This is a genomic window from Helicobacteraceae bacterium (assembly GCA_031258155.1).
Classification (GTDB): domain Bacteria; phylum Campylobacterota; class Campylobacteria; order Campylobacterales; family SZUA-545; genus JAIRNH01.
Genome location: JAIRNH010000019.1, coordinates 57,672 through 115,342 on the forward strand (window position 1 = coordinate 57,672; position 57,671 = coordinate 115,342).

Consider the following 57,671-nt stretch of genomic DNA (forward strand, 5'->3'; position numbering starts at 1 on the left):
TTACGGGCGGAGTCGCAAGCGGAAAAAGTTCCGCCGCGCGATTTTTGAAAGAGCGCGGCTTTAACGTAATTGACGCGGACGAGATCGCGCGCGCGCTTTTCGTCGAGTTTTCAAAGAAGATCGAAGCGGTTTTTGGAACTCTAGATCGCGCGGCGATCGCAAAGCGTATCTTTTCAGACAAAAACGAACGGGCTAAATTAGAGGCGATTTTGCACCCGCCGATTCGCGCGCGCGTCTTTGCCGAAAGCGAGAAGCTAGAAAAGTTGAACAAACGATACTTTATCGACGTCCCGCTATTTTTTGAAAAACGCGACGAATATCCGATCGACGACGTTTTATTGATCTACGCGCCGCGATCGACGCAGTTAAAAAGGCTTATTGGCGAGCGTAAAATCGGCGAGCTTGACGCGCTGGCTATGATCGACGCGCAGATTCCAATCGACGAAAAGAAAAAAAATGCGAAGTGGATTATAGACAACGACGGCGACCTCGATCGATTGCGCGATCAAATCGATCGCTTTATTGAAACAGAAATTGGGATCCTCTAGCTTAATTTAGGCTTATTATTGACTTTTTGTCGTTAGTATCGCCCCTTAGCGCGGATATTTGAGCGCTAGTTGGCTACAATCGCGAAAATTTATTTCGCTCTCTAAAAAGGTATTTTACAGATGATCGCCTCGTTGCAAAGACACAGAACTTTTCTGATCGCGGTGCTAACCCTAACCGTGGTCGCTTTTATCGGCTCTAGCGCCGTCGGTTGGGGCAGCTACAGTTACGGCTCTAGGGCGGGCGCGGTCGCTACGGCGGGAAACGAAAAAATTACCGTCGAAGAGTTCTCCAGATACTACGGTCAACTACGCGAGCTATACGTCGGCATGTTAGATCAGCCGCTAAACGAGGCGCAAGAGCGCGAAATACAAAACAGAGCGTTAGAGTCGTTGATCGGCGAGGCGTTATTTGTCGCTTACGCCCGCGATATTGGGCTACGCGCGAGCGAGGAGGAGATTTCGGAGACGATCGTAAATAACCCTCAATTTCAGGCTAACGGCGTTTTTAGCAAGAAACTCTACCTCGACTATCTCGGCTCCGTAAGAATGACGACCGCAAGCTACGAGGCGATGCTGGAAAAGCGGTTGCTAATTAGCAAACTAGACGCGGCGTTAAACCTGCCGGTTTCGCAAAGCGAGAAGGAGACGATCGCCGCGACGCGATACGGAGTCGATCGCCTGCAATACAAAATTATTAAAGCGCCCGCGAATATAGCGGTTTCGGACAAAGAGGCGCAAAGTTATTACGAGTCGAACAAACTTCAGTTTATGGGCGAGCCAAATTACGATATTTCGTATATCAAGGTTTTAGTATCCGAGCAAAACGCTTCCGACGAGGAAGCGCTTAGCTACTACGAAAGAGCCAAAAGCGAGTTTATCGGGCAAGACGGAGAGATCAAATCTTACGACGAGGCTAAGCTCGAAGCGTTAAACGCGGTTAAGCTAACCAAAGCGCGACGAGCGGCGCTCTCCGCTAAGATCGCGTGGAGAGACGCTCAAGCGATCCCGGAGAGCTTAAAATCGATCGAGTTTCGCAACGATCTTTTTCCCATAGACGTTATGCAGGCTTTAGAGAACGCCCAAAGCCTTGAAATAGCCGGTCCGTTCGAGATCGGCGACGGTTTCGTAATCGCCAAGATCGACGCAAGACGCGCCGCCGAGCCGCTACCTTTTAACAAGGCGCGATCGGCTGTTCAAGAGGAGCTAAAGAGGCAAAAAACAGCCGAATATCTGAAAGAGGAAAGTAGAAAACAGCTACAGAACTTCAAGGGCAAAACGACAGGTTTTGTTTCTCGCGACGACTACGGCAAAATCCAGGATTTAAGCGAAAATGAAGCCGAGATTTTTTTAGAACGGGTTTTTGAATCCAAAGCGTCGGAGGGGGCGGTGGAGCTGACTGGAAAAGCCGTTATTTATCGCGTTGTGGAACAAAAGTTGTTTGAACCTAGCAAACTAGCCGAGATCGACGGCAGATTGGGCGAAGATGTATCAAGACTTAAGATCGGGCAGATCAGGCGTTCTTTATTGGAGGTTCTCCAAAAACGCTACGAAGTTACCGGCTATTAGCTTGGCTAAAGGGCGCTGATGTCGTCGCCTTATATCTTAGCGATCGACGTAGGCTCTCACAAAATTTGCGCTCTTGTCGCGCAGATTGGATCCGATAGAACCGCGCGCGTAATCGGGACCGGTTTAGCCAGATCGCAGGGACTGAAAAAGGGCGCGATTGTGGATATAACCAAAGCGTCGGAGGCGATCAAAGCGGTCGCTAACGACGCTTGCCAATCCGCCGGTATCGCTTTGCAAAAAGCCGTAGTGTCCGTTTCCGGCGCCTATGCCGCTAGTCTTCAGAGCGTGGGCAAAGCCAATATACCGACCAAAGAGATCGAGCCAAAAGACGTAAATCGTGTGATGCGCCTAGCTCTAGATAGCGCCGCTATGCCGCCGCCCGATCACGAGATACTTCACGTCCTGCCTTTTTCGTTTAAAGTGGACGATCAGCCAAACGTGCAGGATCCCGTCGGAATGAGCGGATCGCGGCTGGAGGTGCAGGTCAATATTGTTATCACGCAGAAGATGGCGCTAGACAACCTTCGCAAAGCGATCGCGGCGGCGGGAATCGAGATAGAAAACCTCGCGCTTTCTAGTTACGCCGCGTCGATCGCCGTTTTAGGAGAGGACGAAAAAGAGCTTGGCGCGTGCGTGATTGATATGGGCGCCTCCACCTGCAATCTGGCGATCTATCAAGGCGCCGCCCCTAGACATTGCGATTTTTTCGCCGTGGGGGGAGGTCATATCACTTCTGATCTGTCCATTTCGTTGCATACGCCGATTAACGCCGCCGAGCGAATCAAAATCGAATACGGATCGTTAAAACGCAGAGAGGGCGCGACGATCGAAATACCGGAGATCGGCGTAGAAAGCGCCACGCGCGCCGCGTCGCTAGAGACGATCTCGAACGTGATCGGCGCGCGAATGGAAGAAACGCTTTTGATTCTCTCCGGACTGCTCGGCAAAAGCCGCCTGAAAAACGGCGCCGGCGCCGGCGTGGTGATCACCGGCGGCGCGTCGAAACTAGACGGCGTATCCGAAATAGCTCCGCCGATCTTCGGCAATATACCCGTTAGAATAGCGCGCCCAAAACCGCTTTCCGGTTTAACGGAAACCTTTCGCGATCCGGCTTTCGCCGTCGTTATAGGGCTTGTTCGTTATGGCGCGGGAGAATTTACTCCCTACGAAATTGACTCCACGAACGTTTTAAGAATCAAATCCGCCGCGCGAAAACCGCCGCCCGAAGAGACGGCGCCGCCGCCTTTAACGGAGGATTCGACTATTATCGGTTTCCCAAAAGAAGGAGAGCCGAACGCGTTAAAGCGATTTTGGAATTGGCTCTCGCAGATTTTCTAAAAAAGGCGCGCGATGAACATAGCGGTTAATAACATATCGATTAGCTACAAAAACGCGGTTTTCAAAACGGCGGCGGCGATCAAAAGCTCGGCGTTCGCGTCGCGCGAAACCTTTAGTAAACGAGCGATAATCCGATTTATCAATGAAATTTTGGAGATCGCGTTTGCGAAACGACGATTTGGTTTTCTTAAATTTTTAACAAAGGCGGCTAGATGAGCAAAAGCAGCGTCAATAATCTATTTACGGTGGAAGAGTCGGAGCGACCGAATATAGTTAATATAAAAGTGATCGGCGTGGGCGGCGGCGGCGCGAATATGGTTAATTATATGATACGCGAAGGGCAAAAAGGGATCGATATGATCGTCGCCAACACGGACTATCAACATCTTGCCACCTCGCTCGCGTCAACCAAAATACAACTAGGCGAAAAACGCACAAGCGGACTTGGATCGGGCGGGCAGCCCGAAGTGGGCAAACAAGCCGCCGAAGAGAGCTACGATCAAGTCAAAGAGGCTCTTAAAGGGGCGGATTTAGTGTTTATAGCGGTGGGGCTTGGCGGCGGCACGGGAACGGGCGCTTGCCCCGTAGTAGCGCAGGCGGCGAAAGAGAACGGCTCGCTTACGATCGGCGTCTGCACGCTACCGTTTTCCTTTGAGGGACCAAAACGAAGCAAGTTAGCCAAAAACGGTTTAGAGTCTTTAAGAGGCGAATGCGATTCGATGATTGTCGTTCCAAACGAAAAACTATTTTCTATCGTCGATAAGAGTATGAGTTACGCTGAAAGTTTCGCTATGGTTGACGCCGTATTGGCGCGCGCCGTAAGAGGCATTAGCTCCGTAGTGTTGCCTAGCGGTATGGACGGCATCAACACCGACTTTAACGATCTTAAAACCGTTATGGGGCATAGAGGCAAAGCGCTGATGGGTATGGGACACTCGCTAGAAGGAAACGATTCGGCTTACGACGCGCTGAAAGACGCGATCGAATCGCCGCTGTTAGACAATCTCTCTATCAACGGCGCTATGGGCGTATTGGCGCACTTTCAATTTAATCCCGTCTATCCGCTCGTGGCTATTAACCGCGCTATGCAGGTGGTTCACGACGCGGTTGGCGACGATTCCGACGTTATTTTCGGCACCTCGCTCGACGCTTCGCTAAAACCCGAAGAGGTGCGCGTAACTATTATCGCCACGGGTTTCTCGTCCGGAGAACCGGACGTGGAGATGAATTCGTCAAAAAGCGCGCGCGTTTCCGAAAGCAAACCCTCCGGCGGGACTATGACTTACGATCCGCAAAAAGGCGGCTTTGTGTTTTCGGACGGCAGAATGGTCGATATGGACGAACCTAGCATAATTCGCAAGCGCGAAGCGCAACATAGAAAAGCTGTCGGCGATTTTGACGACGATCTCTCTAGCCCGACCTACCGCCGCCGGCAGATCGACTAAACCTGCGGGCAAATCGGCGATCGCGGCGCGTAGCGAAACCTCCGCGATCTAAAAAACGGGCGGGCGGTTAACGCTCGATCGTCTCCATAATCATTTTAGCGAAACTATCGCGGCGGGCGCGATCGGCGGCGAATAAGCCGATATGCCCGCCGTTAAAAACGATTTTAAGCTCCTTAGGCTCTTTCGCCGCGTCAAAGAGATTGCGAGCGTGGCTAACGGCTACGATCGGATCGCGATCGCCGTGAATAATCAAGATCGGCAAGCCCTCCAGCGCGCCGATATTTTCAATCGGATCGTATCGCTTGGGCGCCACATCGCCCAAAAACGGCAGCGCGAGATAACCGATCCAGCTACGTTTGGCTATCTCTTTGGCGACGACCTCGTAGCTTGAAAATGCGCCTTCGGAGATCAGCGCGGCGATCTTGTCTTTGTAAGGGGCGATCGCGCTTATCGCCGCCGCGCCGCCTAACGACTGCCCAAAAACGACGATCGGCGTTCCTTCAAACTCGTTTAGCGCGTATTTGATTGTCGAGCGCGCGTCGATAATCAACCCCTCGATCGAAGGTTTGCCGCTTGAGGCGCCGTATCCGCGATAATCGACGCTTAGCACGTTAAAGCCTCGTTGCGCCAGCCAAAAAACGCTCGGCAGGTGTTCGCTGATATTGCCCGCGTTGCCGTGAAAAAAAACGATCGCGGCTTTTGGATTTTCCGCTTTAAGCAGCCACGCGAACAGCTTTTCGCCGTCGTCCGCGTCAATCGTCCTCGTTTCGTAATCCGTCTCGAAAAACTCCGGCGTAAAACGAACCTGTTTATCGGGGTGAAAAAAGAGCGAGGCGCACCCGCACAGGCTAAAAGAAATGATCGATAAAAATAAAAGCCTCATTTAGCTCCGATCCCTTTAGTTTTTCGCCCGCGAACTCAAACCTTAACGCTAAATTGGTTTCCAGCGCGTAACTCGCCTCCAGCTTCAGTTGCGTTCGCGGCTCGTTATGATCGGCAAGATCGTAATCTTGTTTGACTTCAAAACGCGCGCGCAATTTGTCAAACGGCGTTACGATCAGCCCAGCCGATCCGCCCGCGTAAAAGGCGCGCTCTTTGTATAGCCGCTTGCCCGTTTGCGCCTCGCCGTCCGCGCTTAGATACGCGATTATCGCTTCAAAGCCAAACGCAAGCCCCGCGCCGCCCTTAAAATAGCCGTATCCGTTTCGCGGCAGACTCGGCGGGTTCTCCTGCCAGCCCAGCGCGAAGCGCCACGAAATCGGGTTGAAAAAGCGATTTCTAGGCGTGAAGCTCTCCATATTCAGCAACGTCAATTTGCGAACGCGCGTCGAATCGTCCGCGCTTTGAACCCACAGATCGAGCGCGTTTATCGAACTTCCAGCGGCGAAACCGCCGCTTGGATCGACCATATCGTGATAGCTGACGCGGATTCTAGCGTTGGCGCTTGGCTTATCCTCGTCGTCGTAGCCGACGCCGATCGCGGCGCGGGAGATCAGATGCCCTTGATCGGGGCGGACTAAAGGCGTTATCGGCTTGATCGGCGCGTCGTTTATGCCAAGCGAGCTTCGCGCGCTCATCAGGGCAAACAGGCGCGTTTTATACGCTTCAAAGGCGATCTTATCCTTGCCGTGGAGATACTCCACAAACTCCATCGCAAGTTCCAGCGCGATGATTGCCGAGCGCCTATCTAGCGTTTTGATCGCCTCGCTGGGTTGCGTTTTGCCATAGGCGATCGCGTACGCCGCGTCGGATACGCGATCGCCGCCGCCGCGCGCCAAAGCCGCGACGCGCGAGCTGCGCGAAGGGCGAAAGGCGGCGTTTTTTAACATATTCGGCTCGCTTATCAACGCCCTGATCGTATCCACCGGCGCGGCGAAACCGGTAAAACGCGAGGTAAGATCGATATCGCCTTTGACGTATTCCATCAATTCCAGCAGGACAAACGAGCAGTTTTCCTTAAAAAAGTAGTAATCGCGCGAAAAGTTGTGAAACTCCCACGCGCTGTAAAGCAGTATATCGATCTCCTCGCGCGTAAAGTTCAGCTCGTATTCCCATATATCGCGGTTTTCCAGATCGCCGTATTCTTTGGCTTTTTGCGCGTATGGCAGCGCGGAGAAATAGCCGTCGTAGCCGCCGAAAAGACCTTTGAAAACAAACATAATATCGCTCTCTTCGGGCGGAATATAGGCTTCGTAGTTGATCGCGTAGCCAATCAGCGCGTTGGAGGAGTCGTTTTTGTCGATTCGTAAAAACGTATGTCCAAAGACGGAGGCGGGATTGTTCATATACGCGGCGGGGAAAACCAATATCAGCCGATCGCCGCTAACGCCGTTATACCAGTGTTCAAACGCCTCGCACTTAACGGGCGTTAAACGATTTTCGTCGATCGTTAGCGCCTCTTTGAGAAAACGCCAACGCGCCGTAAAGATACAGCGCGTATCTAGGCTCGCGTTGCCCTCGAACGATCCCGCGAAAAAGGAGTCGATCGTGGCTAAAAGCTCGCTTTGCGGATCTGTTTTGCCGTCGCGTGCCAGAAAAAACCGCCGATCGTCGATTACGCTCTTTACTCCGCCAAACGCCGCGGGTTTATAGCCGACCATTCCGCGCCAGCGCGGATGATCGCTTAAGTTTAGATCGATCGCTTTGGTTTTAAGCTCGTTTGCGTAGCTTGCAAACAAAACAATCGGAAAAAGCAGGATTAAAAAAAGTTTCAAGCCAGAGAAAGGCGGAGGAGGATGATAGCCCCCCTCCAGAATTTGGTCGGTTATAAAACCGCGTCCATATTCGTCAGAACTTCGCCCGCGCTGATATTTTCGCCGGTGAAAATTTTGTCAAAATTGGCTTGCGCCGCCGCGAAGAAGGTCGGTTTGTCCGCTACGCCCGCAAGATCGGCAAACGCGTCGAGAGTTTCGCCCGAACCTTTGGACATATCCAAAGCGAGTTTATCAAGGTTTTGCCCCGCGAAGTTGTTCAACTCCTCGTTGCTTGCGAAAACGCCGCTAGGGTTGCAGCCGCTAGTGCCGGTGGTGATAGCGAAAGTTTGGCTACCCGTGCCGTTTACGGTCGCGCCAAGAATCTGCCAAACAATATCGTTGCTTTTTGCCGATTCGTTGGCGAACAGCATATTGCCAAGACCGCAACCGGCAGCCGCGTAGCGGTTGCCGCCGTATTGCCCGTCGAACAACGCGAACGAGCTTGTCGCTAAAGCGCCAGCAACAGCGACGCTAAGAAAAACTTTTTTCATTGAGACTCCTTGAGGGTTTGCTTACCTGAACAGATAAGCGTAATCGTTAGCCTATCAAACTAACCTTAAATAATCGCTCCAAAACCGCCGCGATCAAGACAGAATTTAGAATAATTTTGGGACGATTGATGAAACTTTAAGCGTATCTTAAAAAATGGGAGCATAACATCAAACTACTTGATGACGGCAAACTTGGAAAAAGCCCGCGACAACCGTTATTTGCGCGTCTTTTCAATCGCGGCGTATAGCGAGGTCAAAATACGCTGATATATGTTATGTTTTTCAGGCGTTCTCGTCGGAGACAAAGATAGGTTTTGCGGCAATACAAAGATTGCCGTTCAAACGCTAAGACGCGATCGGGGGCATAAACCAAGTCGGAGTTTGGCGCCGTTTCGCGTCGGCGACAAAATAATCGCTATCGTTCGTCGTATATATACGCGGTAAATGGACCAATTCCGGAAGCCTTAGCCGTCAATATGGGTCTGAAACCCGTGAAACGCGCGTTAATATCGCCAAGAAAAACATAAACGGCGTCGTAATCAATCGGATCGCTTGACGAAAGCCGTTCGATATTTATCTCTCGCGTTTTGTTTTTAAGCGCGTAAGTCTTGCTGTTTATGTATTTAGCTAAATTTACGAGATTCGATATTTGCCAATCGTATTTTGCGTCGTCGTTAATCACAATTAGTCGTTTATCCAACTTTGCGTAGGCGCTCAACGCGACGATAAAATCATGATTTTTTCTACGCGCTTCAATTTCGTCGTCTAAGCTAAATACTCTGCAAGATAGCAGCAAAGCGATCGCGATCGACCAAAAAAGCGCGCGGCGGTTGTTAAAATATAAATATTTACTCCAACAGATCAGCGAAGGAGCGAACATGAACGCAACGGGGGCGTAATAGTAATATGCGCGCGGCAAGTTGAGAAAACCTAAGATTAAGTATGCGCACACGAACGCGCACGCCGCAAATAGCGTCGCGTCATAAAATAGATGAGCGCGATCTTTTTTAACCGTAATAAACCAGCCGCGAACGGCGGAAAAGATAAATAGGATAATAAACAGCCACGTCTTAGCAAATAAAGCGGCGTGTTCGGAAAGAGTAACAGCGTTTTCGTCTATGCGATAAAAAGAGGTTGTTAGTTTTATTGTAGTCCAATAGTATATCAGCAGAAAAATAGCGCCGTTAATAATTAACGCCGCGTTAAACGCAACGCGATTTCTTGTTTTTGGCGCGAAGAGAAACGAAAAGAGCGCAAATACTATAAAAACGCCAAACATAGGCTCTTTTTGATAAGTCGCGTAAATAGCGGTCAGCAGCGCGGCGACATACCACGCAATCTTGTCGCTATCATACGCTTTTTTATACAGAAGCAAAAAAATAACAATCGTTAAAGAGAGCAAGCGCTCAGGATATATTATCTCCATAAAAGCTTTTATCGATCGGTTGAGCGAAAGCAGAATAACGATCAGAAAAAAAGCGTTTATATAACGGCTGGCAATTTTATCTTTGTCGCTTTGGCTTATAAGGTATGTCATCGCGCATATAGTAGCGATAAAAGTAATAAGATTGATAAAATAAAACCCTTGCGAGCTAAAACCGTATGGCAAAAACCATAATAGATTATAATCGGTGTTGGCAAGCGGGAAAAATCTGCCGTCCGCCCTTGGCGTATGATACAAAAAGAGGTCGTCTAGGCTTATAGGCAGATGAAATCTTCCTTCCTGATTGAAGGTAAAGCCTGCCGAAACCATAATAAAATATGCGACAAACAAAATCAAAATTACGAGAGCCGAACGATATACAAACAACGCCTTTTTTTCATCGTAGAAATAATCGTATATTTTTTGTATAGTTTGATTCGAAGAACGCCGCCGAATAGCCGCAAAGACCAACGCAATAATAGACGCTATAAAACTTAACAAAGCGATTGACGCTACGACGCTGCCAAGCGCGTTTGCTTTATGCGCTTTAAGTTTAGCGGGCGCGATAATATCAAGATTATTGTTTTTGTTTTGCAAAAATTCAATAATAAGCGTTTGCGTAGCTTCGGGAATATCAAATTTTATATCGTAATTTTTGGCAAGACCGTCCTCAATATACGGGGCGCTTTTATCGGCATACGGATTTAGCGTCTCTTGCGCGATTAGGTTATCGTCCGCGTATATTTTAACGACTACGCCGTCCGGCGCCTCCGAACTCAGTAGATCAACGTTACGATATTTATAAACGCCAAAAGTAAATTCGCCGCGCTTAGGGAACGAATAAATCTTATTGCTTTTTATGATAATACGTAAAGTTTCATCGTCTAATCTTAACGGCGGAAAGTTCCTAGTGTCTATAAAGTAACTTTTGCTTTTATTATGCTCGAAGTATTGCGCGCTTAAAGTCTCGATCGCGTATAAGGCAAAGATCGCTCCCGAACAAACGGCGATTATGATTAAGAATATGGGATTAAGCCATATACGCTTTGTTTGCATTACTTTGCTCCTCGTAAATTAAACACAAAAAACCGCTGTCCGCAGTAGTTGCATATAGTAAATATACACATACCGACAAACAGCGCGATATTATCTCTAGCGCTTTGCTCAAGCGCTTCTAGCAAATAATATATCATAGGCTTTGCGATCGAGTAAGCGATAACGTAACAGATCGCTATATTTAAAGCAAAAAGCGCAATTTGCCTTTGCGAGCGCTCTTTGTTTTCAAACGTCCAGCGTTTATTCATAAAAAAGCTAAAAACGCTGGCAATGATATAACTACTCGCCGAAGAGAGCCAATAGCCGCAACCAGCTAGGTTATAGAGTCCGAACATAATCGCCGCGCCCAATAATACGTTTGCGTAGCCAACCGCTACGAATCTGACTATTGATTTGTCCAATACTAAAGATTTAACTTTGTTGATCATTTTCACGATTTAGTCGCGCATAATTGGAAATAACAAAAAGCTCTTTAAGAGCGGCGTTTATAACCGCGCTATGTTCGCTAGAATTAAGATTTGGGTGTATTATAGCTTCGATGATTCCGTCGTTTGCCGCCCTAACGCCGTATTTTATAGCGTCAAAATCCATCATGCCCGTATAGCCTACGCCAATAACGCTATCATTGCTTCTAAGCGGTTTAACTATATGTTTTAGGTTTATTTTTGTGAATAGATTAAGCAAGGCTATTTTCACAATATTGATCGGATATTTGAGCGTAAATATCTTGCCTATGCAAGGGACAATATATGGTTTTTCATATTGCGTTCTAATAAACGAAATCTTATATTCGTTTGCAAGTTTGACCGCGATCTTAAAAATGGGGGTAATAGCGTGCGTATGTACGTGCGAATCAAGATGATCGATACGGCAAACGCTTCGCGCCCGCTCTATTTGAGCGCGAAATTCTACTTCGACGGCTTCCAAAAACCCTTTAGCTCTCGATCTAAGCAAAATGCCGATAAATCCTTTATTAAATAGTCCTTGCTTGTTGGTTAGCGCCGAAGCGTTTGTCAGCGATTGCCCTTCTATTATATTTAGATGAACGCCGACGCTAAGATTTGGACAACGCTTAATAATATCGACAGCCTCGTTAAACTCCTCGCCATTTACCATCAGACTCGCGCTTTTTAGAACGCCGCTATTGTATCCTTCGAGGATCGCCATATTACGAGAGTGGTTAAGACCCAAATCGTCGGCGTTTATAATCACAATTTTGCTCATTTTTGCTTGCGAATTATAAAGTGCGGACGGCGCTTCACCTCGCTATATGTTTTTGCCAAATATTCGCCTAATATACCGGTGGTGAAAAGCTGTACGCCAGCGCAAAACAGAACTATACAAACGGTGGAAGCCCACCCTTGCACCGGATCGCCGAACATCAGTTTGCGAACTATGATAAATATAACCGCGCATATCGAGAGCGCAAACAGGATAACCCCTAGTAACGAGGCAAAGGCGAGCAGTTTAGACGAAAAGGCGACAATTCCGTCCAGAGAGTATAAAAATAATTTGCGAAAAGACCATTTTGTATCGCCGCCGGCACGTCGTTGATTTTCGTAATGAAACCATTTTGTTCTAAACCCAATCCACTGAAATATGCCTTTAGAGAAGCGATTGCGCTCGCTTAACGATAACGCCGCATTCACATATTGCCTTGACATCATACGAAAGTCGCCCGCGCCGTCGATAATTTCCATATCGGATAATTTGTTTATTACGCGATAAAACGCGCGACTTAGCGCCGCGCGCAATTTTGAATCTCCCGTTCTTGTTCGTATCGTTCCCGCGCAGTCATATTCGCCGCTTTTGAGCGCCTCTAGCATAACGGGTAGCAAAGTTGGCGGATGTTGTAAATCCGCGTCGATTATAACGACAAAATCGCCCTTTGCCGCCTGCAAACCAGCCAACATCGCCGCCTCTTTACCGAAGTTTCGACTGAAAATTATGAAACGCGCTCGATCGTCTCTCTCGCTTAGCTCTTGAATTATTGTAGGAGTGTCGTCTAGCGAGCCGTCGTCGATGAAAATAAACTCGACGCTAACGCCCGCGCTTTCTAGCTCTTTAACCGCTTTGCTAATCTCTTCGTAGAAAAGCGGTATCGTCTCTTTTTCGTTGTAACACGGGACTACGACGGAAAGGACGACGCTATTTCCGCAAGCGAGGGGGGGGGGGGGGTGGATGGATAACTCTTCTTGCGCGACGGCGGCATTGCTCAACTTTCATCCTTGTAATTATGTTCTGCATTATAACGAAAACGTTTGATTATGGACGATAGTCCGCAATTGCCGCGACTTAAGGATATAATTTCCAAAAATTTTAAGGATAGCCGATGGATTTTGGAGCGCCCTACAAAAACGCAAACGTAAAAATTATGCTGCTTGGCGGCGGAGAGCTGGGCAAAGAGATCGCCTTCGAGGCTCAACGAATGGGTCTCGAAGTCGTCGCTCTGGATCGTTACGCCAACGCCCCCGCGCACCTCGCGGCAAACAAGGCATACGCGATCGACCTAAAGGATAAATCGCGGATATTAGAGATCATAAGAAGCGAAAAACCCTCGTTTATACTGCCAGAAATCGAGGCGATCAGCATAGAGGCGCTGATAGAAGCCGAAGCGGAGGGATACCGCGTCATACCAAACGCCCGCGCCGTCCAACTGACGATGAACCGCAGAGGCGTTAGAGAGCTTGCCTCCGAAACGCTCAAGCTGAAAACCAGCGCTTACAGATTTGTAAAAACCTACGACGAACTTGTCAAAGCCGCCGAAGCGATCGGCTATCCGTGCGTGATCAAACCCGTGATGAGCAGCAGCGGACACGGGCAGAGCGTCGCAAAAAGTTTCGCCGATCTCGAAAAGAGTTTCGATTTTGCGCAAAAGGACGCGCGCGGCGACGCGAGCGAGCTTATCGTAGAGGAGTTTATTCCGTTTGATTTCGAGATTACTCTGCTTACCGCGCGCACCGAAAACGAAACGCGCTTCTGTCCTCCGATCGGGCATATCCAAAAAGACGGCGATTACGTTTATAGTTGGCAGCCGACGGAGTTAAGCGCCAATGTTCGCGAAAAAGCCGAGTCGATCGCAAAGCGCGTTACGGACGCTTTGGGCGGGCGGGGCATTTTCGGCGTGGAGCTGTTTATCAAGGGCGAGGAGGTATATTTTAGCGAGGTCAGCCCGCGTCCGCACGATACGGGAATGGTTACGCTAATTACGCAAAGCCAGAGCGAATTCGCGCTTCATATTCGCGCCGTCTTAGGTTTGCCGCTTGGTTTTAGCCTGCTTACGGCGGGAGCGAGCGCGGCGTATAAAGCCCAAAACGAAAGCGCGAATCCGACGCTTGAGATACCGGACGAAATATTTAGCGACGACTCGTTTGTTCGGATTTTTGGCAAACCCGTAAGCCGCAAAGGGCGCAGGCTCGCGGTGGTGTTAACCGCCGGCGCGACAAGCCAAAAGGCGCTTGATAAAGCCAAAGCGCTGGTTCAGTTAATCAAAGATCGCTGATGGTTTCGCGCGTTAAATCGGCTAAAGATTGTCGATGGTTCTGCTAGGATCGACGGGATCGATCGGTTGCGCGACGCTTGACGTAGCCGCGCGTTTTAACCTGCCGATCGAAACGCTGATCGCGGGGTTTAACGCCGAGCGCCTAAACGAGCAGATCGGACGTTTTAAGCCGCGACGCGTGGCGGTCGCCGATCGCCAAAGCGCCGAAAAGATCGATTTCCCGAACGTCAAATACGGCGAAGAGGCGATCTTGGAGGCGATCGAGGAAAGCGAGAGCGAGCTTGTCGTGAACGCGCTCGTGGGATTTGCGGGTTTGCGCCCGACGCTAAAGGCGCTACAAAGCGGCAAACGGCTTGCCCTCGCCAACAAAGAGTCTCTGGTGTGCGCGGGCGCGTTTATCGACGCTAATAAGATTCGCCCGATCGACAGCGAACATTTTGGAGCGTGGTATCTCAATCCAAGCCGAGCGATCAAACGAATAATTCTTACCGCAAGCGGCGGCGCGCTTAGGGATTTGCCGATCGCTAAGATCGAAAACGCGCCGATCGAGCGCGTTTTGCGCCACCCGAACTGGTCTATGGGCGCGAAAATCACGATCGACAGCGCTACAATGGTCAATAAATTGTTCGAGCTTTTGGAGGCGCGATGGCTCTTTGATACGACGCAAATTGACGCGGCGGTTGAACGAAGCTCGTTTTTCCACGCGCTGATCGAGTTTGCCGACGGCTGTATGACCGCGCAAGCCTCGCCGACGGATATGCGTTTGGCGATAGCCTACGCGATTTTGGGCGAGTTAAACGATCCGATCGCGGGCGAAATAGACCTTTTTAGTTTGCCGCCTATTCGTTTCGAGCCGATCGAAACGGCGCGTTATCCCGTATGGGCGCTCAAAGGGACGCTGCTATCAACGCCCGAACTAGGCGTCGTTCTCAACGCGGCGAACGAGGCGGCGCTAAAGCGCTATCGATCCAAAGAGATCAGTTTCGGCGCAATCTCTCGCGTTATCTTAGCCGCCTTTGATCGCTTCAACGCGCCGCCCAAAACGATCGACGAGGCGCTCGCCCTACACGCCGAAGTTTACGAACGCGCCATAACTCAAAAGCCCTAAAATTACTGGCGGTATTAAATACCCGTTTTCACGCGTATGACAAGAAAGAGGCGATATAGCGCGCATTGTCATTCTCGTCCTCCCGTCATTCCCGCGTAGGCGGGAATCCATAGAAATAACGTAATGCGATTGTTTGTTGTCTTTACGAAATACCGGAAATGGATTCCCGCTTTGCGGGAATGACAGGGGGGCGGGGAATGACGGGATGGATGGGGGGAGGGAGGGGGACGACAATAGCGCGTCGGAGGGCTTGCGCGCCTCCTAGCCAAACAGCGGCAAATCGCCTGTCGGATTGCGCCGTCAGATTGAGGTTTGCGCGCCATTGCGAGCGGAGTATGCCCTAATCTATTGAAACGTTTGCCGCAACGCGGTTATATGAACACAATCATAAAAGGCAATAACAAGGACTTGTTTTGAAACGCTGACGCAGCGCGGCTATACGGGCAAATCGCAAGCGTAACGCGTCGGGGTTGTTGTTGGGGATTGTCGTCTTTAGCTCGCGGCTGTCCGCGCGAGTAAATTGCGACGCAAATAGAGTTGTTATTCAAGAATTGTCGCCTTTGACAGGCGGCTGTCCGCGCGATCGCTGTAGGAGCTCTTAAAGAAAGAGACTCGGATCGATCTCTTGTGGTTGCGCTTTACGAGAGGGTTCGTTGAAAAAAGGTAACGTTTATGCGGCATCTTGAACGCGCAAAAACGAAAAATTTGGCTCTAACCTTGTGACAACGCGGCTAATGGATCGCGAGTCCATAAGCCAAACCCAGCGTTACGGCAAGATCGCGGACGCTCGTATGCGGGAGACTGTTACCGCGCTTGCGAAGTCGATTCTGGAACGAGAGCGCGCTGGAGTCGCATTTTAAGCGACGTTTTTCACAAAAGTCGCTTTCTTTACATCGCCCTACAATCGCGCGAGTAAATTGCGACGCGCGCGAATAGAAACGCTATTCGAGAATTTCCGTCTTTAACTCGCGGCTATCCGTTCGTCCGCGATCGTCGATAACGCGGACGATAAAATTCCCGTTCCGCTTTGGCTCCCAAGAGAGCGACTCGCCTCGTTTCGCCGCGCCTATAAACTCGTCGCCTACAAACCAATAGAGCGTTTGCGTATCCGCGTCGCTTGCCGCCGAAAAAACTACGCGACGCTCGTTAGGCTTTGAAAGTCTGATCGCATAAACGGCGTTTTTAAGCGGAGAGGAGATCGATGGCGGCTCTCCCGCTATTGGCTGATTGCGGCAGGCGCTCATATCGGGAGGCTCCCTTTTGGGCAGCCCCGCTCTGCGAAACAAGGCGAGAATATCCGAGGCGTAAAACTCGAACACCTCTAATCTGGCGTTATCCAGGTTATTAAGCGAGCAGAGCGGCTTTTTCGTAGTTTTATCGATCCATATTGGGCGATAAACCGTATCGACTTTGATCGGCGAAACGCCCGGTATGAACCACGTATTAGCGCGTCTTTTGCACCACGCCGTAGCCAGATCGCCGCTGGAGAGGCAGACCTCGACTTTTTTAATCGTCGATGGAACGACGCGGTTTGGATCGACAAGTTTTCGCGTGGAGCGAAGCGCGCGGGAGATTGTGAAAAACAGCGGCGCGGCGCGCTGGGCGCCCACAAAAGCCGGATTTGGTCTGTTGTCAAAATTACCAATCCACACGACTAGCGCGTATTGCCCGATCAGCCCCGCGCACCACGCGTCCCTAAAACCGCGCGAAGTGCCTGTTTTCCAATAGATTGGCAAAGCGTCCGCCTCGGCGGGTATGCCGTCGATCCTAGGGGCGAAAGCGAGCATATCCAGCGTGATAAAACTCGCCTCGCGGCTAAGCAGCCTCTCGCCGCTTTCGGCTTCTTCGCCTATGCGGCTTACAAGCTCTTTCAGCGCGCCGCCGTTTGCCAAAAGCGCGTATAGCTTCGCCGTTTCCAGAGGCGTTACCTCGCCGCCGCCTAAAACCAAAGCAAGCCCGTAGTGCTCCTCGCTCGCCATTTTGGAGATTTTGGCGCGTTTTAGAAAGTCGTAAAAACTCGGCTCGCTTAGTTTGCTCGCCAAATAGACCGCGGGGATATTGCGGCTTTTTATCAGCGCCTGCCGCGCGCTAAGCGGACCCATAAACCCGCCGTCAAAGTTCTCCGGCTCGTAAGCGCCAAAGGACGAGGGAACGTCTTTTAACACCGTTTGCTGGTGAATAACGCCCTGATCGATCGCCAGCGCGTAGATAAACGGCTTTAGCGCGCTGCCCGGCGATCGCTTGGCGCTCAAGCCGTTAATGCGTCCGGAGATCGCGTCGCTAAAGTAATCCGCCGAACCCACCGCCGCGACGACGCGCATATTTCTCGTATCGACCAAAACCGCCGCCGCGTTATGAACGCCCAGAGAGGCGTTTTGCCGTATATGATTTTTTATGTGCGTTTCTAATAGCGTCTGCAGATCGGATTCGATCGTCGTTCGCGTAACCTGCGGCGATCTGCCCGCCATATAGTCCTCTCGCGCGAGCGCCTCCACAAAGTGCGGAGCGCGAAAAGGCATATCCTCGATCCGCCTCATCTTGAAGGGCAGTTCAAACAGCGCCGCCGTCTCGTCGTCTATCTCAAACTTCGCGCGATACTCGGCGAAAAGATCGTTTCGCGCCTCGAATAGCCCTTTGCCGGCGTAGCCCGTGTTTTTATCGATCCGCACCGTCGGCGATTGCGGAATAACGGCTAACGTTAGCGCTTCGGTCAGCGTAAGCTCGTTCAGCGGCTTGTCAAAGTAGATCAGGCTCGCCGCGCCCGCGCCTTCGATATTGCGTCCGTATGGCGCATAGTTCAGATAAGCCTCTAATATCTCCTTTTTCGAGTATCTCGTCTCTAGCCACGTCGCGCGCGCGATCTGCTCCAGCTTGCCGCCGATCGTCTTAGTGTTGAGCTTGTAGCGCATTCGGACAAGCTGCATAGTAAGCGTCGATCCGCCCTGTCTGTCGCCGCCTTTCACATAGGTTACCCACGCGCCGCGCGCCAAACTAAACGGATTGAAGCCGAGATGATAGTAAAAGTAGCGATCCTCGCGCAGTAGCGTCGCGTCGATCAGCGTTTGAGGCGTTTGACTTAGCGGCGTCCAAAGACGGAAGCGATCGTCTTTGGCGAGCGTAAGCCGCAGCAAAGCGCCGTTAGCGTCGTAGTAAGCGGCGGAAAAAAGCAGATCGTTTTGCAACGGCTCTTTGGGAAACAGGCGCGGCAGATAGACGATCGCCAACGCTATCGCCGCGATTACCGCCGCGTTCGAGACAAACGCCCATACGCGACCCAGCGCGCGCCTAACGACGCTCCCCTTGCCGCGCGCGCGTTTATCCGTCGCGTTTGCCCCCGCAAACTCTCCGCGCTTAGGCGACAATCGTTTAACGCGCCTAAACAACGCCGATCGCGCTCTATTCGGCGGCTTTTACGACAATTTTGCCGCTGCCAAGACCAAGCGCTTGAATCTCTCGATCATACATCGCCTCGGCGAAGATCGGCGCGGTCTCGTAAATGCCCGCGTTTGTCGCCTTGATCTGATAGCTAAAGCTCGCCGTGTCGCGTCCTACCTCGCCGTAGAGCAATACGCGATCCTCTCTCGCGTCGGAGTAATCCAAGTAAAAATTATCGACGCTTGTCGCAAACGGCGACACATAGCCTCTATATCCGCTCGCTCGCTCCTCTCGCCCGTAGTCCTCGTCCTCGTCGTATTCTTCGTCGTTATCCTCGCTCGAAGCCCGCGCGTTAGAGGTTTGCGGGACAATCTCAAAGCCGCCCGGAAGCAGATCGATAATCGCGGTGTTGCCGATCGCGTTGGGACCTAACGCCTTGACGCGAACCGTTACATTGATCACGTCGCCCACGACAATCTCGTTAATTTTCTTACCGTTCGCGTCCGCGTATTCCCGATAGACTTCCAACCCTTTTTTGATAGGCTCTTTAGGCAAGACGCGCTCGTAACCCTCCTGCGAAACGACATACCACGCGCTGGCGCCTTCGTTTTTGAAGATGATCTCGCGATCGTCTTTTGTGAAAGCGCCCGAAACAATTACGCCCTCTATTTTGCCGATGTCGCGCGTTTGATTGGCGGCGTTTTTCGCCGCGATCGAAAGCGCCTCGTCGCTGGGCGAGCTTAGCTTGCCAAAACTATCCAAAGCCAGAGCGCACCACGCCGCCGAAACCGTCGTGTAGCGGTTCTGATGCAAAGCCAGAGCTATATTCTCAAGCGCCTGCGGCGGAACATCCGCCGCTTTTTCAGGAAAGTGCTTGCCGATCAAGTAGATAGTCGTCGCATTGACCACGAGCGGATCGTAGTAATCTCTCGACCACCACGCGGCGGTATAGGCGCGCGCAAGCGCGTTCCACTGCTTCTGCATCAGCGCGTCGGCTTCTTTGTCCATCTTTAAGAGTTTGTAGGTCGCCGCGAGATAGAGCGCCGCCGGATCGTTTTCATAGGTCTGCTCGTAATGCAGTTTTAACGCCGAAAGCGTCGAGTTTAGGTGGTTTGTCGTTACCTGCCCCTGCCTTGTAAGCAGATAGATCGCGTAAGCGCGCATTCTAAGACCGCCTAAATCCTCGATCGATCTGTCCGCCGCCAACGACGATAGGTAGTTGTTCAACCCCGTTAGCAAAGAGACGTTTATCTGTTTGCCGCGCTCTTTTGCCTCGATCAGAAAATTAACCGCGTAGGCGCTCACAAACCGATCGCCCGAATAGGTCGTCTCCCATAAGCCGACCGCGCCCCTAGAGTTTTGGCGCGATTGCAAAATGCTCGAAACGCGCGATAGTTTTACCTCCGCGCTCTCGCCGCTCAGCGCTTTTTGATACGGCTCTACGACCAACGAGGCTAACGCGCCGCTGACAAGCTGTTCGGAGCATAGGTGCGGGTAGTTGTAAAGATAGGTCGTTAGCGCGTTGGAGAGAATTAGCGGCGATCGCGAAACAAAGGCGTTTCGTTTTGCGAAAGCCTCGTAAAGATCGCGATCGTTTTGCACGCTCTCCTCGCTCGAAGCCATTCGCTTAGCCTGACTCGCCGCTCTTAGCGGGACTAACGGGCGAACGGACGTCGTGGCGATTCTTTGCGCCGAGTAGGTTTTGGGTCCGTTCGCGTAAGAGGCTTTGAATATCAACTCCGCGCCGCCAAGCTCTTGAGTAGCCCTAACCTTAAAGCGCGCGAAAGCCTCTCTCTGCGGCGCTATGTTAAGCGCGACCTCTTTTTCGCCCACGATCTCCAGACGTTTATTGACGCTCAAGGTTAATTTGATGGGAACCGCCTCGTCTTCGGGCAGACCCTCTATGTTGTTGGACAGCCCCGCCGTAACCTCAAACTCGTCGCCCGGCGCGGCGGTGAAAGGCGCGTTTGGCGTGATAACGAAATCGTCGCGCACGACCACGCTCGTCTGCGCCGCGCCTATTTTGCCCGCCGATACGATCAGCGCCATCACGCGCAACCTGCCGTTAAAGTAATCGGGCGTTTTCCACTCGAAACTCTTTTCGCCGTCTATATCCACGACGCCGCTCCAAAACGCCACGGGCTTTTCCACCTTGCGCTTAAACGGATTAAGCTGACGGCTGGCGGACGGCGACGAGTCCTCAGCAAAATCGTCGCCGCTCGGTTGCGCGGCGAGCCGTTCAAAGCGGCTAAACTCCGGCAAAATTAGGTCGAGTATCTGCAAGCTCTCCACGCCGAGCGCTTTCTTTTGGAAGAAGAAGTTAAGCGGATTAGTAAAAGCGTAGCCCGCCGCTTGCAATATGCCTTCGTCAACGCCGAACACGATCGCCTTTTGTCTGCCCTGCGTGGTCAGTTTTACGGCGATCGGCTGCGCGGGCTTGACAAGCGCGGGCGCGTCAAGATTGGTTTGCGCTCTTTTATCGTCCAGCGAGACTCTAAACGGCGCCACCGCGTAGCTAAGCGGGCTGACAAACACCTCGTCGCTATTAAAATCGCGGACAAACTGCACGTTTACATAGCCGTTGCCGACAAGATCGCGCGGAACGCTAATCGTCTCTATCGCGCTTGTAGTCGTCGTCTTAAACCACTTGAAGGCGTATATTTTGTCTTTTTCTATCGTGATTAGACCGCTACCCGCATAAGGCGCCGTAATCGCAAGCTCGATCTCCTCGCCGTTTTTATACTCTTGTTTGGAGAGTTGAAGTTCGAGTTCGGAGTTGCGCTCTTTGGAGCGATCGACGTTCGCCTCGCCCGCTATCGCGTAGTAGGTTTTATACAGAACGTCGCCGCTTTTGTTTTTCACCAGCAACTTGTAACCGCCCGGCTTTGCCGTATCGATCCTGTATGGCGATCCCGCTTTGGCGATCGCGAAGGGTTTGTCGCCTTGCGAAACCTCTACCAGTTTGGATTGATACTTATAAACGCCGCTATCTTGCATCGTCAAGACGGAAATATACTTTTGCTCCCATATCTCCAGCGCAAGATCGTTTAAGGCGATCTGCTCTAGTTTGGGATCGACCGCCGCGAAGGTAAGCGATCGCTCCGTATTTTTCTTGATATAGTTCAGATCGCCGTCGGGTTTCGCGCCCACGAGATAGTCGTTAGGCGAAACGATCGCGCTTACGCTCGCCGCCACGCTTCTGCCCGCGCCCTGCTCGAACACTTCGGCAAACAGCGTCATCTGATAGCTTGCGCGCTCGTGCGACTGATTGATTAGCGGCAACGAAGTCTCGCCGTTTTGATCGGTTTTTCTCTCTTCTAAATCAAACTCGAAACGATTATTTGTCGCGAGCGAATCGTAAAAACTATAGCCGGCATACTCTTTGAAACTAAACGCCGTCGGATTCAAGATCGCTCTCGAAGCCACGCGGCGGTTTTCGGCGGGCGTTCCGAAAAGGTTCTCGGCTTTTACGACCGCTTTCAGCTCGTCGGGCTTGAACCAGCCTTTTTTCAGTCTAGGTAGAAGACGCAGATCGATCTTGGTTTTGTCGGGCTCAAACTCTCTTAGCGCGATAGTCGTCCCGCCCAGATAAACGCCCGCCTTCTTTCTGTCTCCGTAACTAGGCGAAACGATAAGTTGAACGCTCCAGTTGCCCGTCGGCGCGTTTTCCGGAGTTTCAAACTCGATCTCGTTCAAGCCGCTTTCGTCGAGCCTAAGGTCCCTGCGCGTAAATTGCTGCCCTCTAGCGTCATACACGTTCGCCACGACGGGAATGCCGTTAAACGGAATATCCCAATCCTGCGCCCGCACGATCGAGGCGATATGCACGTTCTCCCCGGGTCGATACAGTCCGCGATCGCTAAATATATAAGCGGTTAATTTGCCGCGCTCGGGAGAATCAAACTCGCCGCCTACGTCGAAGCGCGAATAGTCCAAGACGCGATCGTAGCCGCCGTAACTTGTAAAGGGCAGGAAGGTCGAGTCGTCCTCTTTTTGAGCCAGATACATAATCGGCGTTTTTTCATTCTTCAAATGCTCTAACGAGCCAAAACGCGCTCTGCCGACCTCGTTTGTAACGGCGGTCGCGACGGGCTCGCCGTTGCGTCCTAACACCGAAACTTTGACGCCTTCGACGGGCGTTCCGTCTCTGACCGATTGCGCGAATATGTCGCGCGAGCCGTCCGCCGATCGTTTGGCGATCAGGGCGAGATCGGAGACAACCACAAGCCGCCGTCCGCCGGAGCCATAGTTTTCCGTGCTGTTGTTATCGGGATTCCATGCCGAAAGCGTTAGCAAGAAAACGCCTGTAAGCTCTTTGCCAGATCCAAGATAGCGATCGAGATCGATCGAGTTATACGAAACTTTGCCGCTCGCCGTTCGCGGCAATCTTTGCAGGTGGGTAAAGTTTTCTATGAAATAGCCCTGTTTGCCGTAGTCAAACCGAAGCTCTTGAAAATTGTAACCGCCGCTTCCGAAATTGATCAGGTGGTGTAGTTGCGTCGGGATTACGCGATCGATATCCAATCTAAGCCCCGCGGCGTTTCTCGTCGCGACCGCGATTTTGCGCTCGCCCTTGAGCGAGAGCAAAGAGCCGGAGGCGGCAAATTTAATCGTCTTTGGAAACTCTGGGATACGAAAGGCGTAACGCAAAGCGTCTTTTGCTTTGTAGCCGCCTACGGTTACAATGTTTTTGCTAATTGTTAAATATATGTATCTATTTGGATCGCCCTTATATTTGAAACTGACCAGTTTTTGCGCGCCGCTATCCGTATCGTCAAGCGTCAGCTTCATCGGTTGCGAGAGCGCTAAAATCTCGTCGGTTATATCGTCGTTCGCGCTCCAGCGATAGTCTTTTTGCGAGACTTTGCGGGGATCAGGGTGATCTTTGGGCAAGAGCCACGCTTTTACCTCTTTGGCGATCGCCGTCGGCTCTACTCCATCGACAAGCGCGATCGCCAACACCTGCGTCTGTTCGTCGTTCTCGCCTTCGGCAAGCGTCAAAAAGGCGTTTTGCACGACTTGACGGTAGGGGCTAGGCACGCTTATCGACACGTTTTTAGCATCGCTTGTCGCTTGCCCGCCCAGCGAAGATTTGACCCCTTTGGCTATGTTGAGAGCCATATAGCTATCAACTTCGGGAAGGGTTACAAATTCGCTTCTGACCCACGCGCGCAGTTTTTTCTCGTCGTATTTGACGACGAATTTGAAAGGTTTTGGCGCGATCTTATATTTATCGGGCGCTTGCAGTTGCATCGTAAGCGCCTTTTCAAAACTCGCGGGATCGACGGGGTAGTTAAACGAAACCTCGTAGATCGCGTTTTTCTCGCTCGGTTTTTCGGGGTTTTGATACAACTCTCTTTGGGCGAAACTATAGCTGAACGGCTCGACCGTCCATGCGTATTCGCTCCGAGATAAGTCGTAGTCCGACGCGATTAGCGTTTTTGGATCGAGCTTAACCTCGTAGCGTTGTCCAACCTGCCAATCTACGCTTGGCTGGAAAACCAAATAGCCCGAGTTCGCCCACGTCCAGTTGCCGTCGATCGACGGCGACACGCTCGCGCCCTGCGTAATCTGTTTGCCTACGTTTTCTAGCGGCGCCACGCCGGCGGCAAAGCTAATAGCTAAGGGATAAATCGAAACTTGCGTTTGAGAGTAATCGGTTCTAGACGGCGCGTAAAAATACGCGTTAGCCGTGATCTGCTCCGTCGGAGCGACGTCGATCGGTTTTGGACGGTTGTCGTACCAGACGTAACCGACATACGAGCCGGCGGCAATCGCAAGCGCCGCTACGACGACGACCGCGCTTAACGTCTTGTGCGCGGCGATCTTGCCCCCCGCAAAGCCCAAAGCTCCGCCGACAGCCCTTAGCCACGGCGGACTTTGCCAATTAACGCTGCCAAATACGCCGCGTAAAATCCATTTCGCGACGCGCCAAATAAACGACGGAACTCTTCCCAAAAAACGCAAAACTTTCATCGTCTTCCCTTAACTGAATAGGTCTTGCGTATTGTATATAATCTAGCCTTGCCGCGCGTTAAACGTAATTTGAGTTAATCGGCTATCGTTCGCAAAGCCGATTTTGCGTATGCTTTCGCAAATACTTTAACAAAAGGTTGGCAATGGCGCCGTTTAGCATTTTTCTGATTTGCATAGCGATTGTAATCGTGTTGACGATTCTCAAAGGGATCGTGATCGTTTCGCAAGCCGAAGTGCGCATGGTCGAACGATTGGGCAAGTTTGATCGCGAATTAAAAGCGGGCTTTCATCTGATTGTGCCGTTTATCGAGCGGGTGGCGGCGATTCTTAGCACAAAAGAGCATATCATCAATATCCCGCGTCAACCTGTGATCACGCGCGATAACGTAACGATTCATATCGACGGAATCGTCTTTATCGCCGTAACCGAACCGTATAAAACCACCTACAACGTTACCAACTATCAGTTGGCGGTTTCAAACCTCGCGCTAACGACGCTTAGAAGCGAGATCGGCGCGATGACGCTAGACGAGATTCTATCCAATCGCGAACATATCAACTCGCGTATCTTGGTTATTTTGGACGAAGCGGGCGCAAACTGGGGGACGAAGGTTACGCGCATCGAGATTAGCGACATCGCCGTGCCGATCGAGATTCAAGAGGCGATGAGCATGCAGATGAAAGCCGAACGCGAAAAACGAGCGATCGAGCTTAAAGCGCAGGCGGACAAAGAGGCGGTGATCCGATCGTCGGAAGCCTATAAAGCCGAGCAGTTTCTAAAAGCCGAAGCGATCGAGAGAATGGCGGACGCGCAAGCCTTTCAGGTCAGGGCGATCGCCAAGGCGCAACAGGAGGCGATCGAGGTTATCGCGACGGCGATTGGTCAAAACGCGCAGTCGGCGGAGTATCTGCTGGCAAAAGATAGGATCGCGGCGTTTAACGAACTTGCCAAAAGTCCGAGCAAAGACAAGATCGTCGTGCCTTACGAAGCGGTCGATCTAATCGGAGCTTTGACGGTTTTTGGCGATACGCTCAAAAAAACGGTCGCCAAATCTTAAACTAAAGGGCAAAAATGGAGATCGGCGCGTGGGTGTTGATCGCGGGCGCGGCGCTGATCGCGCTGGAGCTTGCGACGGGCGGATTTTTCTTGCTTTGGTATGGAATAGGGCTTGCGATCAGCGGCGCGGTCGGCTGGGCGATTGGAAGCGATAAATGGGCGTGGCAGATTGCGATCGGACTCGCGATCGGTTTGGCGTTAATGATCGTCTTTCGCAAGCGGTTGGTTCGCAAACGGCGCGACGAGCCCAAAGACGAGTTTTTGCTTGAAGAGGGCGAAGGGACGGTTAAAGACGACGTTTTGGTCGAGTTTCGCGGCACGCTGTGGCAATACGACGCGCCTGACGGGGCGCGGTTTGCCGCCGGCGAGCGGGTGAACGTCCGCCACGCTTCGGGATTGCGCGTTTTTATCGAGAAAAAGAAGGAGCGCAAATCGGCTTGATCGCGCCCGCCGAATCATTGGCGAGCCGCCGCGCCGTTTTTAACGCAAGAGCGCGATCGGCGGCGGCAAAGCCAAATTAAACATAACGGAAACAAGAGGGCTGATCGCCGACTATCCCGAAACGTTTTTGGAGTATGAACTCCTCTTTGCCGTCGGCGCGAATTAAGCCTTGCCAAATAGCGCCGACGTTGCGATTAACGCGGCGGTATCCGTCCGTAGCGGATAATAAAACAATATCGTCGCCGCGCTATAACGATATAGAAAAACTATAAGAGATAATAAATGCCGCGCAACGCTTTTGCGGCGCCATTAGCGCATACGATCGCAAAGCGCGGGTTTGCTCGCCAATACAAATAAGCGCGAATCTTGATCCTATTATTATCCCCGCAAGAAAGCGTTCGCCCGCTTTAGAAAAAAGCTATTCTTTAGCGCGATCGGCGCGTTTGGCGTAAATTGGGCTATTTGTCGCGCTCCTCGTTTTTTGCCCGTCAATGGCGCGCGGTTAAAAAACGCAAATATAAGTATAATACCGCGCAAAAATCAGGCGAAAAGTTTTTTGATGGCAAAAAAGGCGTTTATCACGGGCATCACGGGGCAGGACGGATCGTATTTAGCGGAGTTCTTGCTTGAAAAAGGTTATGAGGTTTATGCGATTATGCGCAGATCGAGCGTTTTTACGACGCAACGTATCGAGCGTTTTTTCACGCACCCGCGATTGAAAATACATCTAGGCGATCTAACCGACTCAAGCAACCTACACTCTTTGCTCTCCAAAATCCAGCCCGACGAGATATACAACCTAGGCGCGCAAAGTCATGTCGGCGTTAGCTTTGAAGTGCCGGAATACACCGCCGAAGTCGATGCGATCGGCGCTATTCGCATATTGGACGCGATCAAAGATTTGCATCTTAAACCGCGTTTTTATCAGGCTTCCACTAGCGAGCTTTTTGGCGGACTTGCGCATACCGCGCCGCAAAGCGAAACCACGCCGTTTTACCCAAAATCTCCATACGGCGCGGCGAAACTCTACGCCTATTGGATAACGATCAACTATCGCGAATCGTATGATCTATTCGCGTGCAACGGCATTCTTTTCAACCACGAAAGCCCGCGTCGCGGCGAAACCTTCGTAACCAAAAAGATAACTAAAGCCGTCGCCAATATCCGCAAAGGCAAACAGGAGCGGCTTGTTTTGGGCAACCTTAACGCCAAGCGCGACTGGGGTTACGCCAAAGAGTATGTCGAGGCGATGTGGCTAATGCTTCAACAAAATACGCCTAGCGATCTGGTAATCGCCACGGGCGAAACGCATACGATCCGCGAATTTGTCGAACTTGCGTTCGCGCAGATCGGCGTTGAAATCGTCTGGCGCGGAGAGGGGATAAATGAAAAAGGAATCGATCGCGAAAGCGGCAAAACGCTAGTCGAGATCGACGCTAGATATTTTCGCCCCGCCGAAGTGGAGCTACTATGCGGCGATCCTAGCAAAGCGCAAAAACTGCTTGGCTGGAAAGCGAAAACAATGTTAAAAGAACTCGTAAAACTGATGGTGGAATACGATCTGCGGCACGACGACTACGGCGGCGAAGAGTAAGCGCGACGAGCAAAGTCAAACGTTAATATAACCGCTTCTATGCGCGCGATCAACGTAAATTGTTATTAGGCAATTGTAAAGCGTCTAGCCATAGCATAAACGCTTTGCTTTAATCGATCTATTTATTAACGCTAGACCCCAAAAACAATTTCATTTGACAAAGCGCCGCAAATACCGTTCGCTTGTGAGCGCTAAGCCCTCTTTTAGCGGTATTTGCGCCGAAAACCCCGCATTCTAAACTACTTTTTATTGACTTTATCTATCAATTGATCGTCGCGATCTACGCCAAAACATTTCAAGCCCGCTTTAGAAAGCGTCAAGCCCAGCGGCAAACCTACTCGTCCGGTTCCTACAATCGCCGCGTCATACTTAAAAGAATCGCTCATTTTTTTCTCCCTTAGGATTGATCTTTGCCCTGATAGCGTTCAAGAAAATCATGGTATGCCTTTGCTACGCCCGTTTTAAGCGGTATCTTATATTTCCAACCAAGCGCGTTTATTCGCGAAACGTCTAGTAGTTTTCGCGGCGTTCCGTCCGGTTTGGAAGCGTCAAATACAATATCGCCTTTGAAGCCGACCATATCCATTATTGTCTTAGCTAATTCGCCAATTGTTATATCTTCGCCGCAACCGATGTTGTATAGTCCGTTATCAACGCCTTTTTCCATTAAAAACACGCATGCGTCCGCTAGATCGTCCGCGTCTAGAAACTCGCGTTTAGGCTTGCCGCTTCCCCATACGACAAGCTCGCTGTCTTCGCGCGACTTGGCTTCGTGCGCTTTACGGATTAACGCCGGCAAAACATGGCTATTCGCCAGATCGTAACGATCGTTTATCCCGTAAAGATTGGTCGGCATTACGCTAAAAAACCGCGTCTTATATTGCGCGTTCATGCTTTCGCATAGTTTTATGCCGGCGATTTTGGCAATCGCGTAAGGCTCGTTTGTGTATTCCAACGCGCCAGTTAATAGATACTCCTCTTTGATCGGCTGTGGACACTCGCGCGGATATATACAACTAGAACCCAAGAAACACAGATCGGCGATTCCCGCTAAAAACGCGCCGTAAATAACGTTGGTTTCAATTTGAATATTTTCGTAAATAAAATCGGCGCGATATATATTATTGGCGTTAATGCCGCCCACCTTCGCCGCCGCCAAAAAGATAAAATCGGGCTTTTCGGCGTTAAGAAAAGCGCGAACCGCCTTTTGATCGAGCAGATCCAATTCGGCGCGGGAGCGGAGGATCAGATTATCGTAACCGCCGCGCCGCAAACGGCGGACAATCGCCGATCCGACCATGCCGTTGTGCCCCGCGACATATATTTTTTTGTTAAACATATAGGTTAGCCGCGCTTATTATTGATTTGGTAACGCGCGATTATAGCGGCTAAACGATTATGTCAGTTCGTTTTAAACGCTTTTGCGATTCTGCCAAATCCAAAAGCGCGGCGGCTTTGGCGAAGCGCGTCGCGATCGCACGAGGCGACCAGAATGCCTTCGCGATCGTCGAGCGAATTTTCTATCTCTCCAAACGGATTGCAATATAACGAATTGCCGTAAAATATCCAAGGCTCTAGCTGCTTGTCGCCGCCATACGATCCGATTCTGTTCGCGCGGATCGCGTAACAGCCGCCGCTAAACGCCCGCGACTTGCACAACGTCTGCCATCTAGCAAACGATTCAAAGGCGCACACCGACGAAACGATCGCTATATCCGTCCGCGCCGCAATCATCTTGTGCCACAATAGATCAAAGTGTAGCTCAAAACCAAAAAGCAATCCTATACGAAAACCGTTATAGGTAAAAATCGTCGGTTTCAGCTCTCGGCGATCGTTGGCAAAAAAAGCGGCTTCGTTCCAGTGCGGATAGTCGATTAGTATCTGCTGATCGTAACGCCAAACGCGATCGGGGCTAAAGCGATAAAGACTCTTATACGGCTTGGCGCCGATAACGCGAATAAGCGGAGCGATAATCGTAATTTTGTATTGCTTTGAAAGTTTAGATAGATTTTCATACTGCTGCGCGCCGCGAGTTTTTATCTCGGCGACGGGCGCTTTTTCGATCTCCTTGAAAAACGCTCCGCAAACGTATTCGGGCAAAACCGCTATGCGCGAACCGTGATTTTTTGCTTGGGTAAGCAAGTAATCCAGCCGCGCCGAACCCAGCGCAAGCGCGTCGATTTGCAAAATAGCGATATTAACCGTTTGAATTTTGAAGCTCCTCGTATTCTAGTTTCGCGTTTTCAAGCAGTTTCGCCGCCTCGTCCAGCAGCTTTTTGCCCTCTTTGAATAGCGCGGTAGCCCTATCTAGCGGCAGATCGCTTTTGTTTAGCTCCGTCAAAATCGCTTTGGCGGCTTCAATTTTTGCTTCGTAGCTCTGATTTTCTTCCATAATCGCTCCCATATATCGGCAAGAACGCGCTAATGTTAGCCAAAAGCGATTGAATTAACCAAACGCGGCTATTGACGATCCAAAGCAAAAATCAAGTGAATAAACGCTAGGATTTCTCATCTAAAAACAAAGAGGTCGCGATGAAAAAGACGTTGCTGTGCGCGGTAGCGCTGGCTTCGCTGGCGTTTGGCGCAAACATTGATAAAAGTTTGCTGGTAGGAAAGAGATGGCTCTGCTCCGAAACAATCGAGTCTGGCGAATTTAGCGGTTGGACAAAGTTTAACAAAGACGGAACATTTTCGTTGTCCGCTTCGTTAAATATCAACGGAGCGCAAAAATATACGATGAAAATCGAAACGACCGGCGATTGGAAGCTAAACAAAGACAAGCTCTTTACCAAAGACAAAACATTTAAGGCGACCAGCAAAGAAAATCCGCAAGCCGCCAAAGCCTACGAGACGTTATGGAAAATAGGCTCCGAGCAAAACGAGGAGGAAGATTACTCTATTATAACAGGGCTGACAAGCTCAAAGCTGACGCTTAAAGACGCCGATTCTGACGAAGAGCGCGTCTGCGTCGCTAAATAAAGCGGCGCGCCGATCGCTAAAATTAAGAAAACGTTAATCTGTAAAACCAATATCGGCGCGGCTTAGGCAAGTTGCGATAAAGGGCTAAAGGCTGGTGAAATACGCTAAAACAAGAATTAGGTTGACAGCGAGGTTAAAAGCGCGGCGGGAGCAAACGAAGCTAAGAGGCGGCAAACCGCTATACGCCGACGAAAAGTTCGCCGCAATATCCAAAACGATAGATCGGCGAAAACGCTACCGATCGGCGCGATCGGTTTTTTAGGCAAGCGCGGCGATCTCTTTTTGCGCGTATTCCATTAGCCCGCCCGCATCGACAAGCTCTTGCATAAACGGCGGCGGGGGGATAAATTTATAAGTTTCGTTTTTGGTGAGATTTCTAACCTCGCCGGTCGCGTTATCCACCTCGATCTGATCGCCGTTTTCAATGCGATCGGCTTGCTCGACTTCGTAGATGTAAAGCCCCGTGTTAAAGGCGTTGCGGTAGAAGATCCGCGCGTAAGATTTCGCGATCACCGCCGCTATGCCAAACGCCTTGATCGCCACGGGCGCGTGTTCGCGGCTTGATCCGCAACCAAAATTATCCAGCGCGACGATATAGTCGCCCTTTTGCGCTTTTTTCGTAAAATCCGGGTCTGCGCCCTCAAGCAGATGCGCGGCAAGCTCTTTTGGCTCCGACGTGTTCAAGTAACGCGCCGCTATAATCAAATCCGTATCGACATTAACGCCAAAACGCCAAGCGGTAGCCATAGACAAATCCTTGCGTAAAATAAAACGCGATTTTAGCCTATTTCGCCGAAACTAGCGCGTTAGCGTTTCAAGCCATTGACGGCGCTTAGCATTTCGTCGCTCGTGGTGATCGCCTTGCTGCCCGCTTCGTATGCGCGCTGACCCGTGATCAGATCGGTCATCTCATCGACAAGCTGCACGTTTGAAAGCTCCAAGAAAAGCTGGCGCGTCTGCCCAAAGCCGTTTAAGCCTGGTTGCCCCACAACCGCGTCGCCGGAAGCGGTGGTGTTGACGTAGTTGTTATCGCCCAAAGAGTGCAAGCCCGCGGGGTTGATAAAGTTGGCTAACTCAAACTGCCCTATTTGCGCGCTTTGCGTCTGCCCCGCCTGCATTACGCTGATCGTGCCGTCCGCGCCGATCGTAAGCTGCGTGGTATCGGCGGGGACTACTACCTGCGGCAGAAGCGGATAGCCGTCCGCGGTTACGATCGTCCCGTTTTCGTCGAGCTTGAACGCGCCCGCGCGCGTGTATGCGGTCGTCCCGTCGGGTAGCTGGATTTGGAAAAATCCGTCGCCGCTGATCGCTACGTCTAGTTGATTGCCCGTCTCTTTGTAGTTGCCCTGCGAAAATATCTTTTGGATCGCCGTCGGACGAACGCCAAGCCCCACCTCGATTCCCGTCGGGCTGATCGTCGTGGCGCTAGAGCTTGTGCCGGCATATTCCATCACCTGATACATCAGATCTGCAAATTCGGCGCGCTGCTTTTTGTAGCCCGTGGTATTGACGTTGGCGATATTGTTGGAAACCGCGTCGATCGATAGCTGTTGCGCCTTCATTCCCGTAGCGGCGGCGTATAGCGAACGAATCATCTGTTATCTCCTTTAGGCTTTGATCGCGGCGAGTTTGTTGATCGCGTCGCCGTTGATTTCGTTCATATGGGTATCCATCGCCTTTTGATACATGCCCACAAGACGGTTTGTCTCTATCAGCGCGGTCATCTCGCTAATAGCGTTTACGTTGGATTTTTCCAAAAACCCTTGCGCCGTCAAAAATTGCCCCTCCGCGTTGATAGGCTCGGCGTAGCCTTCGGCGCTTTTGAAGTAGTTATGCCCTACTTTCTCAAGCCATTTTGGATTGTCGAACCTGACGATCCTTAAAGCGGCGATCTCCTCTTGCTCAAGCAGGTTTTCTTGATTTTGCGCGTAAAACGTCCCTTCGGAATTAAGCGTGATCTTGCGATCGACGGGCAGTTGGATCGCGGCGTTATCGGCGCTTAACACCCTAAAACCCTCTTTGGCGATCAGGTAGCCCTCGTCGTCGAGCTTAAACGAGCCGTCGCGCGTGTAGCGAACGCCGTTTGGCGTTTCAACGACGAAGAACAGATTGGGGCTTTGCAACGCGACGTCAAGCGGATTTCCCGTTTGGAGCATGGCGCCTATATCGTGATCGGTGTATTCCTCTACAACCTGAGGAACGCGGGTCGTCGCGCGGTTTAGGTGTTGCGATCCCTCTCGCGTATGGTTGCGAATGGGCAGAACGTCGTGCGTCTCCTTATAAAGGCGCATATAATCGCCGATTACAATATCGTCGCGCTTAAAACCCGCCGTGTTGATGTTGGCGAGGTTGTTAGAGATAACGTCGAGGCGGTTAAACTGCGTTACCATACCGCCCGTATTGCTGTAAAAACCCGTTTGCATTCAGCGCCTTTCGCCGTTAATCGCAACTAAACAGCAAACGCCGTTCCGTTTTTACGATTTATCCCCCGACAAAAGGCGCCGCCCGCGCTAAGCGGCTTAGTTAGTTGGTCGGCTACAGAAGCCGCGAAAACGACGGCAAAAGCAGAGATCGCCGCGTTGGAAAGCTAAGCGTCGGCGCTTAAGCGTTAATTGTTCAGCCAATTGGCGAACTCGGCGCAGGTTCCGCTAAACTTGGTTGTTTTATTATCGCCGTCTATGTAATCGACCTTTACGGCGCCGCTTCCAAAAACAATGTTGATCTTCTGAAGGGAGGTTTCAGACCTCGATATGTTATGCTCGCCCGTTTGAGTTTCTATTCCGTCCTCATAATCGCAATCATACCCTCCAACGTTTTTGCTCGTATAATAGGCTACGCGATGGTTTCCGACCAATCCTCTATGGATGAAAATTTGATTGTCGAAATCCTCGTACTCGTAATAATTGACGACTCCAGACGAATAAATATCGCCTGTTTTAAAGTATATTATCGACGTAGCGGTGGCGTTGTTCCAACTATAAATCTGTTCTTCGTCGATATCCGTATGCTCATAACTTCCGCGAGAGCTTGCATATAAGGGAAAAACGGACAGAAAGGCGTCGCCTTGCTCAAAACCGCTTAAGCGAATATCGTATAAATCCTCGTCGTCGCACAATAAGTTGTCAAAGAAAAGTTTGTCGCCCTGAAATTTATCGAGCCCGTTCAAATACATTCCAACGTCGTCGGAACAAATCCGCGTAGGTAAATCCGCCCGCGCTGGAATTATCGCCAAAAACTTCGCGTAACCGCTTATATCGCAATTTATAATATCGCCATTCTTAAGCGGCGCGGACAAAACCCTGAACGAGTTAGTCGTAGCTAGGGCGTCTTTAAGTTTTGGTAGATAAGATAGCCTAATGAGTTTGCTTGCCGTTAAACTTGTCTCCGATAAGGTAGAAAGCGGTTCGCCATAGCTTGAGCCGTAGATTAACTCAATAACATCTTTGACCGTATCCGAGCTTATAGATACTCTATTGTCCTCTTTGGTCAATTCATACGCGAGATCGATTCCGTATTGCGGATCGAAGTTTATATCGCGCCTATATTTGTTATCGGAGCCGCCTCCGCCGCCGCAACCGACGAGCGTGAAAAGCGTTGCCGCGCTAACAACCGCTAATAGGGCGAGCCCCCCCCCCACGCTTATTTGCAACTCTCATTGCCTGTCCTTTAATTAAAATTAAGCGACGCTATTATGCTACCGCGAACCTTAATATTGACAATTCCTAACTTTTTAGCGCATAATCTTTTGGCTAAAAAGCGGCGCTAAACTAATCGCGTGGTTTTTAGATAGCCGTTTTCGCTAAGGTATAGGTATAGCTCGGCAAGCACGTCTTGGCGTTTCTCTTCGGGAATGAGTTCCGATCGCTCGATGCGCTTTTTTAGCTGCTTTTGCACGTCGGTAATATCGTAATCTATGTCGTCGAGTATATCTAGCAGACTTGCCGACGGCTTGAGATCGCAAATGCGGTAGCCCTCGTCGTCTATCTCGACGACCGCTTCGGTGGGGTGCGAAAAGAGATTGTGCCGCATTCCAAGCGACTCCTGATACGCGCCGACAAGGAAAAACGCCAGAAAGTAGTTGCGATCAAAGAGATCGACGTCGTGCAAAAAGAGCGGGCGCTTGGTTTTGAAGGTGATCTCGCCGTCGCTATCGCAGGTAATATCCCACAAACTCGCCGATCGCGTCGGCTTGCTATCGAGCCTATCGAGCGGCATAATAGGAAACTCCTGCCCAAGCCCCCAATAGTCGGGCATACTCTGAAAAAGGCTGAAATTGACCAGATATTTTTCCTGAATGCGCTGTTGAAGCCGATCGCGCTCGCTTAAATGCGCGGCGCTATCCAGCGCTTTACGGATAATCAAATGCACCAGCGCCTCGCTGTTGGAGCGATCTTGCAGATCAATATAGCCAAGATCAAAAAGCGTCAGCAGCGATTCCATATGATCAAGGCTGTCGTGCAGATATTCGGCGGCGTTTTTCTCGTTGATTGTCCGATAGAGATCGTGAAGTTCGCTAACCAGCGGCGGATTATCCTTTTCTTTAAGATTCAGCGCTTTTTCAGTGTATTCCTGCGTGAAAAGTTCCAGCACGGGCGCGATCAAAACGGCGTGGCTCGCGGCGACAAGCCGACCGGATTCCGTGAAAATATCAGGCTCTTCCACGCCCTTGTTTTCGCAGATCGATTTAAGCAAGAACACTACGTCGTTGGCGACTTCCTGTAGCGAATAGGAGGCGCTTTTGCTTTGTGCGTCCTGCGAATACTCCACCGCCAAACCGCCGCCAAGATTGATCGCCTGTAATTTAGAGGCGCCCATCTTTCTTAGCTCCGCATAGATATTGCCCGCCTCTCTTAAAGCGCGCTTAAGCGGCGCGATGTCCTCCATCTGACTGCCGATATGAAAGTGAATCATCGTCAATCTGTTCAACTGCCCCGATTTTTTCAGCAGTTGCACGGCGCGTATCAGCTCCGTGCTGGTCAGCCCGAATTTGGCGTTTATACCGCCGCTCTTGCCCCAAATGCCCATTCCCGCCGTGTGCAGACGAATGCGAATGCCGATTTTCGGCATCGGATCGCCCGTCTTTTTCTGCATATCCAAAATCGTCTCAAGTTCGCCAAGCCCTTCGATCGTAAGGGTAATATCGTGTCCCATCTCTTTGGCGATAAATCCGAGCGAAATCATCTCCTCGTCTTTGAATCCATTAACGGTTATTGGCGCGTCCTCGCGGTTATACGCCATCGCCAGAATCAACTCCGCTTTGCTGCCAGCTTCTAATCCGTAGCCGTAATCCTCGCCCTTATCTATTAAAATTTTTAGAAAACTCGGAAACTGATTTACTTTAAGCGGAAAAACCGCCTGAAACCGCCCGCTATATTTATACTCTTTTCGCGATTTGTTAAACGCGCAGTATAACTTATGAATCTGCTTTTTGACAAGGTGCGGAAAACGTAGCAACAGAGGACCTCTGTATCCGTCGGTGCGAATTTCATTAACCATATCCAAGATCGCCGGACGCGTCCCGCTATTAACGCACACTTTGCCGTTTTCGACGATGAAATTATCGCCTCCCCATACGCTTAATCCGTAATCGTTTGGTATCTCTTTGCGCTTCATTGTCCGCTCTCGTTTTGTATTTTGCGCCCGCTTTTCACTTGTAAAAATCTTGATATGGGATAACGATAATATGCGGTTCGTCTTTATTTGGAGTGAAAATTACGCGCGTAATTATTACCTCTTGTTTGCCTTCTATCCACAAATCTTTGTTAAAGCGTTGATGGCAATCGTCGGCAAATACTCTATCGTAAAGCGTCATGTCGCCTTTCGTTACTTTTGCCCGCGCGCCGACCCACGCGCCGCATAACCCCAAAATATTACTATTGCCGGGATACGGCGCGATCTCGATTTGATATACGCCGTCGCTTAATTTGCACTCGGCTTTATGAACGGCTGTATCGACAATGCGGGCGTATTTGTCCGTTGATTCAATCGTTAAAAGCGAATGCGGTTCTAACTGCGTATCGCGCTTGTTCGCCAGCATATTCCCGCCCTCTTCGTTATACGCGCCGTCGTAGGTAAGCGTAAGCCGATCGCTTCCGCACTCATAACCAACCAGCGTATAAAAAATATCCGCGTTTGCGCATAGCGGCGCCAATAGAACGCCTATCGCCAACGCTTTTTTAATAAAACTTACCATTGTTTTTTCCTTTATCTAACGCGGATCGCTTTGCAACCAGCGATCCAAATTTGGTTTGCTCTCCGCGCCGTCCGCTAGGTTTTTAATCCAGATCGCGCCGTTTGAGCGCTCCTCCTCGCCAATTACCGCGCATATTTTCGCGTTCAGGCGATCGGCGTTTTTAAGGTGCGCCGCTAACTTTTTTGGTTCGTATTCGACAAAGGTTTTGACCTTTTTGCGCAATGTAAGCGCATAGGAGAAAATATCGCCGATCGCCTCGTTAGCGATCGCGCCGATATAAACGCCCTCGCGCTCCTTTTGCGGCTCGCTAAGCAGATCGTATATTCTCTGAATGCCAAGCGCGAAACCGACGGCGCAGGTCGGTTTGCCGCCCAATCGTTCGACGAGCGTATCGTATCTGCCGCCGCCCGCGATCGCGTTTTGCGATCCGATCTCGGCGCTGATAAACTCAAACGCCGTTTTATTGTAGTAGTCAAGTCCGCGCACAAGTTTTTTATTATGCGAAAACAAAACCTCGTTTCGCGTCAAAATATCTTGCAAAGCGTTGAAATCGCCTTTGCATTCGCCGCATAAAAAATCGGCGATCAAAGGCGCGTCAAGATATATCTTTTGACAGGTTTCGCTTTTGCAATCTAGCGCTCTGATCGGATTTGTGTCTTTGCGCCTTTTGCAATCCTCGCACAGATCGTTTTGACGCTCGCTTAAAAACGCGCTTAATTCCTCCCGATAAGAGGGCATGCAGCGCTCGCAGCCAAGCGAGTTAATCTCCAAACTATATTTAACGCCGAGAGCGTCAAAAATATCGCGGGCAAGCAGGATAATAGCCGCGTCCTCATAGACGCTTTTTTCGCCAAAACTTTCGACCCCGAACTGATGAAACAGTCTTAATCTGCCCCTTTGCGGTCTTTCATAGCGAAACATAGGTCCGCGATAAAAAAATCTATTAACGCCGCCTATGCGATCTAGTTTTTTTTCAATAAACGCCCGAACGACCCCCGCCGTCCCCTCCGGACGCAAAGAGACATTCGCGCCGCCCTTATCGATAAACTCATACATCTCTTTGCCGACAATATCCGAACTCTCGCCCACCGATCGGCGAAAAAGCGACGTTTCCTCTAAAATCGGCGTGTCGATCGGATTAAACCCGTGTCGTTTTGCGATCGCGATCGCGGTATTTAATACGCGCTCGTGTTTTGGCGCGTCGTCAATAATATCTTTCATACCTCTAAGCGCCGTAATCATCAATTAACTCCTTGATGTTTTCCGCGATCTTCTCAATCGGCAATACCGCGTTGATCGGCACAAGAGTAACGCCTAGCAATTGCGCGGCGTCTTTGAAGCGCTCTTGAATGGCTAGTAATGTTTTTGCTCCCTGCTTTTCGATCTCGTCCGGTCTTTGCCGCGCTAGACGAGTTTGTAGCGTCTGTTCGTCGAGTTCAAGCAAAATCGCTAAATTAGGCGCGATCTGTTTTGTCGCCAAAAGATTTAAGGTTTTCGCGGTTTCCGTAGGCAGATCGTCCCAAGCGTATGCGACGCCTGAGATCAAACTGCGATCGGAGATAATTAGCTTATCGATATTTGGAGATAGAATATGCTCCGCGTGTTCGGCGCGATCGGCGAGAAATAAAAAGGCTCTGCCAAGAGCGCTCAACCTATCTTTTAAGGCGATCTGCCTGATCTTTTCGCCAACCTCCGTGCCGCCGGGTTCGCATGTGAATACCGCCTCTTTATATATCTTTTTTAGCTCTTCGATCTGCGTGGTTTTACCCGCGCAATCGATACCTTCGATCGCTACATACATATTTTGCTCGCTTTTTGCATAAACTCCGCTACGCTAGGAGGCACAAGATGATCGATTCGCCCCTCGTGGCGCAGGATCGATCGCACCGCCGACGCGCTGATAAAGGCGTATTTAAGCGTCGGCATAAGATAGATCGTCTCGATATTGGGATCAAGGCTTTCGTTAGCGTAACCCATCTGTAGCTCGTATTCAAAATCGCTTACGGCGCGAAGCCCGCGCACCAGCACGCGGACGTTCTGCTCTTTCGCGAAACGCACGAGAAGCGTCTCAAAGGGCAAAACCCGCGCGTTTTTTATATCGGCGAGCGCTAATTTGACCATAGAGACGCGATCGTCTAGCGAAAAAGTCGGTTTTTTATCCGCGCTTTTTGACACCGCGACAATCACTTCGTCAAACAGCGACGAGGCGCGGCGGACAATATCCAAATGCCCGTTAGTGATAGGATCAAACGACCCGGGGTAGATAGCGCGTTTTTCCAACTAAATTACCTTCAAAAATATAATAAAGGCGCGAGTATAACAAAACTCGTCAATAACGCCTGCGATCAGACTCTTGCGCCTAAAGCGGATAGTCGCTTTTATGGCGACGTTTGAGCGCTTAGTCGCGCGAACGTATAATTTCGCCTCTCTTTTTCAGAACTAGCGCGGCGATCGCGAAACCAGCGTCGATTCCGCCGCAAAGAGGCTCTTTAACCTCTGTTTTGCCAACGCGCGCGGACGGAGCGTTTGCTAAGGCGCGAGTTTATAGAACGAATCGCGAAAGGTCGGGCGCTGGCTTACGCGGCTTCAAGCGCAACCTAAAAAACGGCTAAACTTTCCGTTTGTCCGTATTTTATAACGATGTAGTCGTTCCCGCGCGATTTGGCTTCAGCCTTTGCGCAAGCGGAGTTCGTCTAACGGACGCAACGCGAGCGAAACCGATCGGTTTTTGAAATTGTGTTATAATAAAACAAAACATAAAACATTAAAACGAGCGAGATATGGGGCTGACGATTACCGAAAAAATATTTTCCGATCACAACGGCGAAACGGCGCGGGCGGGCGAAATTGTCCGCGTTAAAGTAGATATGACAATCTCCAACGATATTACCATGCCGCTTAGTATTCGCGCGTTCGAGCGAGCCGGCGCGAAACGTCTCGCCGACTCGAATAGATTCGCGCTGTGTATGGATCACTTTATTCCCGCGCAAAATATCAACGCCGCCAACCAAGCGCGAATCAGCCGCGATTTTGCGCTAAAGCATGACCTGCCCTATTTTTTCGACGAAAAAGATATGGGAATAGAACACGCGCTCCTGCCGGAAAAGGGGCTGATTTCGCCGGGCGATATTATTATCGGCTCGGACAGCCACACCTGCACGCACGGCGCTTTGGGCGCGTTTGCCACAGGCATGGGATCGACCGATCTCGCCTACGCGATGGCGACGGGGACAAACTGGTTCAAAGTCCCCGCCTCGATCAAAGTAGAGTTGCGCGGCAAACCCGCAAAACATATCTACGGCAAAGACCTTATTCTTGAAACAATCGCTACGCTGGGCATTAGCGGCGGCACGTATAAAGCGCTGGAGTTCGTCGGCGACGCGTTAGAACATCTGGGTATGGACGATCGCTTCAGCCTCTGCAATATGGCGGTCGAAGCGGGCGCCAAAAACGGGATTATCGCCTGCGATCGCGTCGCCGAAGCGTTCTTGAGCGACAAAAAACTCGCTAGAAAACCCAAGATTTTCGCTTCGGACGCGGACGCTTCTTACGAACGGACGATTACGATCGACGCGGATAAAATGGAGCCTATCGTCGCCTTTCCGTTTCTGCCCGACAATAAGCGCGTCATTAGCGAAGCGGCTAGAATAGGCGTTAAAATCGATCAAGCGTTTATCGGCAGTTGCACAAACGGGCGCATAAGCGATCTAAGAATCGCCGCGAGTATCCTTAAGGGACGCAAAGTAGCCAAACGCGCGCGGCTTATCATCACGCCCGCCACGCAAAAGATCGCCCTGCAGGCGCAAAAAGAGGGGCTTTACGAGATATTCGCCGAAGCGGGCGCGCTGGTTAGCAATCCCACCTGCGGCGCGTGTTTTGGCGGCTACATGGGCATTTTGGGCGATAAAGAGCGGTGTATTAGCTCCAACAACCGAAACTTTGTGGGCAGAATGGGCGCTAATACGAGCGAAATCTATCTGGCTAATCCCGCGGTCGTAGCGGCAAGCGCGATCGCGGGCGAAATAACCGATCCAAGGAGTTTTTCATGAGCGACAATGGATTTGATTTAACGCTTTTAGGAATGAAAATCTTGTTTGTGGAAGACGATCACGGCGTGCTTGACTCGATCGCCAAAATCCTTGGACGTTACGTGAGCGAGCTTTACGTGGCGACAAACGGCAAAGAAGGTCTGCATATCTATTCGCTCTATAAACCGGACATAGTGGTAACCGACATCAAAATGCCCATAATGGACGGACTTAAAATGGCGCGGGAGATTCGCAACTTAAACCCCGACGCGCCCATTATTATCGTTTCGGCGTTTAACGAATCGGAGTATGTGGCAGGCGCGGTCGATCTGGGCGTTTGCCAATATCTTTTCAAGCCGCTGGAGCTTGAACGGCTGCTTGACGCGCTAAGAAAATGCGCGCGCGACATTTTGTTGAGGCGCAAAATAGAGGAAAAAACGGCGGAGTTGAACGCCAATCTTAAAATTTTGGCGGGCTACAAAAAGGCAATCGACATCGGCGCAATCGTGTCGAAATCAGACGCGAACAATAGAATCATAGACGTAAACGACGCCTTTTGCGCCGCGTTTGGCTATAAGCGCGAAGAGCTGCTCGGCAAAAGCTACAAAGAGATTGGAGGCGCGCTACACAACGCGAAAATCGCTAAATCGATCAAAAAGGCAATCGAGGATAAAACGGTTTTCAAAGGCGTAGTTCAAAACAAAAACAAGAACGGCGATCTAATCTACTTCAACTTGACAATCGCGCCTATAGTTGACGTGAGCGGCAACGCGCTGGAGTATATCGACTTGCGTCAAGATATTACGTCGATCGTTATGCGGCGCTATATCGACGATCTAACCGGATTGCCAAACAGAAACGCCTTAGAGCGCGATCTGCCGGACGCTCCGCGACCCGGGCTGTTTCTTTTGGATCTAGACGACTTCAACGAAATTAACGACGTTTACGGATCGAGGATCGGCGATCTGGCTTTGATCGAGATAGCTAACACGCTGCGCGATCACCTCGCCGCCTTAAGCGCCAAGACGAGGCTATATAGAATTTCGGCGGACGAATACTGCGTGTTAGCTTACGATCAAAGCGAGTGCGGCGGCGTAAGAATTTTCGCCGAGTCGCTTTTGAACCGCCTAGAGAACGTCGTTTTTAATCTCGACGGGTTTGAGATTCTTATAAACGCGAAGGTGGGCTACTCCATATCGAAAGCCGACGCGTTCTCCAAAGCGGATATGGCGCTTAGAGTAGCCAAACGCAAGCACAGAAGCTCGGTTTGCGCCGAGGACATGACGGATATTAGGCGCGAATTCTCGCAAAATCTGGAGTGGATCGCCAAGCTAAAAAGCGCGATCGCGGAAGATCGCGTCATACCGTTTTTTCAGCCCGTCGTCGATTTGAGAACGGGCGCGATCGTTCAATACGAATGCTTGATGCGAATTATAGAAAACGATTCGGTTATAGAGCCGCCGACGTTTTTGGCGATCGCTAGAAGAACTAGACAGTATCGCAGATTATCGCAAATCGTTATCGAAAAATCGTGCGAATACTTTTCGGACAAATCGCAGGATTTCAGTTTTAACGTCAGCATAGACGATATGTGCGGTTTTGAATTTAAAAAGCGCCTAAAAGCGACAATCGAGAAAAACGGCGTGGCGCGACGGCTCGTGATAGAGTTGTCCCAAAAAGAGCGGCTTGACGATTACCCCGAAGCTATGGAGTTTATAAACGAGTTCAGGGCGTTAGGGTGCAAATTTACGCTTGACGATTACGGCGCCGGTTACGCGAGCGCGAAAAACCTTATCGCCTTCAAGCCTGATTTTATCAAACTCGACAGTTCAATCTCCGGACGCATCGACGCGGAACGCGAAAGTTTGATCTATTGCGAAACGATCGCCGAATTTGCGGAGAAGCTCGGCGTCAGAACGATAGCCAAGCACGCGCACAGCGAAATAATTGGAAAATTGGCGAACAGAGTGGGAATAGGCTACGCGCAAGGGTTTTTCTACTCCAAACCGACAAAGAAGATCGGTTCCGAGTGATTTTAGCGATCGAGTCAAGCTGCGACGACAGCGCGATCGCGTTAATAGACAGGCAAAACCTCAACGTCGTTTTTGAAGGCAAAACGTCGCAAAACGACGCGCATAAGCCATTTGGCGGCGTTGTTCCCGAACTCGCCGCAAGGCTTCACGCGGAAAATCTGCCCAAGCTCTTGGAGGGCGCAAAGCCTCATTTCCCTCAGGTCGAGGCGCTCGCGGTTACAAACGAACCCGGATTAACCGTCGCGCTCGCCGAAGGCGTTATAATGGCTCAAGCGCTCTCTCTGGCGTTAAACAAGCCGATTTTGCCAATCAACCATATCAAAGGGCATATATATTCGCTTTTTATAGGTAAAGCCGACGATTTTCCTCTAAGCGCGGTTATGGTCAGCGGCGGGCATACGCTTATAATCGAAGCCGAAGATTTTGCTCGCGTAAGTCAGGCGGCGATCAGCCTTGACGACGCGTTTGGCGAGGCTTTTGACAAAGTGGCGAAAGCGCTGAGTTTAACCTATCCAAACGGCGCGGCGTTAGAGATCGCGGCGCGAAGCGGCGACGAGAATCGCTTTGATTTTCCGCTGCCGCTTAAAAACGATCCGCGTTTGGCGTTTAGTTTTTCAGGGCTTAAAAACAGCGTAAGGTTAGCGATCGAGTCGCAAAAAGCGATCGACGGGCAAACAAAAGCCGATATAGCCGCCTCGTTTCAAAAAGCGGCTATCGCGCATCTTTTAGACAAAACGCGCCGCTATATGCAAAAAGCGCGTCCAAAAAAAATGGGGTTAATCGGCGGGGCGAGCGCCAATGCCGCGCTACGCGATCGTTTTGGCGCGCTATGCGGCGAATTTGATTGCGAGCCGCTGTTCGCGCCGATCGAGTATTGCGGCGATAACGCGGCGATGATAGCCAGAGCCGCTATCGACGCGTATGATCGCGGACTGTTTTGCGATCCGTCGGAGATTAAGATTCGATCGCGCGTTTTACTTAGCTACGCGAATTAAGCCTATTCGCTCTTTTGTTAAAATACGCCCAAGAAGGAGAAACCGTGCGCTTTTTATCGCTTTTTGTATGTTTCGCGCTTGGCGCGTGCGCCCAAACGGTCAACGCGATTTCCGCGATCGCCGAAGGCGAGCCCATCACGCTTTACGAGATTGACGAGTTTGCCAAAACAAAGAAAATATCGAAAGCCGAAGCGCTTGAGTATCTGATCGATTCGCGTTTGCGCGAGGCGAAAATTAAAGAGCTTGGAATAAGCGCGGACGAGGAGGAGATCGACGCTAGAATCGATCTTATAGCCAAGCGCAATAATCTTGACGCGCAGACGCTAAAAGAGGTTTTGATCCGTCGCGGCGCGGATTTTGACGGCTACCGCGACGAGATAAAGGAGACGATTATAAACGAGAAAATAGCCGCGCAGGTTATAGGCGGCTCGCTAATACCCGTTTCGCAAGAGGAGATCGAGCGCTACTACAACGCAAATCGAGAAAAATTCTCGCAACCTAGCGAAATCGTCGTTATACAATACGCCTCTAAAGACGAGCGCGCGCTTCGCGCCGCCGCGCAAAACCCAATGGCTGCCGATCCGGCGGTAACGACGGCGCGGCAGACGCTGAAATCAAGCGAGCTTAATCCTAGATTGCTTTCCGTGTTAATTCAAACGCCGATCGGTCGTTTTACGCCAATTTTTCCCGCCGCCGATCGTATGGTTACGCTTATGGTTAGAGAAAAGCGAGGAAGCGTTCCAATGCCGCTAGAGAGCGTCAAAGACGAGATTGGCGACGCGCTTCGCGCCGACTACGAAGCGCGATCGATCGACGATTACTTCGCCAAAGCCAGAGCCAAAGCGCATATTTCTATTATCCGCGAGCCAAAATAGTTGTTTAACCCTCGCGCGGCAAGGGCGTTTTACTAACGCGGCGGCGTTTAAGAAAAGATTTTTACGCCGCGTTAAAGCAAAATGCCCTCGCAAGCGCGCTTAGTATAAAATCAGGCGCGACAAAAGGATTGCGAATGTTTGGAATGGGGCTTGGCGAGCTTTTGCTCGTCGCCGTCGTAGCGATAATTTTTTTAGGACCCGAAAAATTGCCGAGCGCTATGGTTAAAACGGCTAAGTTTTTTCGCGCGCTTAAAAAACATTTGAGCGAAGCCAAAACAGCCTTCGATCAGGAGATAAATCTTAGCGAGCTTAAATCGGAAGCGCTGGAATATAAAGAAAAACTAACAAGCGAAGTTTCTAACGCGATCGATAAACCAAAAATAGACGAAACCTCCCGCGAGGTGCGCGATCTATTCGGCGATCTAACGACGAACGTCAAAAAAACCGAAAACGAGATAAAAAATGCTTGAGGACCTAAAGCCTCATATAGCGGAGTTGCGAAACCGCCTTATTAAGATAATCGCCGCGCTTTTAGTCGGTTTTTTTATATGCTTTTATTTTTGGGAGCCCATACTAGCGTGGATCAGCCAGCCGTTAAAAGAGGCGCTTAACGAAAACGGCGAAGTGATCGCCTATCGAATGGGCGAACAATTTTTTACGGCGGTTCTCGTAAGTTTTTTCGCGGCGCTTCTGTTCTGTCTGCCGATCGTGTTTTATCAGATTTGGGCGTTTGTCGCGCCCGGACTTTACGACAACGAAAAACGTTTTGCCGCTCCGTTTGTGATCTGCGCCACGGTTATGTTTCTTCTTGGAGCGGCTTTTGCCTACTATATCGTTTTTCCTTACGGTTTTCACTATCTTGTCAATTTTGGCGAAAGCATTGTCGTTTCCAAAATCAGCATAGGCGAATATCTTGGCTTTTTTCTTAGGCTTATCTTTGGTTTTGGGCTTTCTTTTGAGCTTCCCGTCGTCTGCTTTTTCTTAGCCAAAATCGGACTTATAGACGACGCGTCTTTAAGAGGGTTTTTTCGTTACGCGATCATAATCATCTTTATTATCGCCGCCATCTTAACTCCGCCGGACGTATTAACGCAATTTTTGATGGCGGTTCCTATGATTTTGTTATATGCGGTTTCGATTTTTATCGTAAGAGCGGTTAATCCCGCGCCTAAAAAAGAGCAAAACTGAGCTTTCTGTTAGCCGATTACGACTACGATTTGCCCGAACATATGATCGCGCAAACGCCGATCGAGCCGCGTTCAAACGCGAAACTGCTAGTTTATGATCGCAAAGGCGATCGCGTCGCTCATACTATCGCGGCGAATCTATGCGATTTTATTTCGCCAAACCACGCGGTTATCTTTAATAACAGTCGAGTGTTTAAGGCTAGGCTTTTGGGTAAAAAACAAAGCGGAGGCAAGATCGAGGCGTTAATAACAAAGGGTAGCCAAGAGGGGGTATGGGCGCTAATCAAAGGCAAAGTAAGCGCCGCGACGCGGTTAATTTTTGACGGCGATTTGAGCGCCGAAGTTTTACGCGCGCAGAGCAACGGGGATCGACTTTTGAGATTTTACGAGGCGAACGAGGCGATAGGCTTTTCAAGACTTATAGAGATAATCGAGCAGATCGGCAAAACTCCCCTGCCGCCATATATCAAACGCGCCGCTAACGATCGCGACGCGACGAGGTATCAGAGTTGTTTCGCGAAAGTTTTAGGCAGCGTCGCCGCGCCCACCGCCTCTTTGCATTTCGATCCGCCTCTTTTAGAGCGCGTCAGATCGCGGCACAGGTGGGCTGAAATTACGCTCCACATAGGGCTTGGCACTTTCAAAGGCGTTGAAACGGACGATATACGCAATCACGTAATGCACCGCGAATGTTACGCGATTACTCCCGCCGCGCGAGAGATAATCGATTCCGACGCGCCAATTCTCGCGATCGGCACAACCGCCGCGCGGACGATCGAGTATTATGTAAGAACTAGGAAAATCGGCGGCGAATGCGATCTGTTTTTATATCCCGATAATCCTCCGCGCCGAACTAACGCGCTACTAACCAACTTCCATCTGCCTAAATCGACGCTATTTATGCTTGTCTGTTCGCTTATCGGCGTTGGAAAAGCAAAAGAGTTATACGCAATCGCAATCAAAAACGACTATCGCTTCTATAGCTACGGCGACGCTATGCTAATTTTATGATATTATGCGAAAAAGCTATAAAATCGGCGCGGCGCTATCGATTAACCAGATTGCTTAAAGTTTTCTTGGCTATGAATTGTGCTTGCGAGCTGACCGCAAGCGGCGTTTATGCGTTTGCCGCGCGAATCTCTTACGGTCGCCTCCAAACCGCTGTTTTGCAAACTATCCTTGAAACGCAAAAGCCGCTTCTTATCAATAGGCGCTATAGCGCCGCTCGTTTGGTTATACTCTAATAAATTGATCATCGCGTTTTCGCCGCTAAACCATTCGGACAATCTCTTTATGTCCGAAGCGTTATCGTTTATCCCGCGCAATAGCAGATAAGCTACAACCAGCTTCCTATTATGCCGTTTTGAATACGACAGAGCGGCTTTAACCGTCTCGTTTATATCCTCGTTGCGCATGCCTGGCATAAGATAATCCCTAACCTTTTGCGTCGTGGCGTGCAAAGATAGTATCAACTGAATTTTTATGTGTTCCTCTCGTATTTTCTTTAACTGTTTTATCGCCCCCGCCGTTGAAATACTAATACCGTCGGTGGGGAAATCAAGCCCGTTTCTATCCCTTAAAATATGAATTGCTTTTATCAGCGCGTCGTAGTTAAATAGCGGCTCGCCTATGCCCATAAATACGATTCTATTTACGCGCTCTTTTAAGCAGATAATCTGCTGAACGATCTCGCCCGCGCTCAGGTTTCTTATTAAGCCGTTTTTGCCCGATTCGCAAAATATACATCTTACGGGGCAGCCAACTTGAACGCTTACGCACGCGCTAACGCCCGTTCTGCGTTGAATGCAGACGCTTTCAATATACCTACTATCAAAAAGCTCAAAGACGTATTTCTTTGTCCGCGCGTCTTTGATCGCATTCTTTATCCATATAGAGCGGGCTTTTATAGCGGAGGCGTTTTTGTATAGACGCGAATATAGCGATTTGGCGTCGTTTTCGCCGACGCGCGCGCTAATTTCGTCGTAGGTAAAACTAAAGGGATCGCTAACAATATCCGCGATCGAGATTTGATCGCCATGAACGTTTTTCATAATTGACCTTCGGAGCTGTAAAACGCCTTCCTCGCATGCGAAGCCCCAATTCGAGATTTACGAGAAAAGTCGTTAAAAATCAACTATAAAAAAAACTTCATGCCTCCATTGTAACCGCTACTTGCTTAGGGTCGGCTATAGGATATGCAAGATCGCCTTATGCGATCGCAGGGAGTCAAAAAAGGCGAGCCGCTCGTTTTCATCTAAGACGATAACGCTCAGCTTCATACTGACAAAGCCGCCCTTCGAGCTTTTACGCGACGGGGCGAGCGTATGTTTTTTGCCGTTAAGCGCGTTTAACGTCGCTTCGCAAATAGCGTTTTCGTCGCGCCCGATCAAATGATAGCTCCACTCGCAGGGATAGGTTATTTTTGGTTTTTGGTTTAGATCGTAGCCGCTATTTTTATTTTTGCCGTTCACTTTGCCGCCCTTGATCGCCTAAGCGCGTCGGCGCTTTTGCTTTCGAGTTTTAAGTCGGATATAACCGTCGTTTTATCGTTCGCTTTCAGTATATCGCGCGCGATCAAAACTCCAACGCCCGTTTGAGCGTTTAGTTTAACCGTTTTCGCGCGCCCGTTAATAGCCGTATCCAACGGATTTAAGCGATCTTGGCGTTTCTCGCGGCGGTTACGCAAGGCGGTTTTGCCTCTACGCTACGAGCGCCTGCGCGGCGCGATAGAGCGTTAAAGCGCCCATAACTATCACAAAAACCGCCGCGATTTTCGCCGTCCAAGCGCGAAACTTAAGGTTTACCAAAACGCCCGCGAACAACCCGATCGCAAACAGCGACGGCGCGCTCGCCAAACCAAAAGCCGCCATAGCGCCCGCCGTTTTAATAGCGCTCGAAGCGTTAAGCGCCATAGCTATCGCCGCGTAAACCATACCGCATGGAATTAATCCGTTAAGAACGCCGATCAGATAAAAACTTGCCATATTTGTCGAGGAGATCAGCGCGCCGAAGGTTCGTCTGTATAGCGCCGAGCGTATCAGCGCGCCGTTTTCAAAAAACGCGAGCAAACGCGATCCAAAGAACAGCGCCAAGCCGATCGCGATCAAAACCGCGCCCAAAAATAGGGAAAAGATCGCTTTCGCGCTTGGCGAGGGCGTTAACAGCGAACCAAGCAACCCAAAAAACAAGCCGAGCAGAGCATACGAGCTAGTCCGCCCTAGCGCGTAAAACAGATGGGAGGCAATCTGCCTAAGTTTGCTAGCGCCGTTTAGTTTCGCGCCCGCGTAAGCGACGACAATCGGCGCGCACATGCCGATACAGTGTCCAAACGAAGCGGCAAGCCCAAGCGCGATAACGCCCCAAAGCGAGAAATCCGCGCTCATAACTTCGCTCATTACGTGATGCGTCGAGTGATCCAAAACCAAACCTTTGTCTCAAAATCGCGCGCATTCTAACAAACCCGCGCAAAATCGCCGCGCGACCACTCGATTTAGCGCCGCATATCGCCCGCGCAAACAAAACGGCAAGCGCGATCGCGATCGGTTTTGATTCGGTCTTTTACGCGCGGCGACGGACTAGCCGATCTCTACGATACGATCAAGCGCCAACCGGCAAGAGGATCGCGCGCGATCAGTAAAACGCCGACGCGATCTAGCAGCGAAAGGCGAAACGGGCGGTTTCGTCGTCTAAAACCGCGTTAGATTATACGAACTAGCCGATCTCTACGATACGATCCGCACACCAACCGGCAATAGAGAGATCGTGCGTGATCAGTAAAACGCCGACGCGATCTAGCAGCGAAACAAGTAGTTTCATTACCTCAAGTTGCGTCAGATTATCAAGCGCGCTAGTCGGCTCGTCGGCGAGAATCAATTCGGGCTTCATAAGCAAGGCGCGCAGGATCGACGCTCTTTGAAGCTGCCCGCCGCTTAATTCGTGCGGTTTGCGACTTAGCAAAGCGTAATCGATCGCCAGATTTTCGCAAAGCGCGGGCGCGTCGTCGAGCGGCGCGCAGTCGGCGATCTGATTTGCGATCGAGTAAGTAGGGTGAAAGGAGCTATACGGGTCTTGAAATATCCAGCTAAAACGCGCGGCTTTGATCGTTCCTTTTTTAGGTTTTAGTCGCCTCGCGATCAACTCCAAAAGCGTGGATTTGCCGCTACCGCTAGGTCCCGCTAACGCGACGACTTCGCCTTTGGCGATCGCTAAATCAAACCCGTTAAAAAGCGTTCGTTCGCCGTCGTATCCAAACTCCAAATCCCTTATTTCAAGCGTCATTATCCGTTTCCGCTTTGTCCAGATCGCTCAAAATCGTTTCGCCTTTAGCCCAATTTTCGCGCTCCACCTCGTCAAAAACAATATAGCAGGACGGTTTTGGCTTATTCGCCACGCGCTCCATCGTCTCGCTAAACGCTTTGGCGATCGCTCGCTTTTGCTCGATCGTAAGTTTTGAGGCTACCCTAACGTTGATATACGGCATATTCCGCCTCCGCTAAGTAATAATTAACGTTCGCTTCATGGTAAGCAAACGCGGTAAAATTCTAGCGATTTTAACCCGCCTAAAGCAAAATCAGCGCGCCGTCGCTAAGCGGTATCGCCTTTTTTGTGCGCTCAAAACTAGACAGCTCCCGTTTCAACGTCTCCATAAAATCGGGTTTGATATGGTTAACGTAAATAGTTACGTCCTCTCTCTTTAAACGTCCAAGCTCTTCGTTTAGCAGTTTCGGCGTTAAATGTCCGCTGTCTAAAGCGAGCTTTTCGTAATCGGACGGAAAAGACGCCTCGATAATGATCGAGGCTATATCCGTATCCTCGTTCAGTATGTCCCATATATTCGCGCATCTGCTAGTATCGGAGGTAAACATAATTTTTTTGCCCTCTTTTTCGATCACGTAACCGACGCTTTCAACGGCGTGATTGGTCTTAAACGGCGTTAGCTTAACGTCGTCAACCTCGTAGCATACGTTTGGCTCTATCTCGCGCATTATTATGACCGGATCGCTGGAGTTAAGTAGCGAGATCGCCGCGAAATTAGGCCATATCTCGTCGTTAAAAATATGTTTTTTAAGCGTTTTGACGGTGTGAGGCAAGCCGTATATATTGATCGGTCGATCGCGGGAGGCGAAAAAAGCGTCGATCAAAAACGGTAGATCCATAATATGATCGAGATGGCTGTGAGTTAGAAAAATATGATTGATCTCGTTTGCGCTAAATCCAAGCGGGCTTAATAGGTTTCCCGCGTCGATCGCTACGGAATCGCTGACCAGAAGAGAGGTCGTGGATTTATCGTTAAGCCGCCCCCCGTAAGCTCCCAGCATGGTTATGCCGCTCATTTTAGCTCCCGTTTTTCACTAAACGCGCATATCGCGCCAACTATCAAAGGTAAATCCCGCAAAATCGCCGCGAACGCCTTCGCTCGGTTTAACTCGAACGCTTTACAAACGGCGATCGCGCCCTCTCTTGACGGATTGCGAAATAATAGTATGACTTTCATAAGCGATAGGGCGCGACAAAACCGCGCAAACCTACGAAAACGTCTTTTGCCAGAAACCAAAGCGCCGAAATAACGGCGTAAAACGCGCGTAGGCGATAGGAAAGCGGGTATCCAGAGATATAGCGCCCGTTAGATTGGGGCGGATGGATAACGCGCGATCTTCTTTTCAGCTCGCGATACGCGCTCGCTACCGCGCTAGTCTTAAGTAGGTGGATTGCAGTGATAAGCGGTCAACTTCCGCCCCTAAAAAAGGCGTCTGTTTCGACGGCATTCTGGCAGATCGCGGGCGAGACCCCTCCCCCGTCCGAAAGAAAGGCGTTTGCTATTCGAAAAACGCTACCCTAAACGTCTTGAAAGGCGAGATCTCAATAAAAAAGGCGGCTTGCTATAAAAACGATGGCGCGCAAGCCGAAGGAACAAGCGAGACCCTCCAACAAAAAGGGGGCGTTTGCGCTTCGCGGGGTTTTGCCCTTGAGCGGAGCGGAGAGACCCCCCTAAGTCCAAAAATGTTTGCGCTATTGACGATACGCGCGGAAAAAGTCCCCGCTCCAAAAAAGCGTTTGTTTTCAGCGGCGCGGGCGCATATGCGGTTCATAAGCTCGCCTCGCCGCCGCGCGCTTCCAAAAAAGGCGCTAGTTCGGCGCGAAGCTAATTATCCGCAATAGCAAACGCGGCGGCTTGTAGCTTTCTGGAAAGGATTAACGCGGCGCTAAGCGGATTTTGTCGCGATCATTCGTATCTCCTATTGGCGAGACGAGCGATAATTGACGGCGTTGGCGCGCGGCAACGATAAGCGCCGATAAAGCTTTGGCGTTAGTAGCCGTAGTATTGGCGCTTTTACCGAATCGTTGAACGCGACTTTCCAGAGGGGCGGCGCGAACAATCAATTGACTGTACGCGCCGCATAAAGACAACTATCGCTTTGAATCAAAAACTTAAGACGCTAAAAGGCGCGCTTAAACAGCGCCTCTATGCGCAGTATTGTGATAATGCTATCCTCGCGTTTGCCAACGCCGTAGATATGATTATCGTCGCCGTCTAAGCTCTCCGGCGCCGGATCGATATCGGACTCTTTAAGACGAATCGTTTCGGTGAGTTTATCGATCACAAAACCGCTTACCTGATTTTTGTTGCGAATCACAATAAAGCGCGTTTCGTCCGTATAAGAGGATCGCTGTTCGTTAAATTTACGTTTTAAATCGATTAGCGGAAGCACGTTGCCGCGCAGATTAAACACGCCCACCACATAATCCGGCGTGGACGGAACGCGGATCGCGGCTAGCGGCTTGATAATCTCTTGGATAGAGAGAATTGGCACCGCAAACTCCTCCTCGTCCACCATAAAACAGACGAGTTGCACCACGTCTTCGTCGTGAGTAGGCGCGTTTTGCATTTTTTTTTGCTTCTGCTGATTTTGTATAACCTGTTTTAATTGCTCGCTCATGCCGTTAGCTCCGCGTTAAAATTGATGTTGCGCTTGACGACGTTCGTGAGATATTCGGGCGAATACGGTTTGGTGATGTATTCGGTCATGCCCGCCTCCACGCCGCGCATGCGATCGGTCTTGCCCGAGCGCGAGGTTACCGCGATAAGCGGCATATGTTTGAAGCGGCTGTATTTGCGAATCTCGCCGGCAAGCGTATATCCGTCCATTTTGGGCATCTCGATATCGATAAGGCAGGCGTCAAATTCATGCTCTACGCCTTTGACTATGCCTAAAGCCTCCACGCCGTCCGCCGCCTCGATAATCGTTAATCCGAGCGGAGCGATCGACTGGCGCATAATCGCGCGATCGGTTTTGGAATCGTCAACGATTAGTATTTTGTAGTCGCTCGATTTGCTCTTGGTTTTTGCCTTCGCCGTTTTAGCGGCTAATTTCGTCGCCGCGCTAGGCTTGGTCTTTTTCGCCATATTCATCAGCGCCGCCACATCGACAATCAGCGTTACGCCGCCGTCGCCGCGAACGGTCGCGCCCGCGATCCCTTCGATACCCTGTAGATACTCGCCAAGCGATTTGATAACGATCTCTTCCTGTCCCACCAGCGCGTCTACGATCAAACCCAGCTTGCTTTCGGCAAGCCCTAACACCACCACGTAGGTGTATTCGCCGCCGTCGATCACCTGTTCGACGCGGAAAATATCGGAGAGTTTAACAAGACTTAGCACCTCGTCGCGCAGTCTCATCACCGATCGCCCCTCGACGCTAAATATATCGTCCTCGTTTATGCGCACGGTTTCAAGCACGGAGCTTAACGGGATAGCGTAATACTCCTCTTGCGCGCCGACCATCAACGACTGAATAATCGCCAGCGTAAGCGGGATTTTCAGCTTGATCACCGTTCCCTTGCCAAGCTCGGAATCCACCTCGATAATGCCGTTTAGTTTTTCGATATTGGTTTTTACGACGTCCATACCCACGCCGCGACCAGAAACGTTGGTAACCTTTGCCGCCGTAGATAAGCCTGCTTTGAAAATTAGCGCGTAAGCCTCTTTTTGGCTCATCGCGTCCGCTTCTTTTTCGCCGATCAGCCCCTTTTCAAGCGCTTTGGACTTTAGCAGATCTGCGTCCAGCCCTTTGCCGTCGTCGGCGATCTCCACGACAATGCTGTTGCCTTCGTTATAGGCTTTTAGCTCCACTTTGCCCGTTTCCGGTTTGCCAAGTTTAACGCGCGTCTCCGTCGTCTCTATGCCGTGATCGGCGCTGTTGCGGATAATATGCACCAGCGGATCGCCGATCACCTCGACGATCGATTTGTCCATTTCGGTCTCTTCGCCGGTGATCTGCAGATCGATCTTTTTGTTTAGCTCGCGCGCTAGATCGCGAATCATTCGCGGAAACTTGTTGAACACCTTGCCGATCGCCAGCATTCTCGTTTTCATAACGGCGGTTTGCAGATCGGTCGTTACCATCGATATAGAGCTAACGACTTGATTTAGCTCCTCCAAAAACTTCTCGCCCTCGTAGCGCTCCTCTACGTCGTCGTAAATTTTAAGTAGGCGGTTCTTGCCTAACACAAGTTCGCCGATTAGGTTCATCAGGTGATCTAGGCGATTAACGTCAACGCGGATCGTCTGCTCGATCATCGACTCGCCGCTTTTATCGTCCGCTCGCTTAACGGCGGGCGCGGTTTTGGCGCCCGTCGGAGCTTGAGCGGGTTCTTGCGGAGGGGTAGGCGCTTGCGGCGCGACGACGGTTTTGGCTTCGCGTCGCTGTTTATCCTCCGCTTGACGGATCGCCAACAATCTCGCGATCTCGTCTTCGACCTCTTTATCGCTTAATTTGGAGTAATCCGGCTCCGCCTCGCCGCTTGGCGCGGGCGGCGGCGGGGTAGGCGCTTGCGGCGCGGCTACCGCAGGGTTCTGCCCTTTGCTTATAGCGTCTAGTTTCGCGACGATAGCGTCGATCGCAAGCCCGTGATCTTTGTCCGTTCCCGTATCGCGGATTTTTATAAGTAGCGATTTCATCGCGTCGATCGACTCTAGCACCACGTCCATTACGCTCGCGTCGATATTAAGCTCGCCTTTGCGGGCTATATTCAACACGTCTTCCATGTGGTGCGTCAGGTGCGTAAGCGCGTCGAAATTCAAAAACGACGACGATCCTTTAATGGTATGCGCGACGCGGAAAATGCCGTTTAGCAGATCTAGATCGTCCGGTCTAGTTTCAAGCTCGACCAGGTCTTGGTCGAGCTTCTCGATCATCTCAAAAGCTTCTAATAAAAAGTCTTGCGTTAATTCCTGTAGTTCGTCCATCACGTTTCCTCATTCTTGTTTGGCGTGGTTTTTAATAACGCGAACAATCTCCTCCACAAATTTGCTCGCGTCGAATTTGACGAGATAACTCTCGCCGCCCGCCGCTTTTCCGCGATTATCGCTCGAACGATCGCTGATCGACGAGTTAAATACGATCGGGATCGCCTGAAAACGCGCGTCGTCTTTCATACGCGCGGCGAAATGAAAGCCGTCCATACGCGGCATCTCCACGTCGGAAACGATAACGCGTAGCTCGGAGACAATCGTATCGTTTAATTTATCATACAACTCGTCTAATTTCGTAAGCGCGTCGGTTCCATCGACGGCTTCAATAACGCGCATGCCCATCTTTTCAAGCGCGTTTTTGACGATCTTGCGCGCCGTAGCGCTGTCGTCAATCACCATCGCCGAACCGTCGAAGCGCTCCACCTCTTGATCAACGTTGATTGTCGGGCGGTAAAGCCCTAAATCTTTCACGATGCTTTCAAAATCAAGAATCAGTAGCACGCTGTCGTCTTCGATCTTGGTTACTCCCGTAACCTTGTTGTGATCAAGCGATCCCTCCTCGCCGCTTGAAAAGGTGGCGGGTTCTATGTCCGCCCAGCTAATGCGTCTAATACGTTTAGCCTCGCTAACGATAAAACCTACCAGTATCCTGCTAAATTCGGCGATAATTACGCGGGATTGGGAGCGATTTTTTTCCGGCGTGGTTATGCCCATCCATTTGGCGAGATTAACCACCGGAATCACTACGCCGCGCAGATCAAAAATACCCTCGATATAATCAGGCGCGCCCGGAAGCTCGGTCAGTTGGGGAATTTTAATAATCTCCCTCACTTTGGCGACGTTTACTCCGTATATGCCTTCATACACCCGATCTCCCGCTTGCTTGTATATTCTAAAATCTACCAGCTCCATCTCGTTAGAACTTGTTTTCAGAACGGTTGCCGCGAGGTCCGCCATTTTCCATTACTCCAATTTCTCTTCGCGTAAAACCACGCCTTCTTTGTTTGATTGTATCCGAAGAAAACTTTTTTCGCAAGCAAACGACGCAATATTATAATAAACGCAATTTCGCGGCGCGAAAGGGTTTTCTCTAGAACTAAATCGGCAGTTTTGATGAAAATGTCCTTCGATCGTAACGTCCGCCGAACAAATTAAATCGCCAATTTTTTGAAAGCGCCGCCGTTTAAAATTGGGAATGTCGTATTTCAACCGCTTTGTAAACTGCCGTCTTTCTATCGATTTAAGCAGACGATTATCCCAAAAGTTGAGACTGAAAAAATGCGTAAGCCACAGTCCGATAGTCGTTCGCATAAACGCGGCGTAAATCGCGTAGCGAAGTTCGACGCGAAAATCGCCGTGAAGAAGCCAAACGCGATAACCCTCGAAGTTAAACGGCTTGGGTTGATCGCGCTTTTCGACGATATGGATCGCTCTATCAAGCGCGCCGCGAAGCATAAAATCGTGATTGCCCTCGAAATACCACGTCTCGACCCCGCTCGCGGCGATCTTGTTGATCGCCTCGATCAACGCTTTGTTGCGCTCTTTGGAGTAGGCTAGTTTTCCAATAAGCAGATCGCTTATATCGCCCATCAAAAAGAGCTGGCGCGTCTGTATATCGCCGCGCGCGATCGCCTCTAGCGGCGCTAAAACCTCCGTTCGTCCAAGCGGGTTGTAGTGAGAATCCGCCAAAAATATCGCGCCTTCCGCAATATCGGGCGCGCCTTTGAAGGGATCACGGCGCATAGGCGATTACGGGAAGCGCCGTTTCGTATGGCAAAGCGGCGACAAGATTGGCGTTCGCGACCGCCGAGCTTGCGGCGCCGCGCAGCAGATTATCGATCGCCGTTTGGACAAGGAGCGCGTCGCCTTTAACGCGGGCGAAAAGATCGCAGTAGTGCGTTCCAGCGACCCATTTAATCTGAACGCTTTCCTCTCGAACGCGCACAAAGGCGTTATCGGCGTAAAACTCGCGCGCCGTTTGCGTCGGATCGTCGATCGGCGTTTTTAAGCGCAGATAGACGGAGGCGAGCATTCCGCGCGTAATCGGCAGTAGGTGCGGCGCGAAAACGATCGAAATCGGCGTTTTTGCCGCGACGGATAGTTTTTCCTCAATCTCCGGCGCGTGGCGATGGACGATCGGGCTGTAGGTGAAACAGTTTTCATTGACGGTTACAAAGTGCGTGCGTTCGACGCACTGCTTGCCCGCGCCGGAGACGCCGCTTTTCGCGTCGATAATAATAGGCGCGCTTAAATCCGTATAGGGCAGAAAGGGTAACGCCGCCAAAATCGACGCGGTGGGATAACAGCCCGGATTGGCGATCAGTTTGGCGTTCGCGATCGCTTCGCTTCCGACAAGCTCGGGCAGACCGTAGATCGCCGATCGCAAATTTTCCGCGTCGTCGTGCGAAACGCCGTATGTATTCTCGTAAGTCGCCTGTTCTAGGCGGTAATCGGC

52 protein-coding genes (2 of these 52 cut by a window edge) are annotated in these 57,671 nt (G+C 50.7%); 18 read left to right on the forward strand and 34 right to left on the reverse strand.

Annotated features, from left to right (window positions below):
- The 5 genes from coaE to ftsZ all read left to right on the forward strand — a co-directional run.
- Window positions 1–548, forward strand: partial view of a dephospho-CoA kinase gene (gene coaE / locus LBF86_02740; protein MDR0664425.1) — the 3' portion only. It extends 19 nt beyond the left edge of the window; 548 of the gene's 567 nt are visible here — the last part of the coding sequence; its start codon lies beyond the left edge, outside the window; the stop codon is at window positions 546–548.
- 120 nt (window positions 549–668) lie between these two features.
- Window positions 669–2,114, forward strand: coding sequence for a SurA N-terminal domain-containing protein (locus LBF86_02745; GenBank protein ID MDR0664426.1), 1,446 nt, complete (start codon window positions 669–671; stop codon window positions 2,112–2,114).
- Window positions 2,115–2,132: 18 nt separating this feature from the next.
- Window positions 2,133–3,452: a cell division protein FtsA gene (ftsA, locus tag LBF86_02750; protein MDR0664427.1), complete on the forward strand. Its 1,320-nt coding sequence runs from the start codon at window positions 2,133–2,135 to the stop codon at window positions 3,450–3,452.
- 12 nt (window positions 3,453–3,464) lie between these two features.
- Window positions 3,465–3,668 carry a hypothetical protein gene (locus tag LBF86_02755; protein MDR0664428.1) on the forward strand — a complete coding sequence of 68 codons (204 nt, stop codon included), beginning with the start codon at window positions 3,465–3,467 and terminating at the stop codon, window positions 3,666–3,668.
- On the forward strand, window positions 3,665–4,897 hold the full coding sequence (gene ftsZ / locus LBF86_02760; GenBank protein ID MDR0664429.1) for a cell division protein FtsZ: 1,233 nt from the start codon (window positions 3,665–3,667) through the stop codon (window positions 4,895–4,897). The genes LBF86_02755 and ftsZ overlap by 4 nt, the downstream gene beginning before the upstream one ends.
- A gap of 67 nt (window positions 4,898–4,964) precedes the next feature.
- On the opposite strand, the gene LBF86_02765 is transcribed toward ftsZ, so the two are convergent.
- From LBF86_02765 to LBF86_02795, 7 genes are all read right to left on the reverse strand, one after another.
- Window positions 4,965–5,780, reverse strand: a complete 816-nt coding sequence (locus LBF86_02765; GenBank protein MDR0664430.1) for an alpha/beta hydrolase — start codon at window positions 5,778–5,780, stop codon at window positions 4,965–4,967.
- The gene (locus tag LBF86_02770) at window positions 5,746–7,611 is read right to left on the reverse strand and encodes a DUF4105 domain-containing protein (protein ID MDR0664431.1); all 1,866 of its coding nucleotides are present in this window, start codon (window positions 7,609–7,611) and stop codon (window positions 5,746–5,748) included. Before LBF86_02770 ends, LBF86_02765 begins: the two co-directional genes overlap by 35 nt.
- Before the next feature lie 50 nt (window positions 7,612–7,661).
- On the reverse strand, window positions 7,662–8,141 hold the full coding sequence (locus tag LBF86_02775) for a DUF3015 domain-containing protein (protein MDR0664432.1): 480 nt from the start codon (window positions 8,139–8,141) through the stop codon (window positions 7,662–7,664).
- Between the two features lie 415 nt (window positions 8,142–8,556).
- A complete protein-coding gene (locus tag LBF86_02780) occupies window positions 8,557–10,620 on the reverse strand; it encodes a hypothetical protein (GenBank protein ID MDR0664433.1) in 2,064 nt (687 codons plus the stop codon).
- A complete protein-coding gene (locus LBF86_02785) occupies window positions 10,620–11,048 on the reverse strand; it encodes a GtrA family protein (protein MDR0664434.1) in 429 nt (142 codons plus the stop codon). Before LBF86_02785 ends, LBF86_02780 begins: the two co-directional genes overlap by 1 nt.
- On the reverse strand, window positions 11,032–11,844 hold the full coding sequence (locus LBF86_02790) for a ChbG/HpnK family deacetylase (protein ID MDR0664435.1): 813 nt from the start codon (window positions 11,842–11,844) through the stop codon (window positions 11,032–11,034). The genes LBF86_02785 and LBF86_02790 overlap by 17 nt, the downstream gene beginning before the upstream one ends.
- Window positions 11,841–12,839: a glycosyltransferase family 2 protein gene (locus tag LBF86_02795; GenBank protein MDR0664436.1), complete on the reverse strand. Its 999-nt coding sequence runs from the start codon at window positions 12,837–12,839 to the stop codon at window positions 11,841–11,843. Before LBF86_02795 ends, LBF86_02790 begins: the two co-directional genes overlap by 4 nt.
- 113 nt (window positions 12,840–12,952) lie before the next feature.
- Here LBF86_02795 and purT point away from each other — a divergent pair, with 113 nt between their 5' ends.
- On the forward strand, window positions 12,953–14,122 hold the full coding sequence (gene purT, locus LBF86_02800; GenBank protein MDR0664437.1) for a formate-dependent phosphoribosylglycinamide formyltransferase: 1,170 nt from the start codon (window positions 12,953–12,955) through the stop codon (window positions 14,120–14,122).
- Window positions 14,123–14,156: 34 nt separating this feature from the next.
- Window positions 14,157–15,230, forward strand: coding sequence for a 1-deoxy-D-xylulose-5-phosphate reductoisomerase (gene dxr, locus LBF86_02805; GenBank protein MDR0664438.1), 1,074 nt, complete (start codon window positions 14,157–14,159; stop codon window positions 15,228–15,230).
- A 941-nt stretch (window positions 15,231–16,171) separates the two neighbouring features.
- Here the strand turns inward: dxr and pbpC are convergent.
- Together pbpC and LBF86_02815 are read right to left on the reverse strand one after the other, a co-directional pair.
- On the reverse strand, window positions 16,172–18,592 hold the full coding sequence (pbpC, locus tag LBF86_02810; protein ID MDR0664439.1) for a penicillin-binding protein 1C: 2,421 nt from the start codon (window positions 18,590–18,592) through the stop codon (window positions 16,172–16,174).
- 34 nt (window positions 18,593–18,626) lie between these two features.
- Window positions 18,627–24,581: an alpha-2-macroglobulin family protein gene (locus LBF86_02815; GenBank protein MDR0664440.1), complete on the reverse strand. Its 5,955-nt coding sequence runs from the start codon at window positions 24,579–24,581 to the stop codon at window positions 18,627–18,629.
- A 143-nt stretch (window positions 24,582–24,724) separates the two neighbouring features.
- Here LBF86_02815 and LBF86_02820 point away from each other — a divergent pair, with 143 nt between their 5' ends.
- The 3 genes from LBF86_02820 to gmd all read left to right on the forward strand — a co-directional run bounded on the left by LBF86_02820 (window position 24,725) and on the right by gmd (window position 27,673).
- On the forward strand, window positions 24,725–25,639 hold the full coding sequence (locus LBF86_02820; protein ID MDR0664441.1) for a paraslipin: 915 nt from the start codon (window positions 24,725–24,727) through the stop codon (window positions 25,637–25,639).
- Window positions 25,640–25,653: 14 nt separating this feature from the next.
- Window positions 25,654–26,079 (forward strand): NfeD family protein, encoded by a 426-nt coding sequence (locus tag LBF86_02825; protein MDR0664442.1) that lies wholly within the window; start codon window positions 25,654–25,656, stop codon window positions 26,077–26,079.
- 559 nt (window positions 26,080–26,638) lie between these two features.
- On the forward strand, window positions 26,639–27,673 hold the full coding sequence (gene gmd / locus LBF86_02830) for a GDP-mannose 4,6-dehydratase (protein MDR0664443.1): 1,035 nt from the start codon (window positions 26,639–26,641) through the stop codon (window positions 27,671–27,673).
- A gap of 239 nt (window positions 27,674–27,912) precedes the next feature.
- Here the strand turns inward: gmd and LBF86_02835 are convergent, their stop codons facing one another.
- The 4 genes from LBF86_02835 to xseB all read right to left on the reverse strand — a co-directional run bounded on the left by LBF86_02835 (window position 27,913) and on the right by xseB (window position 30,065).
- Window positions 27,913–28,059, reverse strand: a complete 147-nt coding sequence (locus LBF86_02835) for a hypothetical protein (GenBank protein MDR0664444.1) — start codon at window positions 28,057–28,059, stop codon at window positions 27,913–27,915.
- 11 nt (window positions 28,060–28,070) lie between these two features.
- A complete protein-coding gene (locus LBF86_02840) occupies window positions 28,071–29,012 on the reverse strand; it encodes a GDP-L-fucose synthase (protein MDR0664445.1) in 942 nt (313 codons plus the stop codon).
- Window positions 29,013–29,074: 62 nt separating this feature from the next.
- Entirely contained in the window at window positions 29,075–29,860 is a 786-nt protein-coding gene (locus LBF86_02845; GenBank protein MDR0664446.1) for a carbon-nitrogen hydrolase family protein, read from the reverse strand.
- Window positions 29,861–29,870: 10 nt separating this feature from the next.
- Entirely contained in the window at window positions 29,871–30,065 is a 195-nt protein-coding gene (gene xseB, locus LBF86_02850) for an exodeoxyribonuclease VII small subunit (protein ID MDR0664447.1), read from the reverse strand.
- Window positions 30,066–30,205: 140 nt separating this feature from the next.
- On the opposite strand from xseB, the gene LBF86_02855 reads away from it, so the two are divergent.
- On the forward strand, window positions 30,206–30,652 hold the full coding sequence (locus LBF86_02855) for a hypothetical protein (GenBank protein MDR0664448.1): 447 nt from the start codon (window positions 30,206–30,208) through the stop codon (window positions 30,650–30,652).
- Window positions 30,653–30,910: 258 nt separating this feature from the next.
- Here the strand turns inward: LBF86_02855 and LBF86_02860 are convergent, their stop codons facing one another.
- The 9 genes from LBF86_02860 to coaD all read right to left on the reverse strand — a co-directional run bounded on the left by LBF86_02860 (window position 30,911) and on the right by coaD (window position 39,125).
- A complete protein-coding gene (locus tag LBF86_02860) occupies window positions 30,911–31,399 on the reverse strand; it encodes a 3-isopropylmalate dehydratase small subunit (GenBank protein MDR0664449.1) in 489 nt (162 codons plus the stop codon).
- Window positions 31,400–31,458: 59 nt separating this feature from the next.
- A complete protein-coding gene (flgG, locus tag LBF86_02865) occupies window positions 31,459–32,247 on the reverse strand; it encodes a flagellar basal-body rod protein FlgG (protein MDR0664450.1) in 789 nt (262 codons plus the stop codon).
- 12 nt (window positions 32,248–32,259) lie between these two features.
- Window positions 32,260–33,075 (reverse strand): flagellar hook-basal body protein, encoded by an 816-nt coding sequence (locus LBF86_02870; GenBank protein MDR0664451.1) that lies wholly within the window; start codon window positions 33,073–33,075, stop codon window positions 32,260–32,262.
- A gap of 185 nt (window positions 33,076–33,260) precedes the next feature.
- On the reverse strand, window positions 33,261–34,301 hold the full coding sequence (locus LBF86_02875) for a hypothetical protein (protein MDR0664452.1): 1,041 nt from the start codon (window positions 34,299–34,301) through the stop codon (window positions 33,261–33,263).
- Between the two features lie 113 nt (window positions 34,302–34,414).
- Window positions 34,415–36,265 carry a biosynthetic arginine decarboxylase gene (gene speA / locus LBF86_02880; GenBank protein ID MDR0664453.1) on the reverse strand — a complete coding sequence of 617 codons (1,851 nt, stop codon included), beginning with the start codon at window positions 36,263–36,265 and terminating at the stop codon, window positions 34,415–34,417.
- A gap of 34 nt (window positions 36,266–36,299) precedes the next feature.
- Complete coding sequence (locus LBF86_02885) at window positions 36,300–36,845, reverse strand: hypothetical protein (GenBank protein ID MDR0664454.1); 546 nt, start codon at window positions 36,843–36,845, stop codon at window positions 36,300–36,302.
- 15 nt (window positions 36,846–36,860) lie between these two features.
- Window positions 36,861–38,087, reverse strand: coding sequence for a histidine--tRNA ligase (hisS, locus tag LBF86_02890; protein MDR0664455.1), 1,227 nt, complete (start codon window positions 38,085–38,087; stop codon window positions 36,861–36,863).
- Window positions 38,071–38,646, reverse strand: coding sequence for a dTMP kinase (gene tmk, locus LBF86_02895; protein ID MDR0664456.1), 576 nt, complete (start codon window positions 38,644–38,646; stop codon window positions 38,071–38,073). Before tmk ends, hisS begins: the two co-directional genes overlap by 17 nt.
- On the reverse strand, window positions 38,637–39,125 hold the full coding sequence (coaD, locus tag LBF86_02900) for a pantetheine-phosphate adenylyltransferase (GenBank protein MDR0664457.1): 489 nt from the start codon (window positions 39,123–39,125) through the stop codon (window positions 38,637–38,639). Before coaD ends, tmk begins: the two co-directional genes overlap by 10 nt.
- Before the next feature lie 500 nt (window positions 39,126–39,625).
- On the opposite strand from coaD, the gene LBF86_02905 reads away from it, so the two are divergent.
- The 7 genes from LBF86_02905 (at window position 39,626) to queA (ending at window position 46,974) form a co-directional block, all read left to right on the forward strand.
- On the forward strand, window positions 39,626–40,894 hold the full coding sequence (locus tag LBF86_02905) for a 3-isopropylmalate dehydratase large subunit (protein MDR0664458.1): 1,269 nt from the start codon (window positions 39,626–39,628) through the stop codon (window positions 40,892–40,894).
- Window positions 40,891–42,906, forward strand: a complete 2,016-nt coding sequence (locus LBF86_02910; GenBank protein MDR0664459.1) for an EAL domain-containing protein — start codon at window positions 40,891–40,893, stop codon at window positions 42,904–42,906. The genes LBF86_02905 and LBF86_02910 overlap by 4 nt, the downstream gene beginning before the upstream one ends.
- A complete protein-coding gene (tsaD, locus tag LBF86_02915) occupies window positions 42,903–43,901 on the forward strand; it encodes a tRNA (adenosine(37)-N6)-threonylcarbamoyltransferase complex transferase subunit TsaD (GenBank protein MDR0664460.1) in 999 nt (332 codons plus the stop codon). The genes LBF86_02910 and tsaD overlap by 4 nt, the downstream gene beginning before the upstream one ends.
- A 44-nt stretch (window positions 43,902–43,945) precedes the next feature.
- Window positions 43,946–44,776: a peptidyl-prolyl cis-trans isomerase gene (locus tag LBF86_02920; protein ID MDR0664461.1), complete on the forward strand. Its 831-nt coding sequence runs from the start codon at window positions 43,946–43,948 to the stop codon at window positions 44,774–44,776.
- Between the two features lie 134 nt (window positions 44,777–44,910).
- A complete protein-coding gene (gene tatB, locus LBF86_02925) occupies window positions 44,911–45,246 on the forward strand; it encodes a Sec-independent protein translocase protein TatB (protein MDR0664462.1) in 336 nt (111 codons plus the stop codon).
- Window positions 45,239–45,964, forward strand: coding sequence for a twin-arginine translocase subunit TatC (gene tatC, locus LBF86_02930; protein ID MDR0664463.1), 726 nt, complete (start codon window positions 45,239–45,241; stop codon window positions 45,962–45,964). The genes tatB and tatC overlap by 8 nt, the downstream gene beginning before the upstream one ends.
- Window positions 45,961–46,974: a tRNA preQ1(34) S-adenosylmethionine ribosyltransferase-isomerase QueA gene (queA, locus tag LBF86_02935; GenBank protein MDR0664464.1), complete on the forward strand. Its 1,014-nt coding sequence runs from the start codon at window positions 45,961–45,963 to the stop codon at window positions 46,972–46,974. Before tatC ends, queA begins: the two co-directional genes overlap by 4 nt.
- A 41-nt stretch (window positions 46,975–47,015) precedes the next feature.
- Here the strand turns inward: queA and LBF86_02940 are convergent, their stop codons facing one another.
- The 12 genes from LBF86_02940 to argC all read right to left on the reverse strand — a co-directional run.
- The gene (locus tag LBF86_02940; GenBank protein ID MDR0664465.1) at window positions 47,016–48,014 is read right to left on the reverse strand and encodes a radical SAM protein; all 999 of its coding nucleotides are present in this window, start codon (window positions 48,012–48,014) and stop codon (window positions 47,016–47,018) included.
- Window positions 48,015–48,149: 135 nt separating this feature from the next.
- Window positions 48,150–48,434 (reverse strand): DUF493 domain-containing protein, encoded by a 285-nt coding sequence (locus LBF86_02945; protein ID MDR0664466.1) that lies wholly within the window; start codon window positions 48,432–48,434, stop codon window positions 48,150–48,152.
- Window positions 48,431–48,607: a hypothetical protein gene (locus LBF86_02950; protein MDR0664467.1), complete on the reverse strand. Its 177-nt coding sequence runs from the start codon at window positions 48,605–48,607 to the stop codon at window positions 48,431–48,433. The genes LBF86_02945 and LBF86_02950 overlap by 4 nt, the downstream gene beginning before the upstream one ends.
- A gap of 55 nt (window positions 48,608–48,662) precedes the next feature.
- Window positions 48,663–49,382 (reverse strand): sulfite exporter TauE/SafE family protein, encoded by a 720-nt coding sequence (locus tag LBF86_02955; protein MDR0664468.1) that lies wholly within the window; start codon window positions 49,380–49,382, stop codon window positions 48,663–48,665.
- A 292-nt stretch (window positions 49,383–49,674) separates the two neighbouring features.
- Complete coding sequence (locus LBF86_02960) at window positions 49,675–50,241, reverse strand: ATP-binding cassette domain-containing protein (protein MDR0664469.1); 567 nt, start codon at window positions 50,239–50,241, stop codon at window positions 49,675–49,677.
- Window positions 50,231–50,443, reverse strand: coding sequence for a tautomerase family protein (locus tag LBF86_02965; GenBank protein MDR0664470.1), 213 nt, complete (start codon window positions 50,441–50,443; stop codon window positions 50,231–50,233). The genes LBF86_02960 and LBF86_02965 overlap by 11 nt, the downstream gene beginning before the upstream one ends.
- 79 nt (window positions 50,444–50,522) lie before the next feature.
- Entirely contained in the window at window positions 50,523–51,296 is a 774-nt protein-coding gene (locus LBF86_02970; GenBank protein ID MDR0664471.1) for a 3',5'-cyclic-nucleotide phosphodiesterase, read from the reverse strand.
- A 1,104-nt stretch (window positions 51,297–52,400) separates the two neighbouring features.
- Entirely contained in the window at window positions 52,401–52,901 is a 501-nt protein-coding gene (locus tag LBF86_02975) for a chemotaxis protein CheW (protein MDR0664472.1), read from the reverse strand.
- The gene (locus tag LBF86_02980; GenBank protein ID MDR0664473.1) at window positions 52,898–55,210 is read right to left on the reverse strand and encodes a response regulator; all 2,313 of its coding nucleotides are present in this window, start codon (window positions 55,208–55,210) and stop codon (window positions 52,898–52,900) included. The genes LBF86_02975 and LBF86_02980 overlap by 4 nt, the downstream gene beginning before the upstream one ends.
- A 9-nt stretch (window positions 55,211–55,219) precedes the next feature.
- Window positions 55,220–56,173 (reverse strand): chemotaxis protein, encoded by a 954-nt coding sequence (locus tag LBF86_02985; protein ID MDR0664474.1) that lies wholly within the window; start codon window positions 56,171–56,173, stop codon window positions 55,220–55,222.
- A 6-nt stretch (window positions 56,174–56,179) separates the two neighbouring features.
- Window positions 56,180–56,905, reverse strand: a complete 726-nt coding sequence (locus LBF86_02990; GenBank protein ID MDR0664475.1) for a hypothetical protein — start codon at window positions 56,903–56,905, stop codon at window positions 56,180–56,182.
- 43 nt (window positions 56,906–56,948) lie between these two features.
- Window positions 56,949–57,671, reverse strand: the 3' portion of a protein-coding gene (argC, locus tag LBF86_02995) for an N-acetyl-gamma-glutamyl-phosphate reductase (protein ID MDR0664476.1). 300 nt of this gene lie beyond the right edge of the window; only the last 723 of its 1,023 coding nucleotides appear in the window; its start codon lies beyond the right edge, outside the window; its stop codon occupies window positions 56,949–56,951.

Coding starts and splice junctions, on each gene's coding strand:
- LBF86_02840 (MDR0664445.1), bottom strand. CDS start 29,012: ATGTTTAACAAAAAAATATATGTCGCGGGGCACAACGGCATGGTCGGA.
- LBF86_02940 (MDR0664465.1), bottom strand. CDS start 48,014: ATGAAAAACGTTCATGGCGATCAAATCTCGATCGCGGATATTGTTAGC.
- LBF86_02780 (MDR0664433.1), bottom strand. CDS start 10,620: ATGCAAACAAAGCGTATATGGCTTAATCCCATATTCTTAATCATAATC.
- tatC (MDR0664463.1), top strand. CDS start 45,239: ATGCTTGAGGACCTAAAGCCTCATATAGCGGAGTTGCGAAACCGCCTT.
- LBF86_02905 (MDR0664458.1), top strand. CDS start 39,626: ATGGGGCTGACGATTACCGAAAAAATATTTTCCGATCACAACGGCGAA.
- gmd (MDR0664443.1), top strand. CDS start 26,639: ATGGCAAAAAAGGCGTTTATCACGGGCATCACGGGGCAGGACGGATCG.
- tatB (MDR0664462.1), top strand. CDS start 44,911: ATGTTTGGAATGGGGCTTGGCGAGCTTTTGCTCGTCGCCGTCGTAGCG.
- LBF86_02975 (MDR0664472.1), bottom strand. CDS start 52,901: ATGAGCGAGCAATTAAAACAGGTTATACAAAATCAGCAGAAGCAAAAA.
- xseB (MDR0664447.1), bottom strand. CDS start 30,065: ATGGAAGAAAATCAGAGCTACGAAGCAAAAATTGAAGCCGCCAAAGCG.
- LBF86_02910 (MDR0664459.1), top strand. CDS start 40,891: ATGAGCGACAATGGATTTGATTTAACGCTTTTAGGAATGAAAATCTTG.
- speA (MDR0664453.1), bottom strand. CDS start 36,265: ATGAAGCGCAAAGAGATACCAAACGATTACGGATTAAGCGTATGGGGA.
- flgG (MDR0664450.1), bottom strand. CDS start 32,247: ATGATTCGTTCGCTATACGCCGCCGCTACGGGAATGAAGGCGCAACAG.
- LBF86_02965 (MDR0664470.1), bottom strand. CDS start 50,443: ATGCCGTATATCAACGTTAGGGTAGCCTCAAAACTTACGATCGAGCAA.
- LBF86_02815 (MDR0664440.1), bottom strand. CDS start 24,581: ATGAAAGTTTTGCGTTTTTTGGGAAGAGTTCCGTCGTTTATTTGGCGC.
- purT (MDR0664437.1), top strand. CDS start 12,953: ATGGATTTTGGAGCGCCCTACAAAAACGCAAACGTAAAAATTATGCTG.
- LBF86_02745 (MDR0664426.1), top strand. CDS start 669: ATGATCGCCTCGTTGCAAAGACACAGAACTTTTCTGATCGCGGTGCTA.
- tmk (MDR0664456.1), bottom strand. CDS start 38,646: ATGTATGTAGCGATCGAAGGTATCGATTGCGCGGGTAAAACCACGCAG.
- LBF86_02790 (MDR0664435.1), bottom strand. CDS start 11,844: ATGAGCAAAATTGTGATTATAAACGCCGACGATTTGGGTCTTAACCAC.
- LBF86_02755 (MDR0664428.1), top strand. CDS start 3,465: ATGAACATAGCGGTTAATAACATATCGATTAGCTACAAAAACGCGGTT.
- LBF86_02980 (MDR0664473.1), bottom strand. CDS start 55,210: ATGGACGAACTACAGGAATTAACGCAAGACTTTTTATTAGAAGCTTTT.
- LBF86_02970 (MDR0664471.1), bottom strand. CDS start 51,296: ATGAGCGGCATAACCATGCTGGGAGCTTACGGGGGGCGGCTTAACGAT.
- LBF86_02820 (MDR0664441.1), top strand. CDS start 24,725: ATGGCGCCGTTTAGCATTTTTCTGATTTGCATAGCGATTGTAATCGTG.
- LBF86_02765 (MDR0664430.1), bottom strand. CDS start 5,780: ATGAGGCTTTTATTTTTATCGATCATTTCTTTTAGCCTGTGCGGGTGC.
- hisS (MDR0664455.1), bottom strand. CDS start 38,087: ATGATTACGGCGCTTAGAGGTATGAAAGATATTATTGACGACGCGCCA.
- ftsZ (MDR0664429.1), top strand. CDS start 3,665: ATGAGCAAAAGCAGCGTCAATAATCTATTTACGGTGGAAGAGTCGGAG.
- LBF86_02835 (MDR0664444.1), bottom strand. CDS start 28,059: ATGAGCGATTCTTTTAAGTATGACGCGGCGATTGTAGGAACCGGACGA.
- LBF86_02870 (MDR0664451.1), bottom strand. CDS start 33,075: ATGCAAACGGGTTTTTACAGCAATACGGGCGGTATGGTAACGCAGTTT.
- LBF86_02885 (MDR0664454.1), bottom strand. CDS start 36,845: ATGGTAAGTTTTATTAAAAAAGCGTTGGCGATAGGCGTTCTATTGGCG.
- dxr (MDR0664438.1), top strand. CDS start 14,157: ATGGTTCTGCTAGGATCGACGGGATCGATCGGTTGCGCGACGCTTGAC.
- LBF86_02785 (MDR0664434.1), bottom strand. CDS start 11,048: ATGATCAACAAAGTTAAATCTTTAGTATTGGACAAATCAATAGTCAGA.
- LBF86_02960 (MDR0664469.1), bottom strand. CDS start 50,241: ATGACGCTTGAAATAAGGGATTTGGAGTTTGGATACGACGGCGAACGA.
- LBF86_02855 (MDR0664448.1), top strand. CDS start 30,206: ATGAAAAAGACGTTGCTGTGCGCGGTAGCGCTGGCTTCGCTGGCGTTT.
- ftsA (MDR0664427.1), top strand. CDS start 2,133: ATGTCGTCGCCTTATATCTTAGCGATCGACGTAGGCTCTCACAAAATT.
- LBF86_02985 (MDR0664474.1), bottom strand. CDS start 56,173: ATGGCGGACCTCGCGGCAACCGTTCTGAAAACAAGTTCTAACGAGATG.
- LBF86_02775 (MDR0664432.1), bottom strand. CDS start 8,141: ATGAAAAAAGTTTTTCTTAGCGTCGCTGTTGCTGGCGCTTTAGCGACA.
- LBF86_02860 (MDR0664449.1), bottom strand. CDS start 31,399: ATGGCTACCGCTTGGCGTTTTGGCGTTAATGTCGATACGGATTTGATT.
- LBF86_02825 (MDR0664442.1), top strand. CDS start 25,654: ATGGAGATCGGCGCGTGGGTGTTGATCGCGGGCGCGGCGCTGATCGCG.